The 57,671-nt window shown below is 63.4% G+C and carries 51 protein-coding genes and 1 tRNA gene (2 of these 52 only partly in view); 12 read left to right on the top strand and 40 right to left on the bottom strand.

Annotated elements, in window-relative coordinates:
• Together KR227_RS05560 and KR227_RS05565 are read right to left on the bottom strand one after the other, a co-directional pair.
• Positions 1-1,260 carry the 5' portion of an alpha/beta-hydrolase family protein gene (locus KR227_RS05560; RefSeq protein ID WP_218364209.1) on the bottom strand. Its footprint begins 483 nt before the window's first position, so the window shows 1,260 of its 1,743 coding nt (coding positions 1-1,260); the start codon lies at positions 1,258-1,260; its stop codon lies beyond the left edge, outside the window.
• A 110-nt stretch (positions 1,261-1,370) separates the two neighbouring features.
• Positions 1,371-1,646, bottom strand: a complete 276-nt coding sequence (locus tag KR227_RS05565) for a DUF3618 domain-containing protein (RefSeq protein WP_151529758.1) — start codon at positions 1,644-1,646, stop codon at positions 1,371-1,373.
• 157 nt (positions 1,647-1,803) lie between these two features.
• On the opposite strand from KR227_RS05565, the gene bcp reads away from it, so the two are divergent.
• Complete coding sequence (gene bcp, locus KR227_RS05570) at positions 1,804-2,280, top strand: thioredoxin-dependent thiol peroxidase (RefSeq protein WP_218364210.1); 477 nt, start codon at positions 1,804-1,806, stop codon at positions 2,278-2,280.
• A 269-nt stretch (positions 2,281-2,549) separates the two neighbouring features.
• Complete coding sequence (locus KR227_RS05575) at positions 2,550-3,110, top strand: TetR/AcrR family transcriptional regulator (protein ID WP_225976626.1); 561 nt, start codon at positions 2,550-2,552, stop codon at positions 3,108-3,110.
• 9 nt (positions 3,111-3,119) lie between these two features.
• On the opposite strand, the gene KR227_RS05580 is transcribed toward KR227_RS05575, so the two are convergent.
• The 5 genes from KR227_RS05580 to KR227_RS05600 all read right to left on the bottom strand — a co-directional run bounded on the left by KR227_RS05580 (position 3,120) and on the right by KR227_RS05600 (position 14,983).
• Positions 3,120-3,383 carry a hypothetical protein gene (locus KR227_RS05580; protein WP_218364211.1) on the bottom strand — a complete coding sequence of 88 codons (264 nt, stop codon included), beginning with the start codon at positions 3,381-3,383 and terminating at the stop codon, positions 3,120-3,122.
• A 71-nt stretch (positions 3,384-3,454) separates the two neighbouring features.
• Positions 3,455-3,880 carry a holo-ACP synthase gene (locus tag KR227_RS05585; RefSeq protein WP_218364389.1) on the bottom strand — a complete coding sequence of 142 codons (426 nt, stop codon included), beginning with the start codon at positions 3,878-3,880 and terminating at the stop codon, positions 3,455-3,457.
• Positions 3,881-3,926: 46 nt separating this feature from the next.
• The gene (locus KR227_RS05590) at positions 3,927-12,965 is read right to left on the bottom strand and encodes a type I polyketide synthase (protein WP_255549160.1); all 9,039 of its coding nucleotides are present in this window, start codon (positions 12,963-12,965) and stop codon (positions 3,927-3,929) included.
• A 211-nt stretch (positions 12,966-13,176) separates the two neighbouring features.
• Positions 13,177-14,391 (bottom strand): FtsX-like permease family protein, encoded by a 1,215-nt coding sequence (locus KR227_RS05595; protein WP_218364213.1) that lies wholly within the window; start codon positions 14,389-14,391, stop codon positions 13,177-13,179.
• Positions 14,381-14,983 carry an ABC transporter ATP-binding protein gene (locus KR227_RS05600; RefSeq protein ID WP_218364215.1) on the bottom strand — a complete coding sequence of 201 codons (603 nt, stop codon included), beginning with the start codon at positions 14,981-14,983 and terminating at the stop codon, positions 14,381-14,383. Before KR227_RS05600 ends, KR227_RS05595 begins: the two co-directional genes overlap by 11 nt.
• A gap of 111 nt (positions 14,984-15,094) precedes the next feature.
• Between KR227_RS05600 and KR227_RS05605 the strand changes: the two genes are divergently transcribed.
• The 3 genes from KR227_RS05605 (at position 15,095) to KR227_RS05615 (ending at position 18,375) form a co-directional block, all read left to right on the top strand.
• A complete protein-coding gene (locus tag KR227_RS05605) occupies positions 15,095-16,186 on the top strand; it encodes a sensor histidine kinase (RefSeq protein WP_218364217.1) in 1,092 nt (363 codons plus the stop codon).
• A gap of 4 nt (positions 16,187-16,190) precedes the next feature.
• Positions 16,191-16,823: a response regulator transcription factor gene (locus KR227_RS05610; RefSeq protein WP_218364219.1), complete on the top strand. Its 633-nt coding sequence runs from the start codon at positions 16,191-16,193 to the stop codon at positions 16,821-16,823.
• Between the two features lie 145 nt (positions 16,824-16,968).
• Entirely contained in the window at positions 16,969-18,375 is a 1,407-nt protein-coding gene (locus KR227_RS05615; protein ID WP_218364221.1) for an NAD-dependent succinate-semialdehyde dehydrogenase, read from the top strand.
• A 49-nt stretch (positions 18,376-18,424) separates the two neighbouring features.
• Here the strand turns inward: KR227_RS05615 and KR227_RS05620 are convergent.
• Positions 18,425-18,506, bottom strand: a tRNA-Leu gene (locus tag KR227_RS05620).
• Between the two features lie 209 nt (positions 18,507-18,715).
• Here KR227_RS05620 and KR227_RS05625 point away from each other — a divergent pair.
• The gene (locus KR227_RS05625) at positions 18,716-19,084 is read left to right on the top strand and encodes a hypothetical protein (RefSeq protein WP_151529867.1); all 369 of its coding nucleotides are present in this window, start codon (positions 18,716-18,718) and stop codon (positions 19,082-19,084) included.
• A gap of 2 nt (positions 19,085-19,086) precedes the next feature.
• Positions 19,087-19,452: a DUF3817 domain-containing protein gene (locus KR227_RS05630; protein WP_151529767.1), complete on the top strand. Its 366-nt coding sequence runs from the start codon at positions 19,087-19,089 to the stop codon at positions 19,450-19,452.
• 113 nt (positions 19,453-19,565) lie between these two features.
• Here KR227_RS05630 and rdgB read toward each other — a convergent pair whose 3' ends face one another.
• From rdgB to clpS, 9 genes are all read right to left on the bottom strand, one after another.
• Positions 19,566-20,252 (bottom strand): RdgB/HAM1 family non-canonical purine NTP pyrophosphatase, encoded by a 687-nt coding sequence (gene rdgB, locus KR227_RS05635; protein WP_218364225.1) that lies wholly within the window; start codon positions 20,250-20,252, stop codon positions 19,566-19,568.
• Positions 20,253-20,277: 25 nt separating this feature from the next.
• Positions 20,278-21,009, bottom strand: a complete 732-nt coding sequence (gene rph / locus KR227_RS05640) for a ribonuclease PH (RefSeq protein WP_151529769.1) — start codon at positions 21,007-21,009, stop codon at positions 20,278-20,280.
• Between the two features lie 50 nt (positions 21,010-21,059).
• A complete protein-coding gene (locus tag KR227_RS05645) occupies positions 21,060-21,827 on the bottom strand; it encodes an MBL fold metallo-hydrolase (protein WP_218364227.1) in 768 nt (255 codons plus the stop codon).
• Between the two features lie 61 nt (positions 21,828-21,888).
• A complete protein-coding gene (gene murI, locus KR227_RS05650; protein ID WP_255549161.1) occupies positions 21,889-22,761 on the bottom strand; it encodes a glutamate racemase in 873 nt (290 codons plus the stop codon).
• Positions 22,762-22,905: 144 nt separating this feature from the next.
• The gene (locus KR227_RS05655) at positions 22,906-23,061 is read right to left on the bottom strand and encodes a hypothetical protein (protein ID WP_192796112.1); all 156 of its coding nucleotides are present in this window, start codon (positions 23,059-23,061) and stop codon (positions 22,906-22,908) included.
• Positions 23,062-23,229: 168 nt separating this feature from the next.
• Positions 23,230-23,940 (bottom strand): rhomboid family intramembrane serine protease, encoded by a 711-nt coding sequence (locus KR227_RS05660; protein WP_218364229.1) that lies wholly within the window; start codon positions 23,938-23,940, stop codon positions 23,230-23,232.
• An 87-nt stretch (positions 23,941-24,027) separates the two neighbouring features.
• A complete protein-coding gene (locus tag KR227_RS05665) occupies positions 24,028-24,966 on the bottom strand; it encodes a P1 family peptidase (protein ID WP_370625177.1) in 939 nt (312 codons plus the stop codon).
• Between the two features lie 39 nt (positions 24,967-25,005).
• The gene (locus tag KR227_RS05670) at positions 25,006-25,545 is read right to left on the bottom strand and encodes a DUF2017 domain-containing protein (protein WP_218364231.1); all 540 of its coding nucleotides are present in this window, start codon (positions 25,543-25,545) and stop codon (positions 25,006-25,008) included.
• Positions 25,546-25,615: 70 nt separating this feature from the next.
• Positions 25,616-25,924, bottom strand: a complete 309-nt coding sequence (gene clpS, locus KR227_RS05675; RefSeq protein ID WP_151529773.1) for an ATP-dependent Clp protease adapter ClpS — start codon at positions 25,922-25,924, stop codon at positions 25,616-25,618.
• 132 nt (positions 25,925-26,056) lie between these two features.
• Here clpS and KR227_RS05680 point away from each other — a divergent pair, with 132 nt between their 5' ends.
• The 3 genes from KR227_RS05680 to KR227_RS05690 all read left to right on the top strand — a co-directional run bounded on the left by KR227_RS05680 (position 26,057) and on the right by KR227_RS05690 (position 30,894).
• On the top strand, positions 26,057-27,385 hold the full coding sequence (locus KR227_RS05680; protein WP_218364233.1) for a nicotinate phosphoribosyltransferase: 1,329 nt from the start codon (positions 26,057-26,059) through the stop codon (positions 27,383-27,385).
• A 99-nt stretch (positions 27,386-27,484) separates the two neighbouring features.
• On the top strand, positions 27,485-29,497 hold the full coding sequence (locus KR227_RS05685; protein WP_218364235.1) for an ATP-dependent DNA helicase: 2,013 nt from the start codon (positions 27,485-27,487) through the stop codon (positions 29,495-29,497).
• The gene (locus tag KR227_RS05690) at positions 29,494-30,894 is read left to right on the top strand and encodes a class I adenylate-forming enzyme family protein (RefSeq protein WP_218364237.1); all 1,401 of its coding nucleotides are present in this window, start codon (positions 29,494-29,496) and stop codon (positions 30,892-30,894) included. Before KR227_RS05685 ends, KR227_RS05690 begins: the two co-directional genes overlap by 4 nt.
• On the opposite strand, the gene KR227_RS05695 is transcribed toward KR227_RS05690, so the two are convergent.
• From KR227_RS05695 to nrdF, 6 genes are all read right to left on the bottom strand, one after another.
• Positions 30,891-31,739, bottom strand: a complete 849-nt coding sequence (locus KR227_RS05695; protein WP_151640916.1) for a YwiC-like family protein — start codon at positions 31,737-31,739, stop codon at positions 30,891-30,893. The two genes, KR227_RS05690 and KR227_RS05695, sit on opposite strands and share 4 nt — an antisense overlap.
• A 45-nt stretch (positions 31,740-31,784) precedes the next feature.
• The gene (locus KR227_RS05700) at positions 31,785-32,930 is read right to left on the bottom strand and encodes a hypothetical protein (RefSeq protein ID WP_218364239.1); all 1,146 of its coding nucleotides are present in this window, start codon (positions 32,928-32,930) and stop codon (positions 31,785-31,787) included.
• Between the two features lie 35 nt (positions 32,931-32,965).
• A complete protein-coding gene (locus tag KR227_RS05705) occupies positions 32,966-33,709 on the bottom strand; it encodes a peptidyl-tRNA hydrolase (protein ID WP_218364240.1) in 744 nt (247 codons plus the stop codon).
• 13 nt (positions 33,710-33,722) lie between these two features.
• On the bottom strand, positions 33,723-34,934 hold the full coding sequence (gene serB / locus KR227_RS05710) for a phosphoserine phosphatase SerB (RefSeq protein WP_255549162.1): 1,212 nt from the start codon (positions 34,932-34,934) through the stop codon (positions 33,723-33,725).
• Between the two features lie 360 nt (positions 34,935-35,294).
• The gene (ctaD, locus tag KR227_RS05715; RefSeq protein WP_218364241.1) at positions 35,295-36,989 is read right to left on the bottom strand and encodes a cytochrome c oxidase subunit I; all 1,695 of its coding nucleotides are present in this window, start codon (positions 36,987-36,989) and stop codon (positions 35,295-35,297) included.
• A gap of 327 nt (positions 36,990-37,316) precedes the next feature.
• Entirely contained in the window at positions 37,317-38,330 is a 1,014-nt protein-coding gene (gene nrdF, locus KR227_RS05720; protein WP_218364242.1) for a class 1b ribonucleoside-diphosphate reductase subunit beta, read from the bottom strand.
• A 597-nt stretch (positions 38,331-38,927) separates the two neighbouring features.
• Between nrdF and KR227_RS05725 the strand changes: the two genes are divergently transcribed.
• Complete coding sequence (locus tag KR227_RS05725) at positions 38,928-39,422, top strand: ferritin (protein WP_218364243.1); 495 nt, start codon at positions 38,928-38,930, stop codon at positions 39,420-39,422.
• A 193-nt stretch (positions 39,423-39,615) separates the two neighbouring features.
• On the opposite strand, the gene KR227_RS05730 is transcribed toward KR227_RS05725, so the two are convergent.
• Positions 39,616-40,173: a gluconokinase gene (locus KR227_RS05730; protein ID WP_218364244.1), complete on the bottom strand. Its 558-nt coding sequence runs from the start codon at positions 40,171-40,173 to the stop codon at positions 39,616-39,618.
• Positions 40,174-41,565, bottom strand: a complete 1,392-nt coding sequence (locus tag KR227_RS05735) for a GntP family permease (RefSeq protein WP_218364245.1) — start codon at positions 41,563-41,565, stop codon at positions 40,174-40,176. It lies immediately after the preceding gene.
• A gap of 432 nt (positions 41,566-41,997) precedes the next feature.
• On the opposite strand from KR227_RS05735, the gene KR227_RS05740 reads away from it, so the two are divergent.
• Positions 41,998-42,984 (top strand): sialidase family protein, encoded by a 987-nt coding sequence (locus tag KR227_RS05740; RefSeq protein WP_218364246.1) that lies wholly within the window; start codon positions 41,998-42,000, stop codon positions 42,982-42,984.
• A 42-nt stretch (positions 42,985-43,026) separates the two neighbouring features.
• Here the strand turns inward: KR227_RS05740 and KR227_RS05745 are convergent, their stop codons facing one another.
• The 15 genes from KR227_RS05745 to KR227_RS05810 form a co-directional block, all read right to left on the bottom strand.
• Positions 43,027-44,415 (bottom strand): MFS transporter, encoded by a 1,389-nt coding sequence (locus KR227_RS05745; RefSeq protein ID WP_218364247.1) that lies wholly within the window; start codon positions 44,413-44,415, stop codon positions 43,027-43,029.
• Between the two features lie 129 nt (positions 44,416-44,544).
• A complete protein-coding gene (locus KR227_RS05750) occupies positions 44,545-45,267 on the bottom strand; it encodes a putative quinol monooxygenase (protein ID WP_218364249.1) in 723 nt (240 codons plus the stop codon).
• 4 nt (positions 45,268-45,271) lie between these two features.
• Positions 45,272-46,294: a VOC family protein gene (locus tag KR227_RS05755; RefSeq protein WP_218364251.1), complete on the bottom strand. Its 1,023-nt coding sequence runs from the start codon at positions 46,292-46,294 to the stop codon at positions 45,272-45,274.
• Positions 46,295-46,325: 31 nt separating this feature from the next.
• A complete protein-coding gene (locus tag KR227_RS05760; RefSeq protein ID WP_151549887.1) occupies positions 46,326-46,886 on the bottom strand; it encodes an aromatic-ring-hydroxylating dioxygenase subunit beta in 561 nt (186 codons plus the stop codon).
• A gap of 39 nt (positions 46,887-46,925) precedes the next feature.
• Entirely contained in the window at positions 46,926-48,368 is a 1,443-nt protein-coding gene (locus tag KR227_RS05765) for an aromatic ring-hydroxylating dioxygenase subunit alpha (RefSeq protein ID WP_218364253.1), read from the bottom strand.
• Between the two features lie 330 nt (positions 48,369-48,698).
• A complete protein-coding gene (locus tag KR227_RS05770) occupies positions 48,699-48,986 on the bottom strand; it encodes a hypothetical protein (RefSeq protein ID WP_218364255.1) in 288 nt (95 codons plus the stop codon).
• A gap of 146 nt (positions 48,987-49,132) precedes the next feature.
• Positions 49,133-49,612, bottom strand: a complete 480-nt coding sequence (locus KR227_RS05775; protein WP_218364257.1) for a glutathione peroxidase — start codon at positions 49,610-49,612, stop codon at positions 49,133-49,135.
• Positions 49,613-49,621: 9 nt separating this feature from the next.
• Positions 49,622-50,311 (bottom strand): DUF2334 domain-containing protein, encoded by a 690-nt coding sequence (locus KR227_RS05780; RefSeq protein ID WP_218364258.1) that lies wholly within the window; start codon positions 50,309-50,311, stop codon positions 49,622-49,624.
• Between the two features lie 60 nt (positions 50,312-50,371).
• Positions 50,372-50,989: a 5,6-dimethylbenzimidazole synthase gene (bluB, locus tag KR227_RS05785; RefSeq protein ID WP_218364259.1), complete on the bottom strand. Its 618-nt coding sequence runs from the start codon at positions 50,987-50,989 to the stop codon at positions 50,372-50,374.
• A 1-nt stretch (position 50,990) separates the two neighbouring features.
• On the bottom strand, positions 50,991-53,096 hold the full coding sequence (locus KR227_RS05790; RefSeq protein ID WP_218364260.1) for a S9 family peptidase: 2,106 nt from the start codon (positions 53,094-53,096) through the stop codon (positions 50,991-50,993).
• Between the two features lie 135 nt (positions 53,097-53,231).
• A complete protein-coding gene (locus KR227_RS10780; RefSeq protein WP_255549107.1) occupies positions 53,232-53,366 on the bottom strand; it encodes a hypothetical protein in 135 nt (44 codons plus the stop codon).
• A 43-nt stretch (positions 53,367-53,409) separates the two neighbouring features.
• Positions 53,410-54,198, bottom strand: a complete 789-nt coding sequence (locus tag KR227_RS05795; protein ID WP_370625184.1) for an ABC transporter ATP-binding protein — start codon at positions 54,196-54,198, stop codon at positions 53,410-53,412.
• Positions 54,195-55,343, bottom strand: coding sequence for an iron ABC transporter permease (locus tag KR227_RS05800; protein WP_255549108.1), 1,149 nt, complete (start codon positions 55,341-55,343; stop codon positions 54,195-54,197). Before KR227_RS05800 ends, KR227_RS05795 begins: the two co-directional genes overlap by 4 nt.
• A 68-nt stretch (positions 55,344-55,411) precedes the next feature.
• On the bottom strand, positions 55,412-56,617 hold the full coding sequence (locus tag KR227_RS05805; protein WP_218364262.1) for an ABC transporter substrate-binding protein: 1,206 nt from the start codon (positions 56,615-56,617) through the stop codon (positions 55,412-55,414).
• A gap of 326 nt (positions 56,618-56,943) precedes the next feature.
• On the bottom strand, positions 56,944-57,671 hold the 3' portion of the coding sequence (locus KR227_RS05810; protein WP_218364263.1) for a phosphoribosylaminoimidazolesuccinocarboxamide synthase. The gene runs 166 nt beyond the window's last position; the window shows 728 of its 894 coding nt (coding positions 167-894); its start codon lies beyond the right edge, outside the window — the gene reads right to left on this strand; its stop codon occupies positions 56,944-56,946.

A 57,671-nucleotide genomic window follows, 5' to 3' on the forward strand; every position in this document is an offset into this window, starting at 1 on the left:
CCAGCGGTGCAGCTCATTGCTGCGCGGCGGGCCCACCATGAACACCCCATCGGGTTCGACATTGAGGGCGCGCAAGGATTCCAGTGCCGCCTCCACGCCCGTGGTCCCAAGGGACTCGCCATAGAGATAGAGCTCGGGTTGGTGCGCGGCGGGCAGGTCAGACCACCATTGCGCCACCGTGTGGATCAACTCGCGCCCCGCCTCCGCGGCCGCCCCCGAGTCGCTGAGGAAGGACACCGCAGAGGGCAGCACGCCGAATTGGGCACTGGCAATGGCGGTATCGCCAGCAAAGAGCAGCTCGAAGGCTTGGGCCGCCACCGGATTGGCCCACCCTGTGCCGGTGACTGGGAGGATGAGCAATGCCTGCCGGTCGGCCGCCCCGGTGCGATCGAGTTCCGCCACGAGCTTATCGACGCGCTCCTGCATATCCGCGCCATTGCCCACCCCAGCGTAGAGGCGGATCGGCTCGCGGGCGGGCCGCTGTGTCACTGCTTCTAGCTGCTGCTTGGTGGCGCCATCGGCGATGAAACGCGAGCCCTCATAGCCGAGGCCCTCCCATGAGATCTCGCTGCCGGGGCCAGCCGAGCGATAGGCCACCGTGGGTGGGGCGATGTCCTCGCGATAGGTGGCATTGCGATCGGCCGCTTGGCGCTCGATGATGGTCAGACCCGTATTGGGGATGATGATGCCCACACTGGCCACCATGATCACCACCACGAAGATATTCGACACCACGGCCGCGATCCCAGGCGGTAGTCCGCGATGTTCCAGCACCTCTGCCGTGGACTCCGCCCACGCCGCCAGCAGCCGCCACAGCCAGATCAGCCCAAAACACAGCGCCAGCCCGAGGGCCGCAGAGAGCGGTAAGAAGTGGGTGAGGTGCGGGGTGGGCAGCCCCTGCGCGGCGGCGAGCTGCTCCTGCCACGATAGCGACGCCCACACCACCCCGAGGGCCACGAGGGCGAGTACCAGGATGCCGATATAGTCGATCAGCCGGCGCTGGCGATCAGAGAGCTGTAGGCGCGCGGTGCGCGGGCCGAGACGGCGCAGCAGCATCCACCCCAGCTGGCTTAAGCCCACGCCCACGCAATAGCCGATATTCGCGGTCACCCCAGAAACAATGCCTTGGTAGTACCAGGTGCGGGGCAGCAGTGAGGGCGTATAGGCTGCGGCGAAAAATAGGGCTACCCCGATCAGGCCCACCACGTTGTAGTGGCGGGAGGTGACGGTCAGCCGCTCAGGACGGTCACTGCTACTCATTGGGGTCTCATATATTCAGCGTTGCCAGGCTTAAAAAAGCCCGCGCCACACCGACTCCCCTCGGGGACAATCGGCGCGGCGGGGCGTCGAAAAGCGAAAAGCTATAAAGATTAACGGGAAGCGAGCAGCTTCTGAATCTCCTTGAGATCCTTGTTGCGCTTGCGGGAACGCAGCACGCCAACGACGACTGCACCCACAACAACCGCGCCCACGCCAGCCAGAATCTTCTGCACCTTCGGGTCCTGCAGCTTGTTGGTGGCTTCCTTCTTCGCGTCGTTCACGATGTTCTTGGGCTGGCTGCGCTCGGCAAGCTCATCGAGGGTGTTCGCCAGGTTCTTGCGAGTGCGCTCGATGTCGCGCTGAATGTCCTCAATATTGCGTGCCACTGTTGTCGATACTCCCCTAGCTAGTTTTATCCATGTACTGTGCGCCCAGCAGGGCGCGGCGTTTACCTGCATGAGCCTACCTAAAACCACGCTGTGGTTTCTAGTCGGCATGCCCACCGCACTGCAGAAATGCCGAACGCTCGCCTACCCTAGAGCCATGACTCAACCCGCTTCCATTCGTCTCAGCGAGGGCGATACCGCCCCCGCTATCTCTTTGCTCAACGACGCCAACGAGACAGTCAGCCTTGCGGACTTCCGTGGACAGCGCGTTCTGGTGTACTTCTACCCGCGCGCCAACACCCCCGGCTGCACCACCGAAGCCTGCGATTTTCGTGACAACCTGGCCCGGCTCAATGATCTCGGCGTGGCTGTGGTGGGCATCTCCCCTGATAGCCCGGATAAGCTCGCGGCCTTCCGCGCCGATCACGGACTCACCTTCACGCTGCTCTCCGATCCCGATAAAGAGGTGATGACCCAGTGGGGCGCCTTCGGTGAGAAGAAGAACTACGGCAAGGTAGTCCAAGGCGTGATTCGCTCCACCTTCTTGGTAGACGAGCAGGGACGCATCGCCAGCGCCCAGTACAATGTGCGCGCCAAAGGCCACGTCGATCGGATTCTGCGCGACGTGCTCTAGCCGCCCAGATAGCAGGGCGGTACAAGGATAAACAGTGTTCACAGGGGCGTTTTCTTTCGATAGACTCGGTAGCTACCATGGCTAGAACCTCCGATCACACCGGCTCCGCCGAGACGCGCTCCGCCGCGTCCGAGCCTTCTTTGATGCAGCACACTGACTCCGCAGCGCAGCAGCGCAGCGATGCCTCCGATCCCCGCGATGGCGATCCCGAAATTCTGGTTCCGCGCCGCCGCCCGGCCCAGCAACGCAGTCGGGAGAAATTCGCCCGCATGCTGGAGGCTGCGCGCAGCGTCCTCGTCGATCACGGGTTTGAATCCTTCACCTTCGACGAGGTGGCCAAGCGGGCCGAGGTGCCGATTGGCACGCTGTATCAGTTCTTTGCCAATAAGTATGTGATGATCTGCGAGCTGGATCGCCAAGACACCGCGGTGATTGTGGCCGAGCTGAAGAAATGGCCCAGCCGCGATCCATCAATTCAGTGGCCGGATTTTCTGGATAACTTCATCGACCACCTCGCCCAATTGTGGAAAGCGGATCCCTCCCGGCGGGCGGTGTGGCACGCCATCCAGTCCACCCCAGCCACCCGCGCCACGGGTGCGGCCACCGAATCGGAGCTCTTGGACTTACTGGCGGAGGTACTCATCCCCCTCGCCCCGACGCTGCCACTTCCCGAGCGCCGCAAGCACGCCGGGATTTTGGTGCACACCGCCACCTCGCTGCTTAATTTCGCGGTGCGCGATGCCACCGCCTCACCGGAGACCTATCTCACCACGGTGGAGGAGATCAAGCGCATGCTCATTGCCTATCTCTTCTCCGTCGCCCAAGGCTAGGCGTTGTACTCACCTAGGGGTGTTCTCTCCCAGCATGGCGTGGGCGAGGCGGGCCGCCTCGTCTAGCGCGTCCTGCTCCTCTGACTGCGAGGATTCTGCTCCGGGCCCGGCGGTCTCTGCTGCGGGCGCCGCGGCACGGCGGCCAGGGGTGGGGGCATCCACCACGTGCTCATTATGGGAAAAATCTTGGCAGGGGTGCTCGGGGATGACCTCCGCCGCAGGAACGAGCTGATGTTCGGCGAGGTAGTCATCGAAGTCTTTCGAGATACTCACAAATCCCAGCCTAGCCGCCCCGCTCCCCGCGCCTGTGTGGGGCGGGGCCGTGGGGCGGCTATCGGGCGGGGCTAGCTGAGTACGCAGACCGCCACTGCGTAGTCGCCGTCATGGCTGATACTCAGCTGCACGGAAGCATCGAGGTGCTCTGCGCTGATCCCGAGGCTTTCTGCGGCTAGGGCGCGTAGCCGGCCGCGCAGCCGGAGCTGGACTCGGCCGAAGGGATCGGCCTGCACCACGATCTCGCGGAAATCCACCTCGTGTTCCGCCAGCACGGGAGGCTGCCCAAACAGCGCCTGCGACCAGGCCTTAATCCAGGCCTCTTTGGCCGCCCACCGCCCCGCGAGATGCCGGGCCCGGGGCAGGCCAGTCAGGCCGCGCTGCTGGGCGTGGCGCAGCTCGCTGCCGTGGAATACCCGCGCGAAGCGGGTACCTGGCTGGGCGAGCTGCTCGGCAAAACCCGGCACGTGCACCAGATCAATCCCGCACCCACGCACCGGCAGGTGCGGGAACTCTGGCGGCTGCTGGGCTGGGTCCACTGCCTTAGCCCTCGGTGGACAGGCGGTAGCGGCCATCGCGGAGCCGGGCGTCGGCGTCGAGCAGCATGGCGGTCTCCCGCTCGTGGGCGGCATCGCCATCGCCGCCCAGGTTGCGGCCGGAGGTGCGCTCATACAGCGGCGCGGCACCGTAGATGCCGGCGAGGATACGCTCGGCACCCGCCTGTTCCCGAGCCGCGGCCTGTGCGGCCCACTCTGCTGCCGCGTCCTCGCCGCGCTGGGCCCGCACCGCCTCATAGAAGGCCGCCGGGTGGACCAGAGCCACCAGCGCCGAGACGTGACCGAAACCGAGCGAGGAGACAAACCCGGCCTTGAGCACGTCCTGCTCCGGCATCTTGAGCGGCTGGCGCAGCCACACCAGGTGCGGATGCTCGGCCAGCACGGGATCCACGCAGTCCAGCGAGAAGTTCGCGGGAATCACACCAGAGCGCAACACCTGGGCGAGGCCGGTGAGCTGGAAGGCTGCGGCACCACCCTTGGCGTGGCCGGTGAGACTCTTCTGCGAGATCACATACAGCGGGCTGCCCGCATCGCGGCCAAGGGCCTGCTGGATGCGCTCGTGCAGCTCAGACTCGTTGGGGTCATTGGCGTTGGTGGAGGTGTCGTGCTTCGACACCACGCGGATGTCATCGGCGTGCACGCCCAGCTCGGCCAGCTGGGTGGCCAACGCCGAATGCGTGCCACCTTGGGCCGCGGCCAAAGCACCGAGTCCCGGCGCGGGGATGGAGGTGTGCAGGCCATCGGCGAAGGACTGGGCGTAGCCCACCACCGCTTGCACCGGCATGCCCAGCTCCAGGGCCACCGAGCCGCGCATGAGCAGCAGCGTGCCGCCGCCTGCGGATTCGACGAACCCGGCGCGGCGTCGATCATTCGCGCGGGAGAAGTAGCGATCCTCGATGCCCTTATCCCGCATCACCTGGGAATCAGCGGTAGCGGACATGTCGCCGAAGCCGGTGATGCCCTCCACGGAGAGATCATCGATACCGCCGGTGACCACCACATCGGCCTTGCCGAGGCGGATTTTATCCATGCCTTCTTCCACTGATACGGCCGCCGTGGCGCAGGCCGCCACCGGGTGCACCATCTGGCCGTAGCCGCCCACATAGGCCTGCATGACGTGCGCCGCCACCACATTGGGTAGGGCTTCTTGCAGGATGTCGTTGGCGCGGGCCTCGTTGAGCAAGCCGTCCACGTAGAGCGAGCGCATGGAGGACATGCCGCCCATGCCGGTGCCCTGGGTGGAGCTGACCTTCGCCGGGTGCACATGCGCCAGGATCTCGGCGGGAGTGAAGCCCGCAGAGAGGAAGGCGTCCACGGTGCACACGAGGTTCCACACGGCCACGCGGTCGAGGTTGTTGACCATCTCGGCGGGGATTCCCCAGCGGGTGGGATCGAAGCCCTCGGGGATCTGACCGCCCACGAAGCGCGACATCACCGCGCGGGTGGGCACCCGCACCTCGGAGCCAGCGGGTCGGGTGACCAGCCATTCCTCGGTTTCTGGGTGGAAGCGCACCACCGTGTTGGAGTCTTCGGCAGCATAGCCCTCGGCCTCCTCGCGGGTCGCCACGGCGAAGGTGAGGTCCTCTTCGAGGTAGATCTTGCTCAGCTGTGGGGCGAGGTTCGACACCATGGAGAAATCATCGTGGTACTGGCGCACGCCGACTCGGCCGAGCACCTCGTCGTGATAGGCGTCAAAGATCTCGTCCTCGGCGATCTCCTCACCTTCGGCGGTGAGCCAGGCGCCGTCCTCATAGGAGATCAGTCCCATGGACCAGGCCAACTCGACCACGCCGGCGGCGCTGAGATCGCCGCTCAGCTCGGCCTCGAAGCGGGTGCGCGAGGAGCCATAGGGCCCCAGTTCCGCGGCGGAGACCATGACCACCATGTTCTCCAGGGAGGCGCTCACCGAGCCGTGGAAGGCGGCGGCGGCCGTGGCCGGTGCTGCGGGCAGTGCCGGCACATTCGGCAGCGCGTGGAAGCGCGGGGTGGTGTCCACCTCCTGCAGCTGCTCGGCGGCGGGGTTGTCGGCCGCGGAGCGTGCCAGCTCCGCGAGGTTGAGCTGCGCCTCGGCGAGCCCGCCGGTGAAATCGGCGAGCAGCGGCGTTTCGGCGGCAGCCTGGCGCGACTCCTGCGAGGCCAAGGAGATGAGTTCGCGGGCAATCTCGTCGGTGGAGTAGGTGCGCACGCCCTTGGCTTCGACCAGCTCGACGAGCGGATCATTCGCGCCCATCAACCCGGTGCCGCGCACCCAGCCGATCAGGGCGTGGGCCAGGGTGGTGCGGGCGGAGAAGTTCTCCTCCACGCTCCAGCGATTCACCAGGGCGTCGAGGGCGGCCTTGGACTCTCCATAGGCGCCGTCGCCGCCGAAGATTCCGCGGTTGGGCGAGCCCGGCAGCACCACGTGGGTGCGCTGGCCCACGTGGGTATCGCGGCCCAGGGCGGAGAGCCCGGCGATGAGACGTTCCACCGACCACAGGAGCAAGCGCATCTGGTTTTCTGCCTGCGGGCCGGCCTCGTCGATGCTGCCCTGCACCGGCGGGGCGGCGAAGGGGAAGATCAGGCTCGGCACGAGCGCCGGCTTCGTCACCACGGAGGATGCGCCCACGGTGACGCGCTGCTCAGAGCCAATCCACTCCACGACCGCATCGAGGTCCGCATAGGAGGCTAGGTTGGCGGGGATCACCCACAGGGTGGCGCCGAAGCGGGCGTGCTCCGCGTAGAGCCGCTTGTAGAACTCCAAGCGCTCATGGCTCAGCCTCGAGGTGGTGGTGATTACGGTGGCGCCTTCGGCCAGCAGCTCTCCCACCACGGCGGCAGCAATGGACTGCGGCGAGGAACCGGTGACCACAGCCACGTCCTCAGCGAAGCTGCCGTGGCCCTGCTCGAGGGCCTGCTGGGCGAGGGAGTCGAGCCCGAAGTGACGGGCGTGCGCGGCCACGGTCTCGCCTGCACCACTAACGTCAATGCTCTCGGGATCAACCAGACCCAACCCGGCGCGGGTGATGTCCTCGCGGGCCGAGGCCCAGCGGTCATCGAGAAGCACCGCGCGCCGCGGATCGAAATTGCGGGAGACCATGCGCGGCCAGTTCTGGCCGAGCTCCGCCGAGACCAACTCGAAGAGCTTTTCATCGGCGCTGTGATCATCCAGCCCCACGGTTTGCGGGGCGTGATCGTGGCCGAGCTGCTTGAGAATCATGCGCGCGGTTTCGGCGAGCACACCGGCCTTACCGGTGACCTGCTCCGCGAAGGCGCCGAGGGCAGCGGAATCCACCGCGGTCTGCTCCCCTCCTGCCGCCGCGGGCTTTGCGACGCTCACTCCCAGGCGCTCTCCCGCAGCGAGCACAGCATTATCGATGAGCTGATCCAGCTCGCTGGCCGAGCTGGGCTGGGCGGGGCTGAGCTCTGCCAGCGCGCCACCCCGCACGGAGTCGCCATCACGAGTGCCGAGCACCATCTGGGCCTCGGCGTGGAGACGCCAGCCCTCGCCGAGCTGCCATACCTGGCTGACGCGCTCAGCGACAGCCGCGGGCTTCGCGCCCGCAGGGCCGGTGACTTTGCGCAGCCCATCGCTGATGGCATCGCCGAGGACCGGACCAAAGGCCTGATAGCCCTTGGCCATGCGGCTCACGGTGTCCTGCAGATCAGGGACCTCGGCATCGGCGGCGCCATCGATGGCCCCGAGGCCGAACTCCACGCCGAGATCCAGCAAGAGCTGGTTGCGTCGGGAGGAGACGCCATCCGTCAAGGTTTCGATGGTGTCGGTGGCGGTGATTTGGCCCGGCTGCACCTTCGTCCACAAGCTCAGCAGCACAGTGGTGGCATCGGCCGGGGTGAACTCCACCTCCGGGGTATCGCCAGCGGCCGCAGCGGGAGCCGGGGCCGGGGCGGGCTCGGGCTCTGCCACCGGCGGGGTGGCCGGGGCTGCGGGTGCGGGCTCGATATCCTCGGCGCTCTCGGCGGGTGCTTCTTCCTCCTCCGGGGCGGCGAAAGAGAAGCTATCCTCGGCGAAGACGATGCCGCGATCGCGCTCAATATTAAGCACCTCCAGCCCTTCCCCACCGGGGGTCACGGCTGCGGTCTGGGCCATGATGTTGGCCAAGGTGGGCGCGTTGGCCACACCGATCTCCACGAAGCGCTCGACACCGAGCTCCGCGAGCATGAGGTCCTGGGTTTCGATCCAGCGCACCGGGGAGGCGAACTGCCATGCGAGCAGCTCGATCAGGATGGTGCGCGCCACTGCGGCGGTGTTCTCCGCCACCGCGGCGTCGAAACGCTCGAGCAAGCGGTCCAGGATCGGGGAATCCACGACCTTCCGCATGGACTCCACGAACTCGTTGGTGATCGCGAAGGGGCGAGCCACCAAGTTCGGGATATAGCGTCCCACCAGCACCTCGGGGTCGATCTCTGCGGGCAGCAGGCTGTCGAGGTGATCGCGGAAGTCATCCACTCCGTCGCGCAGGACAGAGGAGTGGAAGGGCACGTCGATGCCGGGGATGAGGATGAGCCCGCGGGCACCGGGGGCGCGCTGCTCGGCGGCAGCGGCGAGGGCCTTGAGACCGGCGCGAGTGCCGGCCACCGCGTATTGCTTGCCCTTGAGGTTGTAATTGGCGATTTCGAGGAACTCGCCGGTGCTGCGCGATACCTCGGCCACGAAGTCGGCCACCTGATCTGCTGCCAGACCGAACTTATTGGGGCGCAGGGCGGCGAGACCATAGTTGGACACGCCTCTCTCATCGCGCTCCACCAGCCGGTGCATCGTCAGCCCGCGGGCGTAGACGATTTCCACCACAGATTCCAAGGACAGCGCCCCGGAGTAGGCGGCCAGGGCGTTGTACTCGCCCACGGAGTGACCCGCGAAGTACGCAGTATCGTCGAGCACTCCTGCTTCGCGCATCTGCGCCACCTGTGCCACACCAAGGGTGGCCATGGCCACCTGGGTGAACTGGGTGAGGAAGAGCACGCCGTCGGGGTGGAAGAAGCGTTCTCCGCCCACCACGACCTCGCGGGGGTTGGTGCGCACGATCTCCAGCACGGAGAAGCCCAGCGCAGCGCGGGTATGGACGTCGGCGCGATCCCATACCTGCTTCGCCTCGCGGGAGGAAGCATAGGCCTCCATGCCCATGCCCTCGTGCTGGATACCTTGGCCAGGGAAGGCGTAGAAGGTGGTCGGTGCTGCCATCACGGCTACTGCGGTGAGCACAGTCTCGCCATCGACGCTGGCGGTGACCTCGCGCACCTCGCCGCGACCGGGGCGGTTATCCACACCGGTGCGCTCGACCTTGAAGTCCACGGTCTCACCGGGGGCAATAGGCCGCAGCATGGTGGCGGTGAACTCGGTGATCGCGGTCGGCTCGGTGCGCACCGCATCGTCGGCATAGGCGCCGGCGGTGACCAGCTCCGCAACGGCGGAGGTCCACATGCCGTGCACGATCACATCATCCAGCCCTGCCAGATGCGCGGCCGTGCTCGAGACGTGGATCGGGTTGCGATCTCCCGATACAGCGGCGAAGGGCAGCATGGATTCCGGTGCCACCACCTGGGCGCGGGTGCGCGCCGAGTGGGTCACGGGGCTGATCGAGGGCAGCGCCGAGGTATTGGTGCGCGCCGTCGCAGGGCCACGGCGGCCACGAATAGCGAAACGTTCGGTCAATGTGGCGCGCACACGGCCCTCGGCATCGCTGATGGACACGCGCACCACCACGACACGTCCGATATCGGTGTCACTGACCTCATCGGCATGGGCGGTGGCGGTCAGCGGCACCCCAATCAGACCCGCAGTGGAGGCCTGCTCGTCCCGCAGGGTGAGGTGGTGCTCAAGGTGCACCAAAGAGAGCATGCCCTCGACCACGCGCTCACCGGGGCGGCCCGGGATCTCGGCGCCGCGTACGGCGGCGAAAATCGCCGGCCAGCAGGCTCCCACCAACACATCGGGGGCGAGGGAATCGCTACCGCCCACGGTGATCTCGCGCAGCGCCGCGCTGGTGAGGTTGTGATAGTCGGCGGCCTTATCGGCATCGATCGTGAACTCGTGGGTGGCAACACCCTCCACCAGCTCGGCCACGGAGCCACCGGCGGCAATCTCGGTGAGGGTATCCATCGCCTCTTCCGCAGCGCGCTGGGTGACCACCGGGGCGGCACCATCGACCTGCGGCAGCTCGAGCTTCACGCGCAGCTCGAGGCCCTCGCAGCGGCGCTCGCCGGCGAGGCTGACGACCAGCTCAGCGCTCGTATCGTCGAGCACCTGCAGGCGGGCACCCGTGCGCGGCTCGCGGGCGGAATCCGCCGAGAGAATCTCCCACTCGGCAGCGGGAGCAAGCGCGTGCAGGATGGAGGAGACATTGCGGCCTGCCCAGTAGGTGGTGGGGCTGGAGAGCAGCGTCGACAAGCGCGAAGGGGTGTCTTCGGTAGCTGCCTCGCGATCGCGGGCGGCCTCGACCACGGCAGCGTCGAAACGGCCGAGCAACTCGGCGATGGGCTCATCCTTGATGGTGATGCCGGCCACGGCCACCGGGCCGGGGATGATGCACACTTCATCGGCGCTATAGCGCGGGTCATGGGCCTGCCACAGGGAATCGGAACGCCACCAGCGGCGGACGTTCTCGTCGATCACGGGCACGAAATTGACCGGCTTACCCGGGGTGCGCAGCTCGGCGATGAACCACTCCACATCCGCAGGGTGGAGACGGCGGTCGAGATCATAGGCCGCGGCGGCCTCAGCCACGGCGGCGGCCGGGTCGTCCTCCAGCTCCAGCGGGGAGAGCTGCGAGGGATGCTCGCCATGATCGGCGGGGTTCAGGCGCGCCTCGGTGCGCTGAAGCATGTGCTGGAAGCGGGTGTGCCAGGTCTTATCCACCCAGCCGGAGCCATCCGGGCCGGACAGTTCGAGATAGCGCTCCAGCCAGGTGCGGTAGCTCATCTCCTCCAGATCGCCGAAGTACTTCTTGCAGGTGGCGTTGATGGCGGTGATGATCTCCTCGCGGCGGGCGGCCACGGCCTCGGCATCGCCGGCGACCTCATCGAGCAGGCGCCCGGCGCGGGCGAAGGAATTATCAATCTCGTGAATATCGGCACCCAGCTGGGAGCGACCGGAGGCCATTCCCCCCTTGGCGGACCCGGCGGGAACCCAATCATTCGGGCCTGCGGTATCCACCAGAGCCTGCTTCACCTGCGGGGAGGTGCAGGCCTCCAGCGCCGCCATGGCAGCGGTGCCGACGAGCACGCCGTCCACCGGCATCGCGACGCGACCATAGGCCTCGGCCCAGCGGCCGGTGATGTAATCCGCGGCGCGCTCGGGAGTACCAATACCGCCGCCGACAACCAGCACGGTATTGGGCTGGCGGCGGATCTGCTCATAGGTATTCAGCAGCAAGTCATCGAGGGACTCCCAGGAGTGGTGACCGCCGGCAACGCCGCCTTCGACGTGCATGATCACCGGCACCTCGGGAACCTCGCGGGCAATGGCCAAGACCTGCTTGATGTGCTTGACCGCGCCCGGCTTGAAGGCCACCCACGGAATGCCCTCGGCCCGCAGCTCGTGGATGAGCTGCACAGCTTCCTCGCGCTCCGGGATACCGGCGGTGATCACCACACCATCAATCGGGGCGCCATGGGCGCGGGCCTTGCGCACCAGCTTCTTCCCGCCGATGTGCATGCCCCAGAGGTAGGGGTCAAGGAACATGGAGTTGAACTGGGCGTTGACTCCCGGCTCGAGCAGCTCGCCCAAGCGGGTGAGGTTCTCATCCAGGATCTCCGGGGTGACCTGGCCACCGCCGGCGAGTTCTGCCCAGTAGCCGGCATTCGCGGCGGCAGCAACAATCTCCGGATCCACCGTGGTGGGGGTCATGCCGGCCAAGAGGATCGGCGAGCGACCGGTCAGCCGCGTGAAGGTGGTTTCAACACGCCGGCCATCGGCGCTGAGGCGCGGGGCGAAGTCGCTGTAGTCCACAGCCTGCGGAATGGCAGCATGCGGGTCAGAGAGCTGGCCCTGCCCCTCGGCGGTCCCGGCGCGCACCACAGCGATGCCGGTGCCGGCGAGTTGCGGCGCCGAGAGCTTCGCCACGCCCTCGCCTGGGCCGATTTCGAGCAGCCAGGACACCCCTGCTTCACGCACCCGGCGCAGCTCGCGGGGCCAGTCCACGCTATCGACCAGCACGGCGCGGGCGCAGCGCTCGGCGAGCTGCTCATCCACCTCGAGGCGACGGGCCCAGTCGAGAGTGAGCTGAACGGCGTCCTCCATGACGGGGTGGTGGAAACCGGCGGTCACAGCAATGGGACTGAACGTGGGGCGGAGGGCGGAGCCACCGCGCTCTTTATTCTCCAGCGCCTGCTGCTCCTTCTCGGCGCGGCGGCTCACACGCTGCTGCACCAGCTCCAACTCGGCGGGGGTGCCCACAATTACCTGCGCATCGGGGCCGTTATGCAGCCCCACGACGGCCTCGGTGCCGTGCAGCTCCTCTTCCACGATGGAGCGCTCAACACCACCGATGGCGAGCATCGGGCGACGCTCCCCTTCGCTGATCACACCACTGCGCTGGGCGGTGCGGGTAATCGCCGCACCGATGAGCCGAGCGATCACCAGCAGCTCGCTGGCGCGCTCGGGGGTGCGGGCATATTCCACGCCGAGGTGTCCCTGAGAGTGGCCGATGGACAGCTCGGCGCGCTGCCAGGGCACGTCCTGGGCACCCAGTGCATCGAGAGTGGCGATCTGGGCGAGCACAATACCGGGCACAGACACCGCCGCATTGGCGCTATATCCGTGATCCGATCCGGCAGGAACATCATCGAGGCCCGCCCAGCGGAAGGGGGTGAATCCGAGGGGGAGCACGCCGGCGAGTTCTTCGTTGAGTTCGCTGAGGCGCTGCTCGGCATCGGCGACGATCCCGCGCAAACGAGACTCATCAGCCCCGGCTTCGGTGGCCTCGGCGAGGGGACGCAGCCAGTCAAAACCTTGGCCCGAAAAACTTAAGGCGAAGCGCTCGGTCTCTAGCCGATCACTGAGGGTGCGCGGCGCTGCAGTGGGGGACATGTCCTGCTGAGAGGGGGTGGAGTTAGAAGTGATCATGCTATGTCGTCGGCTCTTCTCAAACGTGGGGGAACAGGGTGCTACGCGGGACACACTGCCTTTTGTGATCAAACAGGTATCTCGTGGGAAAATAACCTACCACGTAATCATGAGGATTTCGTCATCTTTATAGTTCCGGCGTGCCCAGCCACCCCGCGGCGGGCATCCGTCGCAGCTAGACGTAGCCGTCCTCGCTAATACACAGATGTATGACCCGCCGAGCGAGCATGATTTTGAGCAGCGTCGTCACCGCCGCCATGACGAGGAACATGACCAGCCACGCCTGCCACCACAGCCCCGTGAAGGGATCCTCCACGCCGAGTAGCCCGTTGAGCCGCACCACCACATAGATAGCCATGAGCGCCACCACCGCGGCGGCAGTAATGGTGTGCGCGAGCGCCTCGCCTATTTGAATGGTGAGCGGGGTCCGCGGCGGCGCCCCAGCGAGCCGAAGGGCGCGCACGTCCGCCGCAATGCGATGGCGCATGAGTAAGGAGATAGCGAGTGCCGCCACCACGCTCGGAATGATCGAGGGGCCCAGCAGCACCACGAACACCTCCCACGAGGACACATGCCAGGACCCACTGGCCAGCATCATCGCCCGCATCCCGGAACCAACGACCACGATCAGCCCGCCAAAGATCACCCACGGCACGATCTGCGGGGCGCTGAAACGGCGGCGATTGCGCACATTCGCCCCCGCGACCCCCATGACTCGCGTCCACTGATCCAGCAGCGGCAGCAGCCACGGCATGACCAAGGACACCGCCACGATCAGCCCCATAGACCAGCCGAGAAAAGCATCCGGCTCCATCGTGGCGACTATGGACGGCGCCAGCACCGCAGCCACCACGAGTGCCGCCACCGGAGTTGTCCACCATGAGGACCGCACCACTACTGGCCGGAAGATACGCCGCACGGGCCACAGCACCGCCAGCACCGCTGCCGTCGAACAGATAGCCACCGCGGCGATCGCAGAAGCACCACTGAACACCAGTGGGTCGAGGCTGAGGCCATCCGCCCGCAGCGCCTCTTCGGTTGGGCCGAGCAGCGGCGGCACCAGCACGAGGCCCACGGCGCTCGAGGCGAGTGCCACGACCACCACCTGACCGAGCACGAATGCCACGATCATCCAGCCCGGCATGCCCACTAAGCGCCAGCTGCGATACACCTCCCAGTGCTCGTCGATAAGCAACCGCATCTGCATCGAGACCACCAGCACGATAGAGCACAAGGACATGGCGAGGATCGTCCCTCCCAGCGGCCCGGCATCGCCCCCACCCGCAGTAATCAGGGTCAGGGCGAGCCCGCAGCTCGCAGCGGAGACCACGAGCGTTAATACCACTGCCAGCCACGACACGCGGTTGGCCCACACATCTTTAAGCCACACGCGCATGGTCTGCCTCCATGTCTATGATCCGGTCCGCGGCTGCGGCGGCGGCATGCGAGTGCGTCACCATCACCACGGTGGCCCCCTTGTGCGCAGCGGCCCGCAAATGCTCCAGCACGGTCGTGGCGGTGGCATCATCCAGCGCCCCCGTGGGCTCATCGGCGAAGATGAACGAGGGCGTGGCCAGCAGCGCCCGCGCTATAGCAACGCGCTGCTGCTGCCCACCGGAAAGCTCCGCAGGCATCTGGCGCTGGCACCCATCCAGCCCGAGATCGTGAAATACTCGATCCGCCTCCGCGCGGGTGCACGGGCGCCCAGAGAACTTCGCTGTGAGCATCGCATTGGTCCGAGCATCAAGCGATTCCAGCAGGTTATAGTCTTGGAACACGAAGGCCCGCTCCGTGCGCTCCGGCGCGTTCACCGTGCCCGAACTGGGCTTATCCAGCCCCGAGAGTAGATTGAGCAAGGTGGACTTACCGCAGCCCGAAGGCCCCATTATGGCCACGAACTCGCCCGGTTCGATCGTGAGGCTCAGATCGCGAAACACGAGGCGGCGACCATACTTCTTGCTGAGGTTCTCTGCTTTCAACATGCCCTCATCACACCGCGCGCACCGCGTGTGCCACGAGGGAGCTGGCTGCCGAATCTATGGTGGAGCTAGCTCCACTTACTCTCACGGCTGCAACGCTTAGGCTTATTACTTATGTCAGTTCTGCGTTCGGTCGGCTGGAATATTCTGCTCGCACTCGCGTGCATTCCGGCGCTGGTCGTTACCCTCGTGCTGCTGCCGTGGCTGCCGCTGCTCGCCCGCCCGGTGGATGCCTATGGCCGCTATGGCGCACGGATCTTTGCCCGCCCCATTCGCCAGCGCACGGTATCGCGCTGGTTCGATTGGCGGCAGGTGCTCCATCTTTTTCTGCAGCTCGTGGTGGCTGTTCTCAGCTTGATGCTGTGGACCATGCTGGGCTCGTTCACCGTTTTCGTTGCGATCGCACCCTTCATGGTGGATACGCTCGAGCTCAATTCCTGGCAGAGCTCGAATCGCGCGGTGAATGTGGCGCTCTGTTTCTCCATTGCCGCGGTGGCGCTGGCGCTGCTGCTCGCGCTGAGCTGGTCCATGACCTGGCTCTCGGTGCGGGCCTCCCAACTCACCCTCGCCCCCTCCGTGCGGGAGGTTGAAGCCTCGCGAGCATTGCTTGCCGACGCTTTCTCGGGCGAACGACGCCGCATCGAAAGGGAACTCCATGATGGCCCCCAGCAGCATCTCACTGCCCTGAAACTTAATCTCGCGGCGGCTCGCCTCGCCGCGGATCCCGAGCCAGCGATACGCAAGGCCGAAGAAAACGCGACCCAAGCCTTGGCCGCCCTGCGGGCCACGGTGCGCGGCATTGCCCCGCAGGTGCTCTACGATAACGGCCTCGTGGCCGCAGTCGAAGAGCTTCTCGCCCACGCCGGCATCGACACCACGCTGCACACCGACACAGCCGCCGTACCGCCGCTGGATGAGACCACGGCTGTGCTGGCCTATCACTGCATCAGCGAGGGGCTGACGAACGCCACTCGGCACGGTCACGCCACCCACGCCGATATCGGCATCGACGCCACAGGCACTGCACTGCACGTGACAGTCCGGGACAATGGCGACGGGCTGAGCGCGGAGTCCCCCACCGCGAGTGCGGGCACGGGGATCATGGGGCTACGGGAGCGTGCCGCTGTGCTCGATGGCACCGTGACACTACGCACCACGGACACTGGGACGCTGCTGCACCTCACGGTGCCACTACTAAGGAAGTAGCCACATGCATATTCTTCTCGCCGAGGATTCCACGCTGTTGCGCGCGGGTATCGAACAGCTCCTGCACACCCTGGGCCATAGCGTGATCGCCGTCGCGGACGCCGACGCGCTGCGGGACCAGGGCCGTAGAGCGGATATTGACCTCGTGATCACGGATGTACGCATGCCGCCGCTGCTGCGCGACGATGGCCTCAAGGCGGCCTCGGAGCTGCGCCGCGAACGCCCGGGGCTACCGGTGATTGTGCTGAGCCAATATGTGGCCGCCAGTTACCTCGATCAGCTCATGGACGGCGGCGGCTTCGGCTATCTCCTCAAAGAGCGCGTCTCTGAGGTGGAGGAGTTTGTCCGAGCAATCGAGGACGTGGCTGCGGGGAAGACGGTGGTGGATCAGGAAGTGATCGCCACCTTGCTCAATGCCAAACGCAGCGGCATCACCACCCTCACCCCGCGGGAGAAAGATGTGCTCGCGCTCATGGCTCAGGGGCTGAGTAATCGCGATATGGAAAAGACCCTATTTCTTAGCCCCTCGGCGGTGAGCAAGCATGTGGCCAATGTGTTCATGAAGCTCGGCTTCCAGCCCGAGGACGACAACCGCCGCGTCAAGGCCGTGCTCGCGTGGCTGCGCTACACCGGCTAGCTGCCGCACAGCGCCGGCCCCCACCTGCCCGCCACCCTTGTGTGGGGCCAGTTATTGAGTGAGCTTAGGCACTGATAGACCGATATCTCTGTGGTGTGCGTCCAGAGCATTGCAGCCACTGGTGGGCAGGACTATACAGGGCGATATGAGTACTTTCGCATTAGAAAACCCGAACACCGGCCGTTCCGAGCAGGAGTTTGACCGCATCACGGATGCTGAGCGGGATGATATTCTCTCCCGCTCCACCGCCGCCTATAGCTCGTGGCGCACCACCTCCATCGAGGAGCGTGTGGCGGTGTTGAACGCCACCGCCGATCTTTATGAGGAGCGCATCGATGAGCTGGCCGATCACATCGGTCGGGAGATGGGCAAGCTGACCCGCTGGGCCAAGGCCGAAATCCAGCTTGTGGCCGATATTTACCGCTGGTACGCCGAGCACGCCCACGAGCTGCTCGCCGACGAGTATCTGCCGGCCTCCGGGGCACAGCAGACTGTGGTGAAAAAGGAGCCGCTCGGCCCGCTGCTCGGCGTCATGCCGTGGAACTTCCCCTACTACCAGGTGGCCCGCTTTGCCGCGCCGAACCTGCTGTTGGGCAACACCATCGTGCTCAAGCACGCCTCCATCTGCCCGCTGTCCTCCCAAGCCTGCCAAGACCTGCTGGAAGAGGCCGGTTTGCCGAAGGATGCCTATATCAACGTCTATGCCTCCGGCTCACAGATGGATGCCTTCGTGGCGGATAAGCGCATCAAGGGCGTCTCCCTCACCGGTTCGGAGGCCGCCGGCTCCGCCGTGGCCACCACCGCCGGCAAGCACTACAAGAAGTCCGTGTTGGAGCTGGGCGGCAATGATCCCTTCATCGTCTTGGATGAGCAGAACCTGGACTGGGTGCTGGAGCAGTTTGTGAAGATCCGCATGTACAACACCGGCCAGGCCTGCAACGCCCCGAAGCGGCTTATTGTGATGGAGGACTTCTACGATCGCACCGTTGAGTTCCTCGAGAAGAAGATCGCGGCGATGACGGTGGGCTCTTATGATGACGCGAACGCCGATATCGGCCCGCTGTCGTCTATCGGTGCCCGTGATGAGATCGTCGAACGACTCGAGAAGGCGGCCCGCGACGGCATTGCCACGGTGCGTGTCGGTGGCGGCGCCATTGATCGCGACGGCGCCTTCATGGAGCCCACCCTGCTCACCGATGTCGACCCCAACTCGGAGATCGGCTGCAATGAGATCTTCGGCCCCGTCGCCGTCGTGTACAAGGTGGCCAATGTGGATGAGGCCATTGCCCTGGCCAATAACTCCGACTACGGCCTGTCCTCCTCCGTGTGGGGCACAGACCTCGAGCAGGCCTATGCAGTGGCGCAGCAACTCGAGGACGGCATGACCTTCGTCAACGAATCCTCGGTCACCGCCGCCAACCTGCCCTTCGGCGGGATTAACCGCTCCGGTTATGGCCGCGAGCTGGCCCGCTGGGGCGTAGGCGAGTTCGTGAATGAGCACCTCTACCGCGTCAGCGATCAAAGCGACGCCGGCCTCTCCCCTGCCCTCTAGTTTCTCCTAGAGACACCAACACCCACCTACTGCTGTAGGTGGGTGATTGTGCGCCTGGGGAGACTTGAACTCCCACGTCCTAAGACACTGGAACCTAAATCCAGCGCGTCTGCCAATTCCGCCACAGGCGCCCGCGCCGCGTACACGGCGCTGCGGGTATTGTATCCAGCGCCTATGGCGATCGCCAACAACACTGTTGGCACGGGGTTTTCGCCACAGGCTACGCACCGCCCCCACAGCGCGGCGTCGTGAAGCATCTTGGGTATCGTAGAGGGGTGTGAGTACTAATCAGGGTGAGCCAAGCACACCACCACAGCCCCGCAAGCGCGCGTCGGTGGGAATGATTGTGTTCGTCGCCCTCGCGGTGGCCGCCACGCTCGGATTGGCCTATTGGCAGTGGACTCGTTTTCAGTCCGGCTCGGGCACGTTCCAAAACTTGGGATATGCACTGCAGTGGCCGTTTTTCGGCGCGTTTATCGTCTACGCCTACCGGAGCTACCTCAAATACGAGAATGAATTGCTCGAGGACGACCAGGAGGTCTCCCCCGTTGATCGGCGTATCGCCGAACGCGGCGAGATGACCGAGATCGACGAGGACTTCCTTCCCCAGCGTCCGAGCATGGATGTGACGACCTTCAACGCACTCAACGAGCAGCACCGCCGCCGCTCCAGCTCCCCCTCTACCGACACCAACGAAAGCTCTTCCTAACCATGACTTCTTCTTCTCAGTCCCAGCGCCCCGCCCCCACCCCGCAGCGTCAGGCGCGGGTCCGCCAAGCCCTCAAGCTCTTCTCTATCGCCGCCTGGGTCACTGGTGTGTGGCTGTTGATCCTCACCACCCGCATGGTTCTCGAGTATCTGGTGGGCATCGACATGCCGGAGTGGACCCGCATTATTGGTCAGCTCCACGGCCTGTTCTACATGCTCTATCTCATCGCCACCCTGAACCTCGGCGTGAAGGCCCGCTGGGAGCCATTGCGCTGGATCCTCACCGCCCTCGCCGGCACGATCCCCTTCCTCTCCTTTGTGGCTGAGTCCCGCCGCCGCAAGGAAGTCACCGAGGCCTTCCAGCTCTAGCGCAGCACGCTTGACGACGCCGCCCTCCCGCGGCAGCGCACCGCCGCACGCACGACCGCCGAGCCTGATCACTGTGATCGGACTCGGCGGTATGGTGTGTGCCTTAGAGCTGTTTAGCTCGAGGTGTCGTCATCATCGTCCTCGGAATCCTCGCTACTGCGGGCCTCCCACTGGGCCACGAGCGAGGAAATCGCCGGAACCAGGGCCTCGAGGGCCTTGCCGCGGTGCGAGAGCGCATCCTTTTCTGCACCGCTCAGCTCGGCGGAGCTGCGGGGGCGCTCATCGGTGCCATCCACGCGCTCATCCTCTTCGGCCGGCACGAACAGCGGATCGTAGCCGAAGCCATTCTCGCCCACGGGGTTACGCAGCAGGCGGCCAGCCCACTCGCCCTTTTCAATGAACTCCTCACCCTCGGGGGTGACAATGGCGCACACCGACACGAAGCTGGCGTCGCGGCGCCCCAGGGGAACGTCTTTCATCTGCTTCAATAGCAGCTCATTATTGGCGTCATCATCGCCCTCACCGGACCATCGGGCAGAGAGCACGCCCGGCATGCCGTTCATTTCCTTCACGCACAAACCGGAATCATCGGCCAGGGTCACCTCGCCGGTGGCCTTGGCCCCGGCGCGGGCTTTGATCAGCGCGTTATCGGCGAAGGTGCGGCCGTCTTCTACCGGCTCCTCATAGCCAAGCAGGTCCTCGGAGGTCACCAGCTCGCAGTTCTCAATGCCTGCGACATCCAAGACACGGCGCAGCTCGACGAGTTTCTTGGGGTTGTGAGTAGCTACATGCAGCAGCATCGCATCACTCCTTTGATCGTCTCTGCTAGGCCTGAAGGGCGTGCTTTTGGGCGTCGATGAGCTCGCGACAGCCCTTCTCCGCCATGTCCAAAATGGCGGTGACTTCCGCGCGGCTGAAGGTGTTGTGCTCGCCGGTTCCTTGAATCTCTACGAACTCGCCAGACTCGGTCATGATCACGTTCATGTCCACATCGGCGCGGGAATCCTCCTCATAGGGCAGATCCAGGCACACGTGGCCATCGATGATGCCCACCGAGACAGCGGCCACGGGAGGCAGCAGCGGGTCACCGCTGAGCACGCCACGCTCGCGCAGCACCGAGATGGCGTCGGCAAGCGCCACATAGGCACCGGTGATCGCAGCGGTGCGGGTACCGCCATCGGCCTGGAGTACATCGCAGTCGATGGAGATCGTGTTCTCGCCCAGCTGGGACAAATCCACAGCGGCACGCAGGGAGCGCCCGACGAGGCGGGAAATCTCGTGGGTGCGGCCCTTGACCTTGCCGCGCATGGACTCGCGCGGCATGCGGTCATGGGTGGCGGCGGGAAGCATGGAATATTCGGCGGTGAGCCAGCCTTCGCCGGAATCCCGCTTGAAACGCGGCACCGATTCCTCGATCGAGGCGGTGCACATCACGCGAGTATTGCCGAACTCCACCAGCACACTGCCAGCGGGATTGGTGGTGAAACCACGGGTGATTCGGACCGGACGCATCTCATCGAGGGCGCGCCCATCTGCGCGCTGAAAGCTAGTAGTCATGGGCTTCAGGGTACACCGCGGGCACGCCTTATCCCCTCAGACGTTGGGGCCTAGCCGGTATAGACCTGCCCCGGGGCGCCAACCATGATGGGGCCGTCGAACTCTTCGGCGGCGGCGCGCACCGCGCCCTCCACATCGCCCCACGGCGGAATGTGGATCAGCACCAGCGTGCCTACACCGGCTTCGCGGGCAAAAAGCCCTGCCTCGCGCCCCGAAATATGCAGCCCCTCCGGTTTGCCTTCCGAGGTATAGCCCCAGGTCGCCTCGCAGAAAAAGACATCCGCGCCGCGGGCGCACTCGAGGGTGGAGTTGGTGAAGCTGGTATCGCCGGAATAGGCGAAAACGGTCCCCGTGGCCTCTTCCTCAATGCGCAGGCTATAGGCCTCGATCGGGTGAATGGCCTCAAACGGGGTAATGGTGATGCCCTCGAGATGCTCCGCCTCGCCCAGCCGCCACGGGGCGTAGGCAAAGGTATCCGACATATCGTCTACCCCATCGGTCTCATCTGCGGAGATACGCCCCAGCCGCAGCTCGCCATCGCTGGGCCCGAAGCACAGATTGCGCCCTTGGGCAGCCAGCTCGGGGTGGAAACGCCGCCACACGAGCAGCGAGGGAAAATCGAGGCAATGATCCGCGTGCAGGTGAGAAAACACCACATGCGCCTCGGAGGGGTTGATCATCTGCATCAGCTGGGCCAGCACACCGGGGCCGATATCCATGATGATGGACTGTCCGCGTTCGCCCTGAAGGAGATATCCCGACGCCGGCCCGCCGGGGCCGCCCATGCTGCCGGTGCATCCAATGATGGTCAACTTCATACCATCACTCTGCCACTAAACCCGCGGTCATGTGGAAAAAGCCGCGGTGGTGTTTGAAAAGTTACAGACCCTGTATGTGTTGGACCTCAGTCACATGCGGGCCGAGGAAGCGCTGCGCGAGCATGGCGAAAATGGCGGGGTCACCAGTGGATTCAAAGGAGCGTTCCACCGCGTGCTCGGGATCGGCTAGCTTATCGCTGTGGCTCAGTACCCGCAGCACATCCTTCGCGGTTTCCTCCGCGCTGGACACCAGCGTCACCTCATCGCCCATAGCCAGCTGGATCACACCAGAGAGCAAGGGATAGTGGGTGCAGCCCAGCACGAGAGTATCGACGCCCGCGGCCTGCAGCGGTGCGAGATAGCCTTCCGCTACCCCCAAAATCTGGCGCCCCGAGGTGATTCCGCGTTCGACAAAGTTCACGAACTGCGGGCAGGGGGTGGCCGTGACCTCCACCTGGGGCGAGGCGGCGAAAAACTCCTGATAGGCCCCCGAGGTGATAGTTCCTTGGGTGCCAATAACACCAATCTTGTTATTGCGCGTGGTGGAGACGGCGCGCCGGACGGCCGGCAGAATCACGCCCACCACGGGAATGTCGTAGCGTTCGCGGGCATCCCGCACAAAAGCGGAGGTGGCGGTGTTGCAGGCGATCACGATCATCTTGCAGCCGCGGCGCACCAGCTCATCAGCGATCCGCTGCGAGTGATCCCGCACCTTCGACAGCGGTTGCGGGCCATAGGGGGCGTTCTTGGTGTCCCCAATGTAGATAATCGATTCATGAGGCAGCTGATCCACGATGGACCTCGCCACGGTGAGCCCGCCCAAGCCGGAATCGAAGATGCCGATGGGGGCATTATTACTGGTCTGATCCGCCAGCACCCGCTCGTGGCCGAACTCATCCACCACGGTGCGGAAATTCCACGGATTGTCCACCATTAGCTGCTCTGCGCTGTCTCGTTCCTCACTGGTACCCACAGCACGCAAGCCTAGCGAGGCCGGCGCGGGAAGACTAGCAGCGGGCCTGTGAGCGTGGCTCAGAGCGCGCGCTGCGTTGTGCAGCTGGCCACCGCGCGCTCGCCGCTACTGCGGTAGCGCCAGCCAGATGCCCGCACCGATACACACCAGCCCTGCCACGGCCAGTACCCAACCCAGCGGCGACTGTGTGCGGCGTCGCACTCCGGCCACGAGGAGAACCACACCCACCACGATGGCGAGAAGCATTACCCAGAAACCCATCATTCCTCCATATCGGCCGTCTTAACCTTGCCTTATGTACTGTATGCGGTTCCCCCCCTGTCACAACCCCCTCTCGCCGCTGATCATGCTGCGCGGATCATGCTGTGGGGCACGCGCAGAGTGGCGGGCGAAGACGGGAGAGACGAACTGCCGCGCCTGGCGGTGAGGCTAGTAGCCGAGACTGGAGTTCGGCCGAGCGGCGATCTTCTTCACTGGATCGTCGGAGCTAATCACAGCCCCCGCGAGCACACCGCCCAGCGCCCCGCCGAGGTGTGCCTGCCACGACACCGCGGCTTCTGTGGGGATCACGCCCCAGACGAAACCGGAATAGCTAAAGGCCAGCACCACGCCGAGAATGATCTGCCGCAGGGAACGATTGAATACGCCGCGGACGATGAGATAGCTGAGCCAGCCATAGATCACTCCCGAGGCGCCGATGTGGTTGGTGCCGGGATAGCCCAAAAACCATGCTGCAAGCCCGCCGGTGATGGCCGCTATCACTGTGACTTCCCAAAAGGTGCGCCTGCCGGTGACACCCACCAAAAAGGCAAAGAGCGCTCCCGTCACCGTATTGCCAATGAGGTGATCCAGGTTGGCGTGGAGAAATGACCAGGTGGCGACATGCCATAGCGTGGAGGTATCGCGGGGATGGATGCCGAACCAGGACAGGTTGAGTATCCCCATCTGCTGCACGACGAACACCGCCCAGATCACGAGCACGTAGCCGAGAGCGATCCGCAGGCCGGTGCCAAAACCACCGCGGGAGCGGCGCTGGGGTGGCTGCGCTGTCTGCCGCGGCGCTGGGCTCCACGCTGGGCCGGGCTGAGCGCCGCTGCCATAGGAGGTCGGGTGCGAGTAGTTCGAATAGCCGTGGGGCATGAGGGGGCGACTCTTTTCACTCTCGTGCTGCATCGGATTATGTGTGCTCACGATTGTACGCACGCGCCACGGCGGCACCACGTGGACTCAGCGCAGAATATCGCGGTACGCGCGCATTCCATGCGTGGACTCGGCGGAGGTCACCGCGTCCACAATCGCCGCTGCCACTACATCGGCGGCCGCGGCGGATAGCCGCGTCAAGTGTTCAACATCCACTCCGGTGCGCGGGCCTGTCGCCAGGGCAAAAAGCGTGTCCCCGTCGAGGGGAGAGTGGGCGGGGCGCACGGCGCGGGCGATACCATCGTGGCCGGCCAGCGCCAGCCGTGTGGCCTGCGCTTTGGTGAGCGGCGCATCGGTAGCCACCACCCCGATCGTGGTGTTGAGCTTGCTGGCCGGACCGCGCAGGGTGGCATAGACCTCAGAGTCGACGGCGGGGGCGTCCGGATCCCCATACAGCCGCCCATGCTTATCGACGACATCTCCCACCGGGTTAGCCACGATGCCCGCCGCCACCACGTACTGCCCCACCCGCGTGGAGGATTGGCCGAAGCCACCTTTGAGCCGCCCTGCCGCCGCGGCAGTGCCTGCTCCCACCGTGCCCGAGAGTAACTCGGTGCCGCTGAGTGCCCGATGGGCTGCTATCCACCCGTCGAGTGGCCGCGGCCGCGCCTGCGCAGAACCGACGAGAAGATCGAAGATGACCGCTGCGGGAACGATCGGCACGCGCGGGCCTTCGCTGTCCTCCCCGAGCACGGGGAAACCGAGCGAACGCTCCTCCAAATACGCCATCACTCCGTCTGCCGCGGCCAGACCAAAGGCCGAACCCCCACTCAGGCAGACTGCGTGCACGGCCTCCACGGTGTTATGCGGCGCCAGTAGATCGGTTTCGCGGGTGCCGGGGCCGCCGCCGCGCACGTCCACCGCGCCGGTAGCGGACTCGGGAGCCACGATCACCGTGACTCCGGTATCACTATCGCTGTAGTGCGCGGCCCGAAGCCCCGCCACATCACACAATCGGCCGGCCACGGCGCTTGTACTCTCCTTGCAGTGGGTGGATGAACAGTCTTAGTTCATATAGGCGTGGAGCAGGGAGTCTTGGACGAATCCCAACCACTCAACCAGTTGATCGCGTTCTTCTTCCGCGCCCTCGTAGTTCCCCATCTCCGAGGACGCAATGTAGAGGCGCAGATCATTCAACCCCGATAGCCAGGCGTGTACCTCGCTATCGTCCACGGTCACGTTCACGCCACCATCGGGGCCGAGGGCGCTATTAATAACTTGCAGGTTGCGTAGTTTGTCCCGGCAAATATCGTTTTCGTGCAAAGAGCGCAGCAGCGAATTATCGCCCTCAAATTCCTCATCGCCCTCGCGCTCAAAATCCGGCAAAAGACGAGCCAACCCAGGATCCTTCGGCGCTTCTTTGTGCCCGCCTGTCATGCCCACGAGCTCTTCAAGCTCATCCTTCGGCGCGGACTGGGCGCGCTGAATCAGCGCCTCCGACACCGTGGCGGTGAGATTTCCCAGCACTTCGCGCTCGAGTGGCTCAAACACGGCGGTGTACTTTGGGCTGCGCATCAGCCCTTTCTTGCGCTTGAAGGATTCCATTTCGGCTTTCTTGTTCTCTTAAATTACGAGGCGAACTCGGTTCTCGGCGGCGCGATGACGACGGTGCGGCTTAGCCTGCCTGCTGCATCGTGGCCCACAGGCCCGCCGTGTGCAGTTTCTTCACATCGGCTTCGACTTTGTCTCGTTCACCGGAGGAGACTACGGCCTTACCTTCGGTGTGGACCTGCATCATTAACTCATTGGCGCGTTTCTTGTCGTAGCCCAAAACCGTGTGGAAGATATAGGAGACATAGCTCATCAGATTCACGGGATCGTCCCAGCAGATGCACAGCCACGGCAAATTCTCGCTGGTGGTGACATCCACATCGATCGCTTCGTCGAGCTCAGGCGTAGCCATCGGCGCCGAGGGGGTACTCATTGCATCCATACTCCATAGGGTAGTCATAAAGCAGCGTCCACGGGACTTCTCCACCTGAGCAGCTGCTGAGCTGCGGCCAAGGAGACGACGTCGATAAGCGAGAAACGCTGCACGAACGCGTATGGTAAAGGCATGGTAGAACACGAGAACCTGAAAAGTCTGTCCTCGGCGCTGCTCACCGACATGTATGAATTGACCATGCTGGAAGCCGCCATCAAGGACGGCTCGGTGAATCGGCAATGCACGTTTGAAGTTTTCTCTCGCCGCCTGCCCAGCGAGCGCCGCTATGGCGTGGTGGCCGGTACACCCCGGGTGCTGGATGCCGTGACCAATTTCGTGTTTTCCGAAGCGCAGCTCGACAGCCTCGACTTCCTCAGTGCCGAGACTCTCGACTATCTGCGCAACTATCATTTCTCCGGCGATATCGACGGCTACCACGAGGGATCGCTGTATTTTCCCTACTCGCCTGTGCTCACGGTGCGCGGCACCTTTGGTGAATGCGTGATCCTAGAGACGGTCATTCTCTCCATCCTTAACGCGGACTCCGCGGTGGCCTCCGCTGCCGCACGCATGGTCACCGCCGCCGATGGCCGACCGATCCTGGAGATGGGCTCCCGCCGCACCCACGAGTACGCGGCCGTCACCGCCACCCGCGCCGCGTATCTGGCCGGCTTCTACGCCACCTCAAACCTGGAGGCCTCCCACCGCTACGGGGTGCCCGCCTCCGGCACCGCCGCGCACGCCTGGACGCTGCTGCACGTGGACGAGAATGGCCAGCCGGATGAAGAAGCGGCCTTCCGCTCGCAAGTGGCCGCCCAAGGCGTGGGCACCACCCTGCTGGTGGATACCTTCGACATCACCAAGGGCGTAGAAACCGCCCTCGCCGTGGCCGGGCCGCAGCTCGGCGGAGTGCGCATTGATTCCGGCGATCTCGGCATGCTCACCAGGCGGGTGCGGGACCAGCTCGATGCTGCCGGCGCCAGCGACACCAAGATCGTGGTGTCCTCCGACCTGGATGAATTCGCCATCGCCGGCCTGCGCGGCGATCCCGTGGACGTCTTCGGCGTGGGCACCTCGGTGGTCACCGGCTCCGGCGCCCCCACCGCAGGTCTGGTGTACAAACTCGTAGAAGTCGACGGCCACCCGGTATCCAAGCGTTCCTCCAATAAGCGCTCCCACGGCGGCACCAAGCGTGCCATCCGTACCCGGCGCGCCACCGGCACCGCCGTGGAGGAGATCATCTACCCCTTCGACCACGACACTCCCGCCACCGGACGCCTCGAGCACGTGGAGCTGACACAGCCGCTGATGCGCGGCGGCGCCATCGTGGATGGCCTGCCCACGCTGAAGCAGTCCCGCGAACATCTGGCCCGAGAAATCGAGTCGCTGCCGTGGGAGGGGCTGGCGCTCTCGCGGGGAGAACCCGCAGTGAATACCCGCTTCTACGGCTTCGAGAACTAGGCGCGCACCACCGGCTGTGCCAGACCACTGCGGGCGCGGCGGGGTTCTCGGGTGAGCTGACTCTCCACCCCGCATGGGGCGCTCATTACTATGAGCGTTATGAGTTCCCCCGACAGCACCGCCTCGCCCACGGACGATGTCAGTGGCCTGCTCAGCGCCGCCGTCGAGCACCTCGGCGGGGCACGCCGCGAGGGACAGGAAAAGATGGCCCACGCGGTCAGTTCTGCTCTCTTTCGCCAGCGGCACCTAGCCGTCCAAGCCGGCACCGGCACCGGCAAATCCTTGGCCTATCTGGTGCCGGCCTTTCGCTATGCACACGAGACCGATACCACCGTCATCGTCTCCACCGCCACGATCGCCCTGCAGCGGCAGCTCGTGGGCCGCGATCTGCCGGCGCTCGTCGAGGGCCTGCGCCCCCAGCTGCAGCGGGATCCCACCTTCGCCATCCTGAAAGGCCGCAATAATTACCTCTGCCTGAACAAGCTCAATGCCGAGGACCCCTCCCTGCCGATGGGCGAGGCCGAGGAGCAACCCACCGAGCTCTCGGAGCTCGGCCAGCAGGTGCGCCGCATCACCGAATGGGCGAATGAGACCGAGACCGGTGACCGCGATGATCTCGACATCGGGGTCAGCGACCGAGTGTGGAATCTGATGAGTGTGAGCTCAAAAGACTGCATGGGCGCGGCCACCTGCCCCTTCGGCGAGGATTGCTTTGCCGAGCAGGCCCGCCACCACGCCTCCGATGTGGATGTGGTGGTGACCAACCACGCCCTCTTAGCCATTGATGCGCTCTCCGATGTGGATATCCTCCCCGAGCATGATGCGGTGATCATCGACGAGGCCCACGAACTCGATGGGCGCATCACCGCGGTCTCCACGAACTCGTTGTCCTCGACCGCGCTGAAACTCACCGCCACCCGCGCCGGCAAGGTGGGGGTGGATGGCAAGGAAGAGAAACTCACCGAGCTCGCCGAAGAATGGGACCGCACCCTCGAGGCCGAGGACGCAGGGCGCTGGTTAGAGATCAGCGAGGAGGCGTCGGGAATGCTGCTGAGCGTGCGCAAGCAGTGCCGCAGCATGCTCTCCTCTCTCGACGGCGGCGAGCTGGGGGAAGATCAGGAGGCTGCGGCCGAGCGGCGTTCGCTGAGCAATCACGTGAGCGAGCTGGTGCACGCCATCGACCGCATCATGGAGGTCTTTGATACCGATAATCCCGCCCAGCAGCAGGATGTGGTGTGGCTCGATCGCCCCTATGCCTCCTCCCCGGAGGCCGCCGGGTTCTCCTCCAGCTCCCGGCGCGATTCGCTGAACGTGGCCCCGCTCTCGGTGGCGCCGCTGCTGGCGCAGAAACTATTCGCCACCTCCACGGTTGTGCTCACCTCCGCCACCTTGGCGCTGGGCGGCAACTTCAACGCGATGGCAGCCTCCTGGGGGCTGAAGCAGGGAAGCTGGGACAGCCTGGATGCGGGCACTCCCTTCGATACCCGCTCCTCGGGCATTCTCTACTGCGCCACCCATCTGCCCGCCCCAGGCCGCGATGGCCTATCGCCGCAGACGCTCGAGGAGATGCGCGAGCTCATCATGGCTGCCGGCGGCCGCACCCTGGGGTTGTTTTCCTCGCGGCGGGCCGCCCGCGAAGCGGCCGAGAAGCTGCGCCCGGTGCTGCCCTTCGACATTTTGCTGCAGGGCGATGACTCCATTGGGGCGCTGGTATCCGAGTTCGCCAAACACGAGAACACGTGTCTTTTTGGCACTCTCACCCTGTGGCAGGGTGTCGATGTGCCGGGGCGGTCGCTCTCGCTGGTGATGATTGATCGGCTTCCTTTCCCCCGCCCCGATGATCCGCTCTTGCAGGCCCGTAAGGAGGCCGCCGACGCCGAACACCGCAATGGCTTTATGGAGGTCGCGGCCACCCACGCCGCCCTTTTGCTCGCCCAGGGCGCGGGCCGGCTTCTGCGTTCGGTCACCGACCGCGGTGTGGTGGCCGTGCTGGATCAACGCCTTGTGACCAAACGCTATGGCTCTTTCCTGCGGCGTTCGCTGCCGCCGATGTGGGAAACCGCCGATCCGGCGGTGGTGCGCGGGGCGCTGCAGAGGCTGGTGCGCTCATGAATCTTGCAGCATTGCTTTTCGACGCCACCCTCCCCTCTCATACCGCCGTGGTGGATCCCGACCGCAGTATCAGCTACCCGCAACTGCGCGCGGATATTCTCGACCTTGCCGGCGCGCTGCATAGCAGCGGTATCCGGGCGGGGGATGTGGTGGGCATCCAGCTGCCGAATGGGATCGACTTCGCCCGGAGTTTCTTCGCCGTTCTCGCCGCCGGGGCTGTAGCTACCCCTCTGGGCACCCATCTCTCGGAGAAGGATGCCGCCGCCCAGCTGCGGGAGGCGGGGGCACAGCTGGCGCTGCGCAGCGGTGCTGATATCGCCGCCCTCCTGAAGCAACCACACACAGCACTGGCCGACTTCGCCGCCGCACGCGAGCAGGATCTGGCCTGCCTGCCGTTTTCCTCGGGCACGACGGGGGCGCCGAAGGCCGTGGAGCTCACTCACGGCAACCTCTGCGCTAATGTGCTGCAATTCGCCGAGCGGGTGGGCATCACCGCGGGCGAGACCTGCTTGTCGATGCTGCCGCTGAGCCATATCTATGGGCTCACGGCGCTGCTCACCGTGCCGCTGTACTGCCGTGCCCGCGTGGTCACCGCCCCTTTTTCCGCAACGGAATTCCTGCGCAACCACGAGCGCTGGCAGGTGAACACCACCTTCATCGCCCCTCCCCTAGCGCGACTATTGGCACAACACCCCTTAGTAGACGAGATTGATTTCTCCCACTGCACCCAGATGATCAGTGGCGCGGCCTCACTGCCGTCCACCATGGCGCGCGCCGCCATGCAGCGCACGGGCGTGCCGATCCGCCAAGGCTATGGCCTCACCGAGGCCTCGCCGGTGACGCACCTTAGCGTGGCGGAATCGCCGTTGAACTCTATCGGCCCGCCGCTGCGCGATACCCAGCAGCGCATCGTTGATCCGCTGAGCCTGCAGGAGCGTGGCCCCGGCGAGGTCGGCGAGCTATGGGTTGCCGGGCCGCAGGTGATGCGCGGCTATTCCGGGGCGGGCCCCGATTCTTATGGGGCGCTCGTCGAGGGCTGGCTGCGCACCGGAGATATGGCCTATACCAATGATCGCGGTGAGGTGTTCATCGTGGACCGCTGGAAAGACATCATTAAATCCCATGGCTTCCAGGTCTCGCCGGTGAAACTCGAGGAGATCGTCCTCAGCTGCCCTGGGGTCCTCGACTGCGCCGTGGTCTCCGGTGCCGGAGACGATGGCGAGGAGATGCCCGTGGCCTGTGTGGTGGCCGATGATTCCGGCGTGGAGGCCGCAGCGCTCATGCGCTTTGTGGCCGAGCGCGTCGCCCCTTTCGAACGGATCCGGCAGGTGCGCTTCGTGGAATCCATTCCCCGCTCGGCGGCGGGCAAGACGCTGCGGCGGGTACTGCGCTCTTAAACCGGCAGCAATATCGCCACGGTGACGAGGAGTGTCCACAGGCTTTCCCAGCGGCCCACCTTCTTGGCGCTCAGAGGGGCCTCGCCCTCGGCGATGCGGCGGTTGTTGATTGTGGGCAGCACGGCTGCTCGCACCACCAGCAGGCAGAACACGATAGCCGTGAACCACGATGCCTCACCGGCGAAGAACAATCCCACCGCCACCACAGCGGCGGCAACATGCATGCCCAGCGAGATCGCCAGCATGCGGCGGCTGCCGCGATCGCGGATCAGCGTTTTCACCAGGGGCACCGTGCCAGCGAAATACAGAGCCAGCAATAAGGTGGTGATCCACACACCGCGGTCGAGCTGATCCGTGATGGCGCACGCCACGGCAACCAAGAGGCTCGAGGCCACCACCGTCGACAGCCCCGAGGCCAAGGAGCGGCCGCGTTTATTCCATGCCTCCCACACGGCGATAGCCACGAGCGGGCCGAAGAGCAGCGCGAAGGCAATGAGCTGGGGCTGGAACACCAGCACTATCAGGGACGCGAGCGCCGAAATCGCCCCATAGACATACATGGGAGTGGCGTATTGCGCGCGCCGATCACCGCGGGTGGCGGTGCGGACCTTGAGAAAGAGGCCTGCGGCGAAGAAACAAAAGTATCCGCTCAACCATGCGATGGCGAGCGGAATATGCAAGGGATGCACCCCCGCGAGGAACACACCAATAAGGAAGGGAAGAATCACCATCACCCAAGCGCCGTGCTGATCTGGCACCCAGGCTCGATTGCGCTTGGGCCGTGGTGTGCGGCGCCGCGGTGCGGCGTCCGCGCGGGCGGAGGACCGTGATGATGAAGTATTCACAGGCCTTAGTGTAGGCGACGCTGCGCTAAGCCCACACTGTGATATTTATCCCTGCGGCCGGGGATCCTCCCCGTCGCTGGGGTCTTTGAAGCGCATCTCACGCTTCTCCGGCGGCTCTGGCCACTCCGAGGTTCCCTCCGGGTGCTGGTACTCAGATCCCGAGTGCGCCCCCGGCTGCGCGGTGGGCTCGGGCGAGCTATAGCCCTGCCAGCTGCTCGGCCCCGAGCCGGTCGCGCCGTCGTTGTACTGGGAGTAATCCTCCTGCGGCTGCTGGTAGCCCTGCTGCGGGTACTGCGGGTAGCCGCCCTGCGGATAGTCCTGCTGCGGATAGCCATCCTGGCCGGGCTGGCCATAGGTCGGATAGGCCCCGCCATTGTGCTGGTAGTAGCCCTGCGGCTGCGTCGCGTTGGTGGCGACGCCAGCATAGGGGGAGCTGGGATCAGCGAACAGCCCCGCCGGGCCGCGCGACTGCTCGTAGAGCACGGTCATGAATACGGCGATAAACGGACTGGTGACCACGGTGGCCACAAGCAACCAGTTGCCGACCATGCTCACGAGAATCACGAGCAGCAGTGCCAAGAGCACCACGCCGACGTTTTTGCTCACAACATCCTTGGAGCGTTTGATCGCGCCCCAGACACCCAGCTCGGGTTCACGCAGATACGCGATCTGGGAGAAGCACAACAACACGCCCACGACGATGCCCGGAATGATCAGCAAGATCAGGCCAATCAGGGTGAACAGTCCAACGAGAAGGCCGATGCCGAGGAAGCCCAAGAAACGATCAACCCGGAAGAACTCCTTAAAGGACAGCTTGCCTTCGCGGAGCGCATCGCTGGAGGTGCGGTACAGGAAGAAGCTCGAGAGGAAGGTCAGCACCATAAACAGCAGCAGGAACAGGATCATACTGCTGATCTCTGAGCCCGTGAGCTCTTCGGTGGCGCCCGCATCCGTGACAAAGGATGTCAGGCCGAGTTGGCCTACTGCGATGGCCGTGGAGAGGACGGTGAACAGCAGATTGCCCAACACCAAGGGAACCCAGTTTTGGGCAAATACTTTCCACGAGATGGTCAGCGCGCTGCTCAAGTCTGGGGAACCGAGGGGCTGGTTTCCTCCAGGCTGGCCGTAACCGTTGTACGCGTTAAAGTTCGGATCCGGCTGTCCGCCATAAGGATTCTGGGGGTAGGTCATGCCACAACGGTAGCGCATGCGCTACAAGAACTGCACTAGTCGCAACGGTAGATAGCGGCGGCAGTTACAGATCCCGGCGCCACCTCTGTAAACCCTGCATCGGCCACCTCGACGGCGCCGGGCTGGGCGCAGAACTCGCGGAAGTGCGGCCGAGGCAGCTCGCGTACCTGCAGCTCGAAACCCGTACTCGCCCACGTCCAGGCGTCCTCCACAGGTAGCGCCGCGGCCAACAGCATGGAGGCGTGCCCCACTTGCGCAGTTTGCTTGCCGACGCTCATCTGCAAATCACGATCCACTGCTATCAGGGGCACATCCCGCAGCGGCGGCTCCTCCTCCACCGGCGGGAGATCAGTTCCACCAATCTGTAGTTTCGCGATCATCGGATCGGTGTCTGCGATCGCCGAGGGCACGCAGGCTCGTGCTTCGGCGCCGTTCGCGCTGCATGTCACCCCAGGTACTTCTTGGGCGCGGCGCCAGTGGATATTCCGGGCGCGGCGCGATACCTTGCGGATCCTGGCGTCGTACCAGCCCCCGAGCCCCGCAGCGAAGGCGGTATCACCGCCGGCGCGTTCGTCGAGGCAGCACGCCACGACGGCCATTGCTGCCGCCGCAGACAGACTCAACCGATCCGGTCGCTCATTCTTGGGCATGTGCAGCACGATCGGCATCGCCTGCACCGTGGAGGGATCGGCGGGATCCTCGCGATGAGACGGACGCGGCTCGTTGAGAGCCGAGAGACGCGCATGGGCCGCGCGGAAGCTATCGGGAATATCGCTCATGCGGATGAAAGTACTAGCTGTGCGTGGGCAGCGGCACGCGACGGAACGTGCCCTCTGCGAGGTCCTCGGAATCGATCTCTTCGCGCGAAATACCGAGGATGTGCAGGATCTCATCCATATACGGGTGGTTCACGCTGGTATCGGCGATCTCCTTGAGCGCCGGCTTGGCATTGAAGGCAATACCGAGACCGGCAGCAGAGAGCATGTCGATATCGTTGGCGCCATCGCCCACGGCTACGGTCTGGTGCATCTGCAGCCCAGCGTCGGCAGCGAACTCCGACAGCAAGCGCGCCTTGGCAGCGCGGTCGACGATCTCCCCGATCACCTTGCCGGTGAGTTTCCCGTCCTTGATCTCGAGGGTGTTGGCGCGCACATAATCCAGATCGAGATCCGCGGCGAGGTTCTCCAGCACCTGGATGAAGCCGCCGGAGACCACTGCGGCCCGATAGCCCATGCGCTTGAGGGTGCGGATGGTGGTGCGGGCGCCCGGGGTGAGCTGAATATCGCGGGCCACCTCGTCGATGATGGAGGCGTCCAAGCCCTCGAGCACGGCGACGCGCTCGCGCAGCGACTCCTCGAAGTCCAACTCGCCGCGCATTGCCCGATCGGTGACGTCCTTGACCTCGGCCTCTTTGCCCGCGTGGGCAGCGAGCATCTCGATGACCTCGCCGGTGATGAGGGTGGAATCGCAGTCGAAGCAGATGAGTCGCTTGGAGCGGCGCTGCAGGCCCGCCCGTTCGATCGCGATATCAATGCCCAAGGAGGCGGTGAGTTCCGCGAGTGCCTTGCGCAGGCTGACACCGCCGCCGGGCTCGGGGTTGGCCACGCTGACGAGCAGCTCGATGCCGGTGACGGGATAGTCGGACAGGCCCCTAATAGTGTCGATATTCGCGCCGTAGTCCGCCAAGGTTTGGCCGATGGCCGAGATGTGCTGCGCCGTCACTGGGGAGCCGAGCACCACGACCGCGTGGGTGGACATGGGGCGGGTAGGCGAGAGTTCATCGCTGACTTCCACGGTGATCTGCATCCCGTAGGCGCGCATGGTCTCGGTGAGGCCCACGCGCAGCATTTCTTCATTGTCCACATTGAAGCCGACGAGTGCGGCCAGTGATAGGCGGCCGCGGAACTGGGACTGCTCGACGTCCAGGAGCTGCACGCGGTGGGCGGCAAGCACGCGGAAGAAGGCGGCGGTCACTCCGGAACGGTCGGGACCCGTGACAGTCATGACGGCGGGTGTGAGCCCCTCCCGAAGGGTGGTGGAAATATCGCTGGTGGTGCTGGTGGCAAGCGCCGAGGTGATCACGGTAGTTGCTGTCCTTCGAGATGTCGATGCCCCTCCCGAGGCGCTTTAGGCGCGTGGAAGGCGGGCTAATGGCTCTGACAAATTCCTCACGCTACCCGCTTGCACGGTGTTTTCCTGAAGTTATGCCGCGTGAAGCCGCCTTTTTAGGCCCATACGGGGGCGAATGGCTGTGGTGCACAACGCACAAAAGGCGCTACCGCCCGGCCACCGATGAGGTGGATCCAGACGGTAACGCCTTAGTCGAGGAGGTTTCTAGGAGGTTGTATCCCTCGAACGCGGTGCCTAGTGGCGGCCGACGTGTGCTTCCTTGCGCATGCGCTCAACCATGTGCGGGTAGTGCAGCTCGAACGCGGGGCGCTCGGAGCGGATACGCGGCAGCGAGGTGAAGTTGTGGCCGGGGGGCGGGCAGGAGGTTGCCCACTCCAGGGAGTTGCCATAACCCCAGGGATCGTCGACGGTGACGATCTCGCCGTAGCGCCAGGACTTGAACACGTTCCAGATGAACGGGATCACGGACAGGCCCAAGACGAAGGAGAACACCGTGGAGATCTGGTTCAGGGTGGTCCAGCCGTCGGACTCAAGGTAGTCGGCGTAACGACGCGGCATACCCATGTTGCCCAGCCAGTGCTGAACCAAGAAGGTGCCGTGGAAGCCGATGAAGGTGAGCCAGAAGTGGATCTTGCCCAGGCCCTCGCTCAGCATACGACCGGTCATCTTCGGGAACCAGAAGTACACACCAGCGCAGGATGCGAACACGATGGTACCGAAGAGGGTGTAGTGGAAGTGAGCGATGAGGAAGTAGGACTCAGAGATGTGGAAGTCCAGCGGCGGGGAGGCCAGCATAATGCCGGTCAGACCACCGAAGAGGAAGGTCACCAGGAAGCCCATGGTCCAGATCATCGGGGTCTCCCACGAGATGTGACCGCGCCACATCGTGCCCACCCAGTTGAAGAACTTCACGCCGGTCGGAACCGAGATGAGGAACGTCATGAAGGAGAAGAAGGGCAGCAGGATGGCACCGGTGACGAACATGTGGTGGGCCCACACAGCCATGGACAGGGCGCCGATGGAGAGGGTCGCGAAGACCAGGCCAACGTAGCCGAACATGGGCTTGCGGGAGAATACCGGCACGATCTCGGAGACGATACCGAAGAACGGCAGTGCCAGCACGTAGACCTCAGGGTGGCCGAAGAACCAGAACAGGTGCTGCCAGAGCAGAGCGCCGCCGTTACCCGGAGCGTAGATGTGGCCGCCCAGCTTGCGATCATAAAGAACGCCCAGAGCAGCTGCAGTCAGCAGCGGGAAGATCAGCAGTGCGATCACCGAGGTAACGAAGATGTTCCAGGTGAAGATCGGCATACGGAACATGGTCATACCCGGGGCGCGGAGGCACAGGATGGTGGTGAGCATGTTGATAGCCGAGGCAATGGTACCGACACCGGTGGCGCCCACACCCACGATCCAGAAGTCCGAGCCGATGCCCGGGGAGTGGATGGCGTCATTCAACGGCGAGTACATGGTCCAGCCGAAGTCCGCAGCACCACCAGGGGTGAGGAATCCAGCGAGCATAACGAGACCACCGACGGTGGTGATCCAGAAACCGAAGGCATTCAGGCGCGGGAAGGCAACGTCCGGCGCACCGATTTGCAGCGGCATGACGTAGTTAGCAAAGCCCCACACGACGGGGGTGCCGTACAGCAGCAGCATCACCGTGCCGTGCATGGTGAACAGCTGGTTGAACTGCTCATTCGACAGCATCTGAAGGCCAGGCTCAAAGAGCTCTGTGCGGATAAGCAGTGCCATCAAACCGCCGACAAAGAAGTAGGTGAAGGACACGATGATGTACATGATGCCCAAGACCTTGTGGTCGGTGGTGGTTAGCATCCGCCAGGCCAGATTACCCTTGCGAGCGTGACCTGTAGGCGCAGGCCGCGTGGGCGCGACCGGTTGGTCGACCCGTGGCGCTACAGCGGTCATAATTTCCTCCTGACTAGGTGGCGTTGAGAGATAAACCCCCACCGCCGACGTTCATACACTCCGTATCTTAAGGGAAGTATAAGTTTTTCTGCCAGTCCTCCTAGGATCTGGACTTGCCCCTACCTTAGCGGCTACCACCACTTTTAGAAACCAGAATGGGGTTTCCGCTGCACCGATCGCCGCTCTACCTAAGAAAATGCTTAGGGATGGTGACGTCGAACACATTTTTTGTGGAGAGGCTACACCTAAAGGGGGGTTAGCTCGGCCGATAGGTGCGCGTCGATAAGCATGGCACTGATCGACGCGCCCGAGCAAGCCTCCTGAGACTTAGAAGTCCCAGTCATCGTCCGTGGTGGATTCGGCGGTGCCGATCACATAGGACGAGCCAGAGCCGGAGAAGAAGTCATGGTTCTCATCGGCGTTCGGCGAGAGCGCGGAGAGAATGGCCGGCGACACTCGCGTCTCATCGGCCGGGAAGAGCCCCTCATAGCCAAGATTATTCAGCGCCTTATTGGCGTTGTAGCGCAGGAAGCGCTTGGCATCTTCGGTCCAGCCGAGATCATCGTAGAGATCCTCGGTGTACTCGATCTCGTTTTCATAGAGGTCATAGAGGAAGTCGAAGGTGTACTCCTTCAGCTCCGCACGCTCTGCCTCAGTGATCGCTTCGAGATTGCGCTGATACTTATAGCCAATGTAGTAGCCATGCACAGCCTCGTCGCGAATGATGAGGCGGATGACATCGGCAGTGTTGGTCAGCTTGCCGTGGCTGGACCAATACATCGGCAGATAGAAGCCCGAATAGAAGAGGAAGGACTCCAGCAACGTGGAGGCCACCTTCTTCCGCCGCGGATCATCACCCTTGTAGTAGTCCAAGATGAGGTGGGCCTTCTTCTGGAGGTTCTCGTTTTCCTCGGACCAGCGGAAGGCATCGTTGATTTCCGCAGTGGACGAGAGCGTCATGAAGATAGAGGAGTAACTCTTCGCATGCACCGACTCCATGAAGGCAATATTGGTGTACACCGCCTCCTCATGCGGGGTGATCGCATCGGGGATCAGCGACACGGCACCCACGGTGCCCTGGATCGTATCCAGCATGGTGAGACCGGTGAACACGCGCATGGTTGCACGCTGCTCCAGCTCATTGAGCGTGCTCCAGCTCTTGATGTCATTCGACAGCGGCACCTTCTCCGGCAACCAGAAGTTACCAGTGAGGCGATCCCACACCTCTAGGTCCTTCTCGTCGGGAATGGTGTTCCAGTCAATAGCTTGCACCGGAGTGGCGCGGCCAGGTTCCCCCGAGGTGATATGCACGGGAGTCTGGGCTTCAGGATGAACCGCCATGGTTTCTTTCCCTTCTTATCTAGCAACGTCGCGCCTCTGCGCGACACGTGGGCGCACACGCCGTGCCCTCGCTTCACTCGGTAGAGAGCGTGGACACGACGGTGCGCATGGAGGACATACAACAATCGGTGCTATAGCCGTGGGGACGATCGTGCGCCCCACAATCAGAGCACCTAGCTTAACCCCCGCACGCCCCTCTCGCACTACCGCTGCGCGCCCATGCGCCCCCTCCCCCAGCGCCGGTTTCGGTCCGGCGCAGGACACTGCCTATCAACGATATCGACACCCCATACCCCGCTCCTGCCGCCGGACTACCCCCGTTCGGTGAGAGAGCAAGGCTCACCTTCTTCGCCGCCCGCCGACATATAGATTCATGTGAATACCGACATAGAGAAATACACAAACAATATTAACGACCCCCGATCGTCCGGCAATTAAAGGCTTTAATAAATGTTTTATTAACGTTCATCACTGCGTTGGACGCGCTTATATTAGGCTTTACTAACCGCGAACATGCAGGTAAACCATACTTTATAAATCTGGGGAAGCGAGCAGTGAATTAAACATTAGTGGGTGGATGGTGCTACTATTTGAAGCATGACAACTTTTCCACAAGAACTCGCAAAGAAATTCAACGATCAGACCACGGCCGAGATTGAAGCCTCGATGATCTACCTCCAGCTCTCCTACGAGCTCGAGAACAAGGGCCTCACCGGTATGGCTGCCTGGATGCGTAACCACTCCGTCGAGGAGATGGGCCACGCCGAGCGCTTCTCGAACCACCTGCTCAACCGCGGTGTTGTTCCCCAGATCAACACCGTCAGCGTCCCGGAGATGAAGGTCGTCCAGCCCATCGACGCCTTCAAGCTGGCTCTCGAGCACGAGAAGAAGGTTTCGGAAATGATCCGCGATCTCGTTCGTGCCGCCGACGAGGCCTCTGACTTCGACTCCCGCCCGATGCTCAACTGGTTCCTCGACGAGCAGATCGAGGAGGAGGCCACCGTCTCCGAGATCATCGATCGCCTCGCAGTGGCCGGCGAGGACGGCGCAGGCATCCTGCGCGTCGACGCCGAGCTGAACTCCGAGGGCTAAATCTCTCACCTCACCGCCGCGTTCCCGCACAGTCGGGGCGCGGCGGTTCGCGTTATCTGGTGCCACCGGCACAGCAGACGCTTATCGACGCCGACCTCAAGGCATAGAACAACCCCCGTCTCAGCAGCAGCTGGGAATCGGGGGTTGTTGTGTGTCTCTCGGCCACCGCCCTGGGCGGGCAGCGGCTCGCGCGCTAGGGCGTGGCCTCGGGCGAGTGCTCGGCGATACTGCGCAGTGCCGAGGCTTGTGTTTGCTCCAAGCTGCCGTTATTGGACACCTCTTCGCCGAACTCATCGTCGTCGAGGTCTTCGAGGGTAGCCAGTTGGGAGTCGAGGAGGCTGGCCGGCATGAAGTGCCCAGCGCGGGCATTCATGCGTTCGGCGGTGATCGCTTTGGAGGCCACGAGGTGTAAGAAGAACACACCCTCGGCCCCAGCCGCGAGAATGTCTCGGTAGGAGCGCTTCAACGCGGAACAGGCGAGCACTGTGGTCACGCCATCTTTATCCTGATCGGCGATCCACTGGCGCAGATTCTCCAGCCATGGCCAGCGGTCCTCGTCAGTGAGCGGGATACCCGCTGCCATCTTGGCCTTATTGGCCTGCGGGTGGAAGCTATCCGCATCGGCGAATACCGCCCCGAGTTCCGCGGCGAGATACTCCCCCACCACCGATTTTCCGGTGCCCGAGACACCCATGCACACGATGTGACGCACGGTGGGGGTTGAGGTCGTGCCGCTAGCCTGAGCTGTCATTTAAAGTAGCGCTCCAATCTGGAACAGAATGTAGGAGAAGGCAAAGCCCACGATACCGATGAGCGTCTGGTTCACCGTCCAGGTCTTGAGCGTGGTGGCCACGTCCATGCCCATGAGGCGGCCCACCAGCCAGAAGCCGGAGTCATTGACGTGCGAGGCAAAGACGGAACCGGCGGCGGTGGCCATCACGATGGTGCCCAGCTGCCATTCGTTATAGCCGGCTGCGGCAACCGCCGGGGCCATGAGTGCGGCGGCGGTCGTAAGAGCCACAGTGGCCGAGCCCTGCGCCACGCGCAGCACGACGGCGACGAGGAAGCAGGCGAGAATCACGGGAATACCGATGCCTTCCATGGAGCTGGCCACAGCATCACCAATGCCGGAGGTGCGCAGCACACCGCCGAACATGCCGCCGGCGCCGGTGATGAGCACCACCGAGCAGATCGGGCCGAGTGCACCATCGAGGGACTTCTCCATGGCGCTGCGGTCGAGCCCGCGGCGCGTACCCAACACATAGGCGGCGATAAGGGTGGCGATCAGCAGGGCAATAGCGGTATTACCAAAGAAGGAGCCGATGCTTACGAGGGACGAATCTGCGTCGATCCAGCCTTCGGCTACCGCCATGGAGGTGCCGGTGTTAAGGAAGATGAGCAGTGGCGGGATGGCCAGCAGGGCCACGACGGAACCCGCAGAGGCCGGCTTGGCCGGCTGATCGTGATCCAGGGGACCACCGGTGAGTAGCTCCGGCACGGGGAGGTTGTACTTCGGGCCCAGCACCTTCGCGAGGACATAACCGGTGATGTACCACAGGGGGAACACCATGATGAGGCCGACGAGCAGGGTGACGCCCACATCTGCGTTGTAGAACTCTGCGGCAGCGATCGGACCCGGGTGCGGCGGCATGAACACGTGCATCACGGAGAAGGCGCCCACGGCGGGCAGGCCGTAGAGCAGAATCGGGCCACCAAGGCGACGAGCCACGGCAAAGACCACGGGCAGCATGACCATCAAACCGGCGTCGAAGAAGATGGGGAAGCCGATAAACAGCGACGCCACACCGAGCGCGAAGGGCGCTTTGTCTTCACCGAAACGCCGGATGAGTACATCAGCCAGGGATTGAGCACCGCCAGATGTTTCCACCAGCCGGCCCAGCATGGCTCCAAGCCCCACCAGTAGCGCCACACTTCCTAATGTGGAGCCGAATCCGGAGACCATCACCCCAGGAATCTCGGCCACGGGGATACCAGTGGCGAGTGCGGTGACGGCAGAAATCAGAATGAGCACCAAAAATGCGTGCAGTTTCAGCCCGATGATGAGAAAGAGAATGAGCGCGATGGCACCCGCGGCAATACCGAGCAATGGCCCGGCCCCGAGTGTTTGTTCCCACGTTTCCATAGAAATCCTTTTCAGCTATGGTCCCGCCCCTGAATCCACGATGGCGGATATGAGAGCAGGAATGTCGGGTGCGTGTGATTAATCCACGAACGCACAGAAAAGAGGTCTATATCTCTTTTATCACCCGCTATGAACAACCAGACAACGCCTCCCCTTAAAGAGGGGTAATGAGTGCCAATAACCCAACATTCAACCCCATCTATTTAGCGTTTTCGCAGCTCAGTGCCCCCTTATTTCTATCCTTGGGAAAAGCTATGTGCCCCGTTCATCGACCCAGACGGCTCGCTGACCCCAGCACGTTCGCCCCCAAGGGCAGTGTCCTGCATTTTCTCGGCAATAAACCGGCAGTAATGTTCTTGGACTACAGAAAAGAGGGAAGTATCACAGGTGCCAGAGTGATATTCGGCTTCACAGCGCGCTCATAATGAAACGGTGATTCGCTCTCGTCGCATCCTCTCTCCTACCGCCGATGGAGAGGTTCGGATTCCGGCCCTCGTGCGCCATAACAACATCCTGTATTGCTTCTTTGATCAACGCCCCCGTCCCCCACACGGCGTTGGCTCGGACTTCAATGGCGAAGTAATGGCCTCGGATCTGCCTAATCCCAATCGGCTGGCATATCTCGTCCGCGGCCCCGCCGAGCAGTGGTCCGCACCCCGCGCACTACAGGGCGGACCGGCACTATCCAGCGATGCCTGTGTGGCTTCGAGCCAGGGCCGGTTGACGGTGGCCTATGCCTCGGTCAGTGGCCCCGTGTCCTATATTTCCTCCACGCGGCATGGCCCGCGCCTCGAGCCGTGGGTGGCCAGCGGCCCCTCCCCCGAAGAACTGGTACACCGTCGCCTTGACGAGCTGTACGAGCGCTGGGAGGCCGATGCCCTCTTCGCCACCTCGGGCTCTACTATCACGTGGGAAGGTGCAGCACTGCTGCCCTATGTCGTGCGGCAGGGTGAACGCACCCATATCCGTATCGCGCATGTGGTCGGCACGGACGTTCGCGCCTGTTCCGAACCGATTGCGCATCCTGAGCTCAATCTGGACGAAACCAGCCTCTCGATCTATCGGGGGCGCATTGTGCTCAACGCCCGCGTGCAGGGCTTCGAAGGGCGCGGCGCGGGACGACGCTGTTGGGCAACAAGCGCGGATGGCCTGCACTTTAGCCCGGTAGAGGTGCGCGAGCTGGAAGATCCCGGCTGCAATGGCACCCAGCTCGGGCCGTGGCTACTGCACCCGAGCGATAGCCAGCAGCGCCGTGCCGGCGCGCTGAGCAACATGATCGATGGCAGCACCCTCCCGCTCACCACCGGCAGTTTCGGCTATAGCGACGCCCTCCGAGTGGACGAGCGACTGCTGGTGGTTTTCGAAAGCGACGGCTGCCTCGCAGAGCTCTACACCCCACCGCTCGCCGAGTGGGAATAAGCAGGACACCACGGCCGTAGCGCGTGTTCTCGTGCAGGCGGTCTAGCCGTGTCGGGTGAGCTGCGGGTTGGGCTGGGGCGGACTATCGATTACCACCTCTGCGGTATGAGAAGGCGTACGTGAGAGCGCGATCGCGGCGGTCGAGATCACCATCATCACCGTGGCATAGATAGCCACCGGCACTAGGCCCTGATCGAGTTGGGTCAAACGGGTAGCCACCAGCGGGGCCAGTCCAGCGCCCAGAATAGCGCCGAGTTGGAACGCCAAGCCGGATCCGGTGTAGCGCTGTTCTGGAGGGAATTTCTCCGAGATGAACGCTCCAATGGCACCGTATTGGGAGGGTTGCACCACCCCCACCAAGGCGATGAGTGCAGGCCAGACCAGTACTGGGTCGCCGCTGTCTAACAACATGAGCGTAATCCACAGCCCCACAATGGTGAAGCCACCACCGGCCAGCATGACGCGCCGGCGACCGAAAAGATCACTGAGATGCGCAGCGAAGGGCATGGCAAAAATGGCGATGATGGAGCCGAGGGTGACCATCATGAGGCCGTCTTCGCGCGTGATCGGATGCGGATTGTCCGCGGTGGAAGCCACCAGATAGGGCACGAGGTAGGCGGCCTGCAGGCCTTGGATAAACAGTCCACCCGAGGCAGCAAGGGTGCCGAGCAACAGCTCCTTATGGGAGGTAGTGAGGATCTTCACCAGTGGGGCACCCGTGTGCACATCACCGCGGGAGCGAGCGGCCTCGAAATCAGGGGACTCTTTTACTTGGGAGCGCAAATAGAGCCCGATCACCACGATCGCAGCGGAGAAGAGGAATGGCACTCGCCATCCCCAGTCGGTGACAAAGTACTGAGAAGGATCGGCGAAGTGGTCGCCCGACATAGAGGAGAAGATCGCCAACACAAAGGTGGAGAGTACCGCTCCAGCAGGCCCACCGGCGATAGCAATCGAAGCTGCGAAACCACGTTTACCGTCCTCCGAATGTTCCATGGCCATGAGGGTGGCACCGGCCCATTCGCCACCGACCGCGACGCCTTGGATCACACGCAGCACCACCAGAACAATGGGGGCGATGATGCCCACATCGTCTGCACTGGGCATCAACCCAATAGCGACTGATACCAACCCCATGGTGAGCAGAGTGATAACCAGCACGTTCTTCCGGCCATATTTGTCGCCGAAGTGTCCGAAGGCCATGGACCCAAGGGGGCGAGAGATATAGCCGGTGAGCAGGATGACAAAAGACAGGGTCGTGCCCATTGCCGGCGAGAGCGTGGAAAAGAACAGCTGCGGGAACACCAGTCCCGCGGCAGCTGCGTACAGCAGGAAGTCGTAGTATTCCACGGTGCTGCCGAGGAAGGAGGAGATGAGCGCGCGACGCTTATCTGCCGTACTGCGGAGCACAGCCGAATCGGGAGTAGACATAATTTTCTCCAAGGTATGAATAACGCGCCGTTCCTGCATGATTTGTTGTCGGCAGGAACGGCGCGACAATACGGTGGGGGATGAAAAGTGGTGGGACGAACGTTCCCACCACTGTGTTTCGTCTTGGGTTTAACGGGCAGACCAGCGCACGGTGCGGGAGTTATGCGCTGCCCGGCGCGGTAGTAGTCGGCCGTAGTGGTAGTCGAAGTGGTGATAGCGATAGAACTCGCGACTGGGCTGGCCGCGATACATCTCGCCGGGCTGACGGCCAGAGTCACCGCGATAATCTCCGGTGTCCATCCGGCCGAACCAGTGCAGGTCATAGATCTGTTGATCGCTCCACAGCTCCAGCAGCAAGAGGTGATTCTTCAGCTCCACGTTCTCGTACCAGCAATAGCTCTCGCAGCCGGGTTCGCGGCGAGTATCGGCGATTTCGGTCGCTGTGAGTGCACGCATTTCGGGATTGTCCTGCACAGCATTGTGAATAGCGATACGTACTGGGGCGTCACCTGGCCAGAAAATCACCGAATCAGAGTTCTCTGTCAGTGTCTCCTCGCTGACCCATTGGCCGTTCTGGACCGCGAAGGACTCCGCTGCGTAGATCTCGGCGCCAACTGCACGCAGTAGCTGGTGATAGGTGGGATAGCTCTCGCGTGCGCGCACTACCCCACTCCAGCTGGTTTCATCCGCGACCAAGATACTCACTGCAAGGGCAGGCTCCCCAGGAACGAGACTGCGGTAAAGCTCGGCGCTAGGAAGCTGCTCGCGCAGGTGAGCGATCTCGGTACGCAGCGCCTCGGGATCGATGCCGTGGGCAGCGGGATCGGCGATCTCATGAAGTACCCGTAGCATCGCTTCAGCACTCCTTGTCCAACTGAGTGGAGTAGTCGATCACCCAGTCGGGCGATGCATACGCAGGATCAGGGGTACGGCGTCGCACCACGATTTCCACCAGGTAGCCACCGAGATCGTCGAAGGTGTCGAGATAGCCGAACTCGGCGGCGTTGCCTCGCAATGGGGAGCCCATGCACAGCTCGTAGCCGACTGTAGCAGCGGTGTGAATAATGCGGTCCCACTCCGCGGAGTCGGTGGTCATAGTCGTAAATACGTGATGGATGCCCGGGCCGCGAATATCGAAGAATTCGCGGTTGTAGTGGCTGGGACCGTGATTACACTCGATGATCTCGAAGGCGAAGTTAGAGCACGCACCTTGCGCGGTGAAATAGCCGTGGTCCACCAGTTCGCCACGATATTGCGAGCGATCCAGCCGCCCGGCGCCAGTTTCCCATGTCTTCATCTCATAGCGCTGAATGCCGAAGATAGCGCGATAGTGTTCGAGAGTGGCCATCACATCGTGGACCAGCACACCGAAGTGATAGATGCCTTCGGTCGGAAGGAGCGCGTCCGTACTCGCAGCGCCGCCCATGGGGCGCTGTTCCGATACCATCTCCACCATAAATCCACCCAGTTCGGTGCGGGTGTCATAGAAGCGGCGCTGGGTGCCGTCCACCGTAGCGGCGTAGGCCTGTCTAATACCTAGCTCGGCGAAGTGGTGCGTGATAGCGGCGTCGTTTGCGAGCTCGGGAACAGCTACCTGGATGAAGCAGATGCCCTCACGTTTGGTTCGCAGATGCTCATTAAAGGGAGATTCACCGCTCAACGGTTGGATGAGCTCGAAGGTGAGGTTCTCATTCGACCCCACCGCTGAGGCCCAACGACCGGGGGTTTCGGTGTTGTGGCGACCATAGCTGATGCCGTCTTCGGGGGCGTGGGTGCCGCGTTCCCAGGAGGTGATGCCGTAGATCTTCTCGTAGGAGCGGACCGCGGCATCGAGGTCATAGACCACGACGCCAATGCGATTCAAAATAGTGGTGTTCATGGGTGAATACCGAGTCCTTTCTCGGGCAGGGCTAGTAGAACAGGCTGAGGTTTTTGACCAAGATGGTTGCCATATCGAAACGGATCTCACGCTCGAGGATGAGAAAGTCGAAAGGCGCGGAGTCATCGCGACGAATGATGTCGCGACGTTCACCAGCGATGTGATCTTGAGAACGCTCGCCGCGGCTGCGGTAGATGAAGAAATTCGAGCGCACGTCGTAATCGCCGTCCTCACGGGCGTCTACGCGAATATTGGTGATGAGGTGGCGTGAGCGGGAGGCGGGCTCTTCCGCCCACGCGGTTTGGGTCTGGAGCCGAAAGACACGCTGGCGAAGAAATTCCCAGTTTTCCTCGAAGTACACCGAGGTCCCCTTGGGGTAGAACTCGTGCTTGCGCTCGCGGTACACGCGGTTTTCACGAACCGGTGCCCAATAGCAGATCTCTGGATGTAGGCAGGTGAGCCAATCATCCCACTCCATGTTGTCAATGAGTTCTGCCTCGTCGAAGAGGAATCGTTGCAGACGTCGTTCGGTATCTGCATCCACAAGTGGGCGGCGATTAGCGATATAACTTGGCTGAGATGCTGTGGCCATGGGTGCTCCTCGTTAATGTTGCGGGTGGCTGTGGCTGCGCTAGCTGCTGGCCGCGGCGGCCGTGTCGGCAGCGGCCTCGATACGGGCGGCCTTTGCGTTTTCGGCGTCGATATCGATTTCGGCGGAGATGTTTTTGCTGTCTGCGTCGTCCGGCATGACGGCGCTGAAGTCGGCCTCGGCCACTTCCGGCGTGCCGGAGCGCATCTCGACCAGTTCTTCCCAGCTGTGGCCGTTCATCATGTCGCGGTAGAAGCCGTACATGTTCAACGCGGCGTTATCGGAGTAGACGTGAGCAGTGGATCCGCCGGGGTAGCCATCCTCGTCTTGGCTGACATCCACCCCACGCATGTTGTAGGTGAAGCCGGTCTCGCGGGCTTTGGCCCCACGGAGGATGCGCTGCATCTCCTCCCAGTTTTCGGCGTCGTCCTGCTCGAACATTCCGCCTGGGGAGAAGGTCCGCATCACGTCCATGCGGATGGCTTCCTTTACTTCCTCGGGGGCGTCCTTCGGTACGAAAGCCCAGGACCAAATCTCCATCTCATGCGGCCCACGCGGGTGGGTAACACGGAAGGTGTAGTTGCCCAGCAGCATGAAGTTGGGGAAGACATTCATGTGCCCTCGCACCTCTCGGAACTCGCCTAAGCGTTCTTCGATGGAGGAGCGCACGCTGTTTTCCCATTCGATCAGGCTGGGAGTGGTGTTGGGGATCTCTTTTCCACGACGGCCAAACCACGCGCCGCCGTGACCAAATGGACTGAAGAACTGGCGACCGGTGGGGATCTTCTCCCGGCCTTTCTTGCGGTCGAAGGTGTCTGAACCGCTGGCCAACGCCTCCACTGCGGAGACGTGGGAAATCTCGGAGTGCTGCATATCGCTGGTCGGCTGTTCGACATTGAACTTCCAGTTCGCCGGCAGCACCCACTTGTGCACGGCTATAGCTTCCATGCCGCCCGCGTAGCGGTCGATGTAGCCATCCAAGTAATACTTGGCGTTGCCCAAATACTCCTCCAAGGGCGGGATCGTCTCATCCCACGAACCGAAAATGAAGCCTTTGTAATTCTCGATACGCGGCACGGACACCGCACTGAGCTTGGTTTTATCAATTCCCTGCGGGTAGGCAGTTTTCTCGTGCGGAATGCTCACGAGGGTGCCATCCAGTCCATAGGCCCACCCATGGAAGGAGCACATGAAGCTCTTGGCCTGTCCCCGATCAGCGCGGCAGATCCGCATACCGCGGTGGCGGCACTGATTCATGAATGCGCGCACGCTACCGTCTTTTTGCCGGACGACGACTACCGGATCTTCGCCGATATAAGTCTGGATATAGCTGCCCTTCTTGGGCAGCATCGTCTCGTGGGCGAGGAACACCCACGTGCGCTTCCATACCTGCTCGAGTTCCTGGGAGTAGATCTCATCGTCGGCAAAGATCTTTCCAGAGACATATCCCCCGACGGGGTCGATCAATTTCGTCATATCAACCATTACTGGCTGCCTCCTCGTTGTCTATCGACTCCGCTGCGATGCGCGGGACCTGTCTCCCCACACGGAAGCGATGGAATCGAATGACTGTTGTTATGGGCTGAGATGCAACCCAACAAACACCGATTATGTGCTGTAGGTCACTGTGTAACTAACAACATAACGAGGCGGCACTCACCACTGTGACCCTTTTCCGATAGGCGGAACAACACCAGCCATAAGCTGCGCATATACAGCAAAAACCGGCCCCTACCCGTGGTAGGTGCCGGTTAAAGCGTGTACGTAAACTAGCGATTCAACGTGGGGTTTTGAAGCCCCTCGCCGGAACGATGCTTAGTGATCGTCCCAGTGGTCGCCGTGCTTGGCGTGGCGGTGACCATCGTGGATGTAATCCACGTGATCGCCGTGCTCCACAGCCTCGTGGCCACAGCCCTCGCCGTGCTCGTGATCGTGATCCTCGTGGACGGTGTGAGCATCCTGCTCGCACTCGACCCACTGGCCATCGACCTTGCGGTGGATGTGGCCGTCGTGGGCATAGTCGGTGTGATCACCGTGAGTGAAGGCGGTGTGTCCGCAGTCCTGGCCGTGCTCGTGGTCGTGGTTCTCGTGTACGTGAGTCATCTTTAAACACGCCTTTCTTTCAATCAGATCCTTAAGGGATCGCCCCCGACTGGGAGCGATCAGTTTCCCGGTGGGAAACTCTCTTAGCTCTCATCTTTTCACTAAGGCCCCGTTATTGCAAATCCGCTGGTAGAAAAGGTCCGTATCTATATGGGGAGGATCTCTTCGAGTGCCGCAATGAGATCGTCGTCATAGGGTTCGGTTTTGGGGCCGAAACGGCCGCTGACCTCGCCGGAGTCATCCACGAGGAACTTCTCGAAGTTCCAGGAGATGTCCTCTCCCCCGGTCTTTTCCTTCAGGTGTGCAAAGAGCGGATGCGCTCCCTCACCGTTCACATCGGCCTTGGCGAGCATCGGAAACTCCACTCCGAAGTCCTGGCGCACGAACTCGGCGATCTCGGCATCACTGCCCGGCTCTTGCTCCCCAAATTGATTGCAGGGCATGCCGATCACATAGAAGCCCCGCATCATGTACTCCTCGAAGAGCTCCTGCAGCTCCTCGTATTGTTCGGTGAGCCCGCACTCGGAGGCGGTGTTCACAATCAGTAGGGCGTGGCCAGCCCAGGTGCCCATGGTGGTCTTTTTGCCATCGATCGTGGTCACGGGAATGTCATAAAAAGTGCTCATGCTCCCAGCCTACGCACCGGAACGATCGAGGATACTGCGATAAGTGTGTGGCTCGGCACCATAGCCGGTAGCGGCGTCAATGGCGTGGAAAAAGTCGCGTTCCGCTCCGGGTGTCGCCAGCGAGCGGGCGGAGATAGACAACCGGACTGTATTGCCGCGGGCGGCACCGCGGCGGGCGGCCTTGACGATGCTGCTGCGCCACCACGAGACGCTGCCATAGCCTTCACCCACAGAAAGATTGCGGGTACGCACGAAGCGGCCGGTGTGAAAGTCGTAGATACCTTTGGTGGAGGCGCCACCGCGAAACCCCAGCTCGGGCAGCACCTGCAGGGTGCCGGTGGACATGCGCCAGCGGGGCGGGGCAAAGAGGTCGAGCGCGAAACCGACATCGTCCATCAGCCGCAGCGCCCCACGAAGTCGGAGCCGCGCTTCGTGGGCGGGCAGCGTGGCGAACTCGGTGCGGCGGCCCTGCACCGAGGCGTCGAATCCGTTGAGCACGAGGGCATGGCCCTGCTCGGCGCAGTCGCGCAGCCACTCTTGGGTGGCGCGATCGCGCTTCAGCCGCCACTCTTCAATCCGCGGCGCCACCAGAATGGACACCGGCAGATCCCGGCACTGACACCGCTCCACAAACGCGACCGCATCGTCGATAGTGCTAGCGAAAACCGAGGTGAGTGAAACCAGCAGCGTGGGATGCATAGCGCGATTATCGCACCCCAGCGCCGCGCCCGCAGCGCGAGCGGACACAGGTTTTAGCCGCTAGGGCAGGCGCTCCTGGTGAACGGCGTCGTCGAGGCTGCGGCCGTGGTTCCAGCCGAAGCGCACCAAATCCGGCACCTCCTCAAGGTGGCTCACTGGCCCCACGCACAGCCAGGCCACCGGGCGCTGGCTGCCTGTACAGCCCACGAAGTCGGCCAGGAAGTCCTCCTCGTAGAAGCTCACCCAGCCCATGCCCAGGCCCAGCGCGGTCGCAGCGAGCCACATATTCTCGATGGCGAGGGTGACGCTCATCAACCCAGTCTCATCGATGGTGTGGCGACCCAAAATATGCGGCCCACCCCGCTCCGGATCATAGGTCACCACAATCCCGGTGCCGGACTCGCGAATCCCCTCGATCTTGATGGGGTTGAATACCTCTTTGCGCTCTGCTGGCAGCGAGTCCGCGAAGGCGCGGCGGCGTTCGGCCACGTGCGCGGCAAAGGCCTCGAGACGGGCCGTATCCTGCACCACCACAAAGTCCCAAGGCTGGGAGTTGCCCACCGAGGGGGCCGCATGGCCGGCGTGGAGGATGCGGCGCAGGGAGTCGGCGTCGATACGCTCGCCGGTGTATTCGGCCCGCACATCGCGGCGCCGGGAGATGGCGTCGAAAAGCTCCATGCTAGGCTGCCCCCGCCTGGTCGAGCACCCAGGCGTATTCGAAGGCGGTCTGCTTCCACTTGTCGTAGCGGCCGGAGACACCGCCATGACCAGCAACCATCTCGGTCTTGAGCAGGAACTGGCCGCCGGTGGCGGTAGCGCGCAGCTTCGCGATCCACTTCGCCGGCTCCACGTAGAGCACGCGGGTGTCATTGAGCGAGGTGATCGCCATGATATTGGGATAGTTCTGGGCGCACACATTCTCGTAGGGGGCGTAGGTGGCGATGTAGTCATAGACCTTCGCATCGTGCAAAGGATCGCCCCACTCCTCCCACTCGGTCACGGTGAGCGGCAACTCCGGCATGAGAATGGAGGTCAGCGGATCCACAAAGGGCACAATCGCCTGGATCGCGGCGAACTTCTCGGGGGCGAGATTAGCCACCGCGCCCATGAGCAGCCCGCCCGCGGAGCCGCCCTGGGCCACCAGCTGCTGCGGGGTGGTCATGCCGGAATCCAGCAGGTAGTCGGCGCAGGCGATGAAGTCGGTGAAGGTATTCATCTTCTTCAGCATCTTGCCCTCGTCATACCAGGCGCGCCCCATCTCGCCGCCGCCGCGAATATGGGCGATGGCGATCACCATGCCCCGATCCATCAGCGATAGCGCGGAAACGGAAAAGCCCGGCTCATTGGACATCTCATAGGAGCCATAGCCGTAGAGCATGGTCGGATGGGGCTGGGAGAGGTCCAGATCGGCGCGACGAATCAGCGAGATTGGGATGCGCGAGCCATCGCTGGCGGTGGCCCATTCCCGCGTCGCGGTGTAGTCATCGCGCTCATAGCCGCCGAGCACCTCCTGCTCCTTGCGCACGATGCGCTCGCCGGTGGCCACCACATAGTCCAGCACCTGGGTGGGTGTGGTGTAGGAGCTATAGCCCATGCGCAGCACCGGGGCGTGCCACAGCGCATTGGAGCCGAACCCGGCGGAGTAGAGCTCCTCATCGAACTCGATCGGCGCGAAACTCCCGAAGTCGGCGCCGTCCAGGGCCATGATGGCCAGCCGCGCCAGCCCCGCGCTGCGGTAGCTGAGAATCAGCTGCTCAGCGAAGCAGTCCACGCCCTCGAGGCGCACGTCCTCGCGGTGCGGCAGCAGCTCGTGGAGGTCCTCCACCGTGTTCAGCTCACCCACGCGGGCCCAGCCCAGCGCGAAATTGGGGCCGGTGGCGTTGTGCAGCACCAGCCAGCGGTCCTCGCCGCCCACCACGGCGTGATCTACCCCGTACTCGACGCCGGAGGTGCGGGGCATGACGCATTCGAAGTCGCCGGTGGGATCAGACATCGGGCACACCCACTGCTCGGAGGTGAGCTTGGAGGAGTCGTCAATCACCAGATACTTATTGGAGCGCGTTTTCCCGATGCTCACCCAGAACTTCTCGTCCGGTTCGTGGAAGATGCGCACATCTGCGGCGGCGTCGGTGCCGATCTCATGACGCCACACCGAGTCGGGGCGCCAAGCCTCATCGACGCGGGTGTAGAAAATATAGCGCTCATCCTCGGAGAACAACGCCCCGTAGAAGGTGTCGGCGATACGGTCCGGGAGCAGCTCGCCCGTGCTGAGGTCCTTGATCACGAGCTCGAATCGCTCATCGCCGCTGGTATCGGTGGAATAGGCCACATAGCGCCCAGAGCGGGTGGCGACCATCGCCCCGAGGGAGAAAAACTCATGGCCCTCGGCGAGGGCGTCCATGTCCAGCACTACTTCCTCGCGCGGATGCGGGCTATCTGGGTGGATCTCCGGCGGGGTCCAGGAATCGTCCTCCACGGGGATGCGGCAGGAGCGCCCATAGGACTTGCCTTCTTCGGTGCGCCCGAAATACCAGTACTTCTCCGTGCGCGAGGGCACGGACATATCGGTTTGCTTGATGCGGGAGGAGATCTCGGAGAAAATCGCCTCGCGCAGCGGTGCTAGGTGCGCGGTTTCCTGCTCGGTATAGGCGTTTTCCGCGTTGAGATACTCGATTGTCTCGGGGGCGGTTTTCTCCCGCATCCATTCATAGTTGTCCACAAAGCTGCGGCCATGGTGGGTGCGGGTGATCGGTCGGATATCAGCGACAGGGGGCTGTACGGTCATAACCCCACATTCTACAAATGAGGCCCAGTCCCCTTCCCCGCCGGTGACTGCCGAGGCTTATCGACGCTACCCTGCTGCCCCCGCCCCGCCCTGTCCGCACGCTAGCGGGCCGGCGGGGACGCTGTTTCGCGCTGTTTAGCGTCGGGAGAGATTCTCGTCGAGTTTCTTCTCAACCGAGTTGAGCTTCGTGGCCATCCAGTAGAGCCCGTAGAGCACCGCGATGAACAGAAGCAGGGTTAGAGCTATGAGCAAAATTTCGGTGATTCCCATGACTTTCCTCTCTTCGGTCGTGGTGTCTCCGACTATAGATGGGTTATAGATGCGGTGCACGGTGACCGTGCTCGAGCGCGTGTAGCGGCTGCACCATCCGCATCCCGCCACGCTCGAATACCTCGGCATGCACCCCGTAGACGTTCTGGATGAGTTCTGGGGTGAGCACCTCATCGGGGGCGCCATCGGCGTGCAGCGCGCCTTGTTGCATCACGACTAGGCGGTCTGAGTAGCGGGCAGCAAGGTTAATATCGTGAATCGCCAGCAGGCCGATGGCGTTGTGCTCGCGCACCCACTCCCGCACGAGATCCAGCAAAAAGAGCTGTCGGTGCAGATCAAGGGCGCTCGTGGGCTCATCGAGCACCAATACATCTGGGCAAGTCACCAAGGCTTGGGCCACGGCCACCAGCTGCCGCTGGCCGCCGGAGAGCTCGCCGAGATAGCTGTGCGCCAGATCCGCGATACCCAACCGCTCCATGGTGGCGGCGGCCGCTTCCTCCGGCTTGCCGGTGGTGGTGCTCGCCCGGCGCGCCGCGATGAGCACCGTCTCGAAGGCGTGAAGCGCCGCGGTGCTGGGCAAATCCTGGGGTACATAGCCCACGTGCCGGCGCAGGCTGGCACCTTGGAAGCGTTCCGCGCCCGTATCGAGCACCACGGTCCCGCGGTGTTTATTCACCCCGGAAATCGCTTTGAGCAGTGTGGACTTGCCGGCGGCATTGGGGCCGAGCAGAGCGGTGAGCTCTCCAGCGTGCAGCGGCTCGCAATCGAAACCGGGGACGATCACGCTGCGGCCATAGCGCACCGATACGTGGTTGAGATTCAGGGTGGTCACCACAGGTTCCTCCTCTTGGTCACGATAAGGGTGATAAAGAAGGGCACGCCCACCAGGGCGGTGATGATGCCGATGGGCACGGCCACACCTGGGATGATGAGCATGCTCACCGCGTGCGATACCGAGAGCATCACCGCACCTGCGGCGGCGGAGGCGGGGATGAAGTAGCGCTGGTCCTCGCCCACGAGCATGCGGGCGATATGCGGGCCCACCAGGCCGACGAAGCCGATGATTCCGGAGAAGGCCACAGCGGTGGCGGCCATGAGGGAGCACAGCACCAGCACACCCACGCGGAGGCGTTGAACGTTCACGCCCATTGCCTGGGCGCGGGCGTCGCCAAGCTTTAATGCGGTGAGTCGCCAGGACAGCAGGACGAAGATGGGGATGCTGATGACCACCACAATGGCGAGCACCAGGTTGCCGGCCCAGGTGGCGCGAGTCATTGAGCCCATGGACCAGAAGACGATCTGCTGCAGGGCCTCGGTCGAGGCGCGGTATTGGATCAGCGCCAGCAGGGCTTGGAAGAGGAAGACGAGGCCGATGCCGAGCAGGATCATGGTTTCGGCGCTGGCGCCACGCCAGATAGAGGCGCCGACGATCACGAAGGTGGCGATCATCGCCGATACCCACGCCACCATGGCGAGGTTGAACTGGGGTTGATCGATGATCACCCAGCCCAGCACGATGGTGGCGGCACCGCCGAAGGCCGCGGCGGCGGAGATACCAAGGGTAAAGGGCTCGGCCAGCGGATTGCCCAGAATGGTTTGCATTTGCGCACCAGCCACCGAGAGCACGATGCCCACCAGCAACGCCATCACCGACATCGGCAGGCGCAGGCTATAGAGCACCGTATGGTCTTGGCTATTCAGCGAGCCGGGGTTGATGAGGCCGAGCACCACTCCGCGTGCGCCCAAGTTGGTGGGCCCGACCACGGTGGCGGCGATAAAGCCGATAATGGCCACGGCCACGAGAAGGGCGATAATCAGCCAGCGCTTGACGGTGGTGGCGCGGTGCTGCCGCACCAGCTGGGCCGTTACCTCCGTGCTGGCAAAGGTGGTGGGGCGGGCGGACGCATCCTTATTCTCTGCGTCGGCGGCGGTGTTCGTGGGTGATGTCGTGCTGGAATCTTGCACGCGTGAGGTCATGAATAATGTCCCTGAGTACACGGCGGCGCAGCCGTGAGCCGACTGCGCCGCGAAAAGTGGGTAGATGCCTACTTGTTGTGCTTGACGAAGAACACGCCCGATGCCTCGAAGGGCAGGTAGTCCTCGTGGGCCTGCTTCCAGTGGGCCTCTACGTCCTCATCCTTGAAGAGGTCTGGGTGCAGCCATGCAGCGAACTGCTCGAGGGCGAGGAAGTTCATCGGCGAATCATAGAACTGGTGCCACACGCCGTAGAGGTGTCCCTCCTTCGGGGCCTCCAGCTGGTCGAAGCCATTGGTGGCGAGCAGACCAGCGAGGGTCTCCTGAGCCTTTTCCTCGGTGGCGAAATAGCCGAGCTCCACGTGCGGAATAGCCTGCTTGGTGGCATCATCCTTGGATCCGGTGACGTCGGCGCCCCAGGAACCGCCGGTGGCGATGATCGCCTCCGGTGCCTCGGCGATCACCTTTTCTGCGGTGATATCGCCGGACTCGGTGTCGAGGATCTCATCGCCGAGGTTCTTGCCGCCGGCGACGTTGATGAACTCGCCCAGGTTGGACTTGGACACGGTGGCGCAGCAGTCCTTCAGACCAGCGGCGCGCCACAGCAGAGTGGTGGGACGGTCCTCATCGGGGATGTCCTTGGTCTTCTCCTCGAGGCGATCGATGGTGTCCTGCCAGTCCTTGTTGAACTTCTCGGCCGCATCCTCGCGATCGAAGAGCTCACCCAAGGCGGCCACGGACTTGGTGGTGTTCTCCAGCGGGTGCTGGCGGAAGTCGGTGACAATGTATTTAATGCCGGCCTGATCGAGCTTGTCCAGCATGCCGGTGGTGGAGACCGCGTCATAGTGGTCGGCGGTCATCACCAGCGCGTCCGGCTCGAAGGAGAGCAGATTCTCCACGGTGACATCGCCCTTGGCCATATTGCCGATCTCGGGCAGCTCGTTGACCTCGGGCACGGACTCCTCGAGGCGCTTCTTGAAGGAGGGAGCGCCCTTGGTCAGGTCGCTACCGATCGCCACCACGTGGTCGATTGGGTCCTCATTATTCAAAATCGAGGTGGCGAAGAGGGCACGGCCCTCGCCGAGGATCACCCGCTCCGGCTGCTCGTCGAAGGTGACGGTCCGACCCTTCACGTCGGTGACAGTCACCGCCGAGTCCTCGGGGGTGGTGCTGTCCTTCTCCGCCTCCGCGTCGGCGCCGTTTCCTCCGGCGCAGGCGCTCAGCGCGAGGCTAGCGGTTGCGATTAGACCGAGTGCCACACTACGCACACGTCTCATAGAGTTCCTCCTGCAGGTACTTGTGTGAACGCAACGCTTGTCGCACTCGCGCACTACGCGGGCCCGTCCTGCCCTGCGCCACCAGCTAAAGGCCACGCTCAGCAAAGATAAAATCAGCAACGCTGCGTTCCATTTGATAGAACCTGTGAATGCTAACATAGGCTTAGCTAAATTGGCTAGGCGTGCTCGGTGACTCTTCCATCACACCGGCTAATGAACTGCAAGAACACACAAGCCGAGAGTGCAGAACACTCTCGGCTTGTGGTGAAAAATACTTAGGCTAGGCTACACAGAGCGCCATGGCCGTGACGGGGATGGGAACGCTGCTATACGCAGGTGCCAATCCACTCGGAGAACTTCTTGCCCGATACCCGCTCATAGGCGTCGATATAGCGCTCCCGGGTGGCCTCCACCACGGAGCCGGGCAGGGCCGGCGGCGGGGTGTGATCCGACTTCTTCCACCCCGACTTCGGGCCGGTGAGCCAGTTGCGCACATACTGCTTATCGAAGCTGGGCTGAACCGCGCCCTCCTTGTACCCGTCCTTCGGCCAATAGCGGGAGGAATCGGGGGTGAGCACCTCATCAGCAAGCACGAGGGTGCCGTCTTCGTCCACGCCGAATTCCAGCTTGGTGTCCGCCAGAATCAGCCCACGCTCCTCGGCGAGTGCCGCAGCGGTGCGGTAGATGGAAAGAGTGGCCTTGCGCAGCTGATCGGCGCGCTTCTCGCCGAGCTTCTCCACTACTCGCTCGAAGGAGACGTTCTCATCGTGATCGCCCAACTCCGCCTTCGTAGCCGGGGTGAAGATCGGCTCCGGCAGCTTGGAGGCCTCACGCAGGCCCTCGGGCAGCTCAATACCGCAGACGGTGCCGTGCTCCTGATACTCGGCAAAACCCGAGCCGGTGAGATAGCCGCGGGCCACGCACTCGAAAGGCAGCATCTTCAGCTTCTTGCACAGAACGGCGCGGCCGAGCACCTCCTCCGGGATTCGCTCATCGTCGATGGGGCCGGCGAGGTGATTGGGCACATCGAGAATGTCGAAGAAGTGCATACTCA

Origin of the sequence: Corynebacterium sp. TAE3-ERU30, from assembly GCF_019209925.1 — a bacterium.
Classification (GTDB): Bacteria; Actinomycetota; Actinomycetes; order Mycobacteriales; family Mycobacteriaceae; genus Corynebacterium; species Corynebacterium megadyptis.

Bases quoted from the DNA above. Each gene is read 5' to 3' on its own strand.
- bcp (WP_218364210.1), top strand. From the start codon at position 1,804: ATGACTCAACCCGCTTCCATTCGTCTCAGCGAGGGCGATACCGCCCCC.
- KR227_RS05575 (WP_225976626.1), top strand. From the start codon at position 2,550: ATGCTGGAGGCTGCGCGCAGCGTCCTCGTCGATCACGGGTTTGAATCC.
- KR227_RS05590 (WP_255549160.1), bottom strand. From the start codon at position 12,965: ATGTCCCCCACTGCAGCGCCGCGCACCCTCAGTGATCGGCTAGAGACC.
- KR227_RS05600 (WP_218364215.1), bottom strand. From the start codon at position 14,983: ATGTTGAAAGCAGAGAACCTCAGCAAGAAGTATGGTCGCCGCCTCGTG.
- KR227_RS05605 (WP_218364217.1), top strand. From the start codon at position 15,095: ATGTCAGTTCTGCGTTCGGTCGGCTGGAATATTCTGCTCGCACTCGCG.
- KR227_RS05610 (WP_218364219.1), top strand. From the start codon at position 16,191: ATGCATATTCTTCTCGCCGAGGATTCCACGCTGTTGCGCGCGGGTATC.
- KR227_RS05615 (WP_218364221.1), top strand. From the start codon at position 16,969: ATGAGTACTTTCGCATTAGAAAACCCGAACACCGGCCGTTCCGAGCAG.
- KR227_RS05625 (WP_151529867.1), top strand. From the start codon at position 18,716: ATGATTGTGTTCGTCGCCCTCGCGGTGGCCGCCACGCTCGGATTGGCC.
- KR227_RS05630 (WP_151529767.1), top strand. From the start codon at position 19,087: ATGACTTCTTCTTCTCAGTCCCAGCGCCCCGCCCCCACCCCGCAGCGT.
- rdgB (WP_218364225.1), bottom strand. From the start codon at position 20,252: ATGCTGCTGCATGTAGCTACTCACAACCCCAAGAAACTCGTCGAGCTG.
- rph (WP_151529769.1), bottom strand. From the start codon at position 21,009: ATGACTACTAGCTTTCAGCGCGCAGATGGGCGCGCCCTCGATGAGATG.
- KR227_RS05645 (WP_218364227.1), bottom strand. From the start codon at position 21,827: ATGAAGTTGACCATCATTGGATGCACCGGCAGCATGGGCGGCCCCGGC.
- murI (WP_255549161.1), bottom strand. From the start codon at position 22,761: ATGGTGGACAATCCGTGGAATTTCCGCACCGTGGTGGATGAGTTCGGC.
- KR227_RS05655 (WP_192796112.1), bottom strand. From the start codon at position 23,061: ATGGGTTTCTGGGTAATGCTTCTCGCCATCGTGGTGGGTGTGGTTCTC.
- KR227_RS05660 (WP_218364229.1), bottom strand. From the start codon at position 23,940: ATGCCCCACGGCTATTCGAACTACTCGCACCCGACCTCCTATGGCAGC.
- KR227_RS05670 (WP_218364231.1), bottom strand. From the start codon at position 25,545: ATGGAATCCTTCAAGCGCAAGAAAGGGCTGATGCGCAGCCCAAAGTAC.
- clpS (WP_151529773.1), bottom strand. From the start codon at position 25,924: ATGAGTACCCCCTCGGCGCCGATGGCTACGCCTGAGCTCGACGAAGCG.
- KR227_RS05680 (WP_218364233.1), top strand. From the start codon at position 26,057: ATGGTAGAACACGAGAACCTGAAAAGTCTGTCCTCGGCGCTGCTCACC.
- KR227_RS05685 (WP_218364235.1), top strand. From the start codon at position 27,485: ATGAGTTCCCCCGACAGCACCGCCTCGCCCACGGACGATGTCAGTGGC.
- KR227_RS05690 (WP_218364237.1), top strand. From the start codon at position 29,494: ATGAATCTTGCAGCATTGCTTTTCGACGCCACCCTCCCCTCTCATACC.
- KR227_RS05700 (WP_218364239.1), bottom strand. From the start codon at position 32,930: ATGACCTACCCCCAGAATCCTTATGGCGGACAGCCGGATCCGAACTTT.
- KR227_RS05705 (WP_218364240.1), bottom strand. From the start codon at position 33,709: ATGAGCGATATTCCCGATAGCTTCCGCGCGGCCCATGCGCGTCTCTCG.
- serB (WP_255549162.1), bottom strand. From the start codon at position 34,934: ATGACTGTCACGGGTCCCGACCGTTCCGGAGTGACCGCCGCCTTCTTC.
- ctaD (WP_218364241.1), bottom strand. From the start codon at position 36,989: ATGACCGCTGTAGCGCCACGGGTCGACCAACCGGTCGCGCCCACGCGG.
- nrdF (WP_218364242.1), bottom strand. From the start codon at position 38,330: ATGGCGGTTCATCCTGAAGCCCAGACTCCCGTGCATATCACCTCGGGG.
- KR227_RS05725 (WP_218364243.1), top strand. From the start codon at position 38,928: ATGACAACTTTTCCACAAGAACTCGCAAAGAAATTCAACGATCAGACC.
- KR227_RS05730 (WP_218364244.1), bottom strand. From the start codon at position 40,173: ATGACAGCTCAGGCTAGCGGCACGACCTCAACCCCCACCGTGCGTCAC.
- KR227_RS05735 (WP_218364245.1), bottom strand. From the start codon at position 41,565: ATGGAAACGTGGGAACAAACACTCGGGGCCGGGCCATTGCTCGGTATT.
- KR227_RS05745 (WP_218364247.1), bottom strand. From the start codon at position 44,415: ATGTCTACTCCCGATTCGGCTGTGCTCCGCAGTACGGCAGATAAGCGT.
- KR227_RS05750 (WP_218364249.1), bottom strand. From the start codon at position 45,267: ATGCTACGGGTACTTCATGAGATCGCCGATCCCGCTGCCCACGGCATC.
- KR227_RS05755 (WP_218364251.1), bottom strand. From the start codon at position 46,294: ATGAACACCACTATTTTGAATCGCATTGGCGTCGTGGTCTATGACCTC.
- KR227_RS05760 (WP_151549887.1), bottom strand. From the start codon at position 46,886: ATGGCCACAGCATCTCAGCCAAGTTATATCGCTAATCGCCGCCCACTT.
- KR227_RS05765 (WP_218364253.1), bottom strand. From the start codon at position 48,368: ATGGTTGATATGACGAAATTGATCGACCCCGTCGGGGGATATGTCTCT.
- KR227_RS05770 (WP_218364255.1), bottom strand. From the start codon at position 48,986: ATGACTCACGTACACGAGAACCACGACCACGAGCACGGCCAGGACTGC.
- KR227_RS05775 (WP_218364257.1), bottom strand. From the start codon at position 49,612: ATGAGCACTTTTTATGACATTCCCGTGACCACGATCGATGGCAAAAAG.
- KR227_RS05780 (WP_218364258.1), bottom strand. From the start codon at position 50,311: ATGCATCCCACGCTGCTGGTTTCACTCACCTCGGTTTTCGCTAGCACT.
- bluB (WP_218364259.1), bottom strand. From the start codon at position 50,989: ATGGAGCTTTTCGACGCCATCTCCCGGCGCCGCGATGTGCGGGCCGAA.
- KR227_RS05790 (WP_218364260.1), bottom strand. From the start codon at position 53,096: ATGACCGTACAGCCCCCTGTCGCTGATATCCGACCGATCACCCGCACC.
- KR227_RS10780 (WP_255549107.1), bottom strand. From the start codon at position 53,366: ATGGGAATCACCGAAATTTTGCTCATAGCTCTAACCCTGCTTCTGTTC.
- KR227_RS05800 (WP_255549108.1), bottom strand. From the start codon at position 55,343: ATGACCTCACGCGTGCAAGATTCCAGCACGACATCACCCACGAACACC.
- KR227_RS05805 (WP_218364262.1), bottom strand. From the start codon at position 56,617: ATGAGACGTGTGCGTAGTGTGGCACTCGGTCTAATCGCAACCGCTAGC.